The sequence below is a fragment of the Streptomyces sp. NPDC041068 genome (assembly GCF_040647455.1).
GTDB lineage: Bacteria > Actinomycetota > Actinomycetes > Streptomycetales > Streptomycetaceae > Streptomyces.
This window is the reverse complement of record NZ_JBEZCG010000006.1, coordinates 114,239-169,796: the sequence shown is the minus strand read 5'-3', so window position 1 is coordinate 169,796 and position 55,558 is coordinate 114,239. Positions and strand designations below refer to the sequence as shown.

The 55,558-nt window shown below is 71.1% G+C and carries 56 protein-coding genes and 1 tRNA gene; 30 read left to right on the top strand and 27 right to left on the bottom strand.

What is annotated here, in order from left to right; genetic code table 11:
• Positions 1-81: 81 nt before the first annotated feature.
• Entirely contained in the window at positions 82-375 is a 294-nt protein-coding gene (locus AB0B50_RS15560; RefSeq protein WP_362331618.1) for a hypothetical protein, read from the bottom strand.
• A 159-nt stretch (positions 376-534) separates the two neighbouring features.
• Positions 535-666, bottom strand: coding sequence for a hypothetical protein (locus AB0B50_RS15555; protein ID WP_362330813.1), 132 nt, complete (start codon positions 664-666; stop codon positions 535-537).
• A gap of 703 nt (positions 667-1,369) precedes the next feature.
• Here AB0B50_RS15555 and AB0B50_RS15550 point away from each other — a divergent pair.
• Complete coding sequence (locus tag AB0B50_RS15550; protein ID WP_362330810.1) at positions 1,370-1,585, top strand: hypothetical protein; 216 nt, start codon at positions 1,370-1,372, stop codon at positions 1,583-1,585.
• Positions 1,586-1,668: 83 nt separating this feature from the next.
• Here the strand turns inward: AB0B50_RS15550 and AB0B50_RS15545 are convergent.
• Positions 1,669-1,740: transfer RNA gene (locus AB0B50_RS15545), tRNA-Val, on the bottom strand.
• Between the two features lie 173 nt (positions 1,741-1,913).
• Between AB0B50_RS15545 and AB0B50_RS15540 the strand changes: the two genes are divergently transcribed.
• From AB0B50_RS15540 to AB0B50_RS15520, 5 genes are all read left to right on the top strand, one after another.
• Complete coding sequence (locus AB0B50_RS15540) at positions 1,914-2,714, top strand: DUF4097 family beta strand repeat-containing protein (RefSeq protein WP_362330807.1); 801 nt, start codon at positions 1,914-1,916, stop codon at positions 2,712-2,714.
• 311 nt (positions 2,715-3,025) lie between these two features.
• On the top strand, positions 3,026-4,351 hold the full coding sequence (locus AB0B50_RS15535) for a hypothetical protein (protein WP_362331615.1): 1,326 nt from the start codon (positions 3,026-3,028) through the stop codon (positions 4,349-4,351).
• A gap of 189 nt (positions 4,352-4,540) precedes the next feature.
• Entirely contained in the window at positions 4,541-5,104 is a 564-nt protein-coding gene (locus AB0B50_RS15530) for a DUF4383 domain-containing protein (RefSeq protein ID WP_362330804.1), read from the top strand.
• Positions 5,105-5,127: 23 nt separating this feature from the next.
• Positions 5,128-5,760, top strand: coding sequence for a bifunctional 4-hydroxy-2-oxoglutarate aldolase/2-dehydro-3-deoxy-phosphogluconate aldolase (locus AB0B50_RS15525; protein WP_362330801.1), 633 nt, complete (start codon positions 5,128-5,130; stop codon positions 5,758-5,760).
• Entirely contained in the window at positions 5,757-6,728 is a 972-nt protein-coding gene (locus AB0B50_RS15520; protein WP_362330798.1) for a sugar kinase, read from the top strand. Before AB0B50_RS15525 ends, AB0B50_RS15520 begins: the two co-directional genes overlap by 4 nt.
• A 172-nt stretch (positions 6,729-6,900) precedes the next feature.
• Here the strand turns inward: AB0B50_RS15520 and AB0B50_RS15515 are convergent, their stop codons facing one another.
• From AB0B50_RS15515 to AB0B50_RS15500, 4 genes are read right to left on the bottom strand one after another with little or no spacing between them, the layout of a single operon-like run.
• A complete protein-coding gene (locus AB0B50_RS15515; RefSeq protein WP_362330795.1) occupies positions 6,901-7,116 on the bottom strand; it encodes a zinc ribbon domain-containing protein in 216 nt (71 codons plus the stop codon).
• A gap of 9 nt (positions 7,117-7,125) precedes the next feature.
• Positions 7,126-7,926 carry an HAD family hydrolase gene (locus AB0B50_RS15510; RefSeq protein ID WP_362331612.1) on the bottom strand — a complete coding sequence of 267 codons (801 nt, stop codon included), beginning with the start codon at positions 7,924-7,926 and terminating at the stop codon, positions 7,126-7,128.
• A gap of 8 nt (positions 7,927-7,934) precedes the next feature.
• Complete coding sequence (locus tag AB0B50_RS15505) at positions 7,935-10,547, bottom strand: phosphoribosyltransferase (RefSeq protein ID WP_362331610.1); 2,613 nt, start codon at positions 10,545-10,547, stop codon at positions 7,935-7,937.
• A 40-nt stretch (positions 10,548-10,587) separates the two neighbouring features.
• Positions 10,588-11,751, bottom strand: a complete 1,164-nt coding sequence (locus AB0B50_RS15500; protein WP_362330792.1) for an HpcH/HpaI aldolase/citrate lyase family protein — start codon at positions 11,749-11,751, stop codon at positions 10,588-10,590.
• 247 nt (positions 11,752-11,998) lie between these two features.
• Here AB0B50_RS15500 and AB0B50_RS15495 point away from each other — a divergent pair, with 247 nt between their 5' ends.
• A complete protein-coding gene (locus tag AB0B50_RS15495; RefSeq protein WP_362330789.1) occupies positions 11,999-12,880 on the top strand; it encodes a TerD family protein in 882 nt (293 codons plus the stop codon).
• A 31-nt stretch (positions 12,881-12,911) separates the two neighbouring features.
• Here AB0B50_RS15495 and AB0B50_RS15490 read toward each other — a convergent pair whose 3' ends face one another.
• The 6 genes from AB0B50_RS15490 to AB0B50_RS15465 all read right to left on the bottom strand — a co-directional run bounded on the left by AB0B50_RS15490 (position 12,912) and on the right by AB0B50_RS15465 (position 17,536).
• Positions 12,912-13,652: a Tellurium resistance gene (locus AB0B50_RS15490; protein ID WP_362330786.1), complete on the bottom strand. Its 741-nt coding sequence runs from the start codon at positions 13,650-13,652 to the stop codon at positions 12,912-12,914.
• A gap of 157 nt (positions 13,653-13,809) precedes the next feature.
• On the bottom strand, positions 13,810-14,955 hold the full coding sequence (locus AB0B50_RS15485) for a DUF475 domain-containing protein (protein WP_362330783.1): 1,146 nt from the start codon (positions 14,953-14,955) through the stop codon (positions 13,810-13,812).
• 64 nt (positions 14,956-15,019) lie between these two features.
• A complete protein-coding gene (locus tag AB0B50_RS15480; protein WP_362331607.1) occupies positions 15,020-15,595 on the bottom strand; it encodes a TerD family protein in 576 nt (191 codons plus the stop codon).
• A gap of 130 nt (positions 15,596-15,725) precedes the next feature.
• Positions 15,726-16,301, bottom strand: a complete 576-nt coding sequence (locus AB0B50_RS15475) for a TerD family protein (protein WP_362330780.1) — start codon at positions 16,299-16,301, stop codon at positions 15,726-15,728.
• Between the two features lie 140 nt (positions 16,302-16,441).
• A complete protein-coding gene (locus AB0B50_RS15470; protein ID WP_362330777.1) occupies positions 16,442-16,909 on the bottom strand; it encodes a peroxiredoxin in 468 nt (155 codons plus the stop codon).
• Between the two features lie 195 nt (positions 16,910-17,104).
• Positions 17,105-17,536 (bottom strand): DUF3052 domain-containing protein, encoded by a 432-nt coding sequence (locus AB0B50_RS15465; RefSeq protein WP_362330775.1) that lies wholly within the window; start codon positions 17,534-17,536, stop codon positions 17,105-17,107.
• 368 nt (positions 17,537-17,904) lie between these two features.
• Between AB0B50_RS15465 and aceE the strand changes: the two genes are divergently transcribed.
• Both aceE and AB0B50_RS15455 read left to right on the top strand, forming a co-directional pair.
• The gene (gene aceE, locus AB0B50_RS15460) at positions 17,905-20,637 is read left to right on the top strand and encodes a pyruvate dehydrogenase (acetyl-transferring), homodimeric type (protein ID WP_362330772.1); all 2,733 of its coding nucleotides are present in this window, start codon (positions 17,905-17,907) and stop codon (positions 20,635-20,637) included.
• Between the two features lie 161 nt (positions 20,638-20,798).
• Positions 20,799-21,635, top strand: a complete 837-nt coding sequence (locus AB0B50_RS15455) for a potassium channel family protein (protein ID WP_362330769.1) — start codon at positions 20,799-20,801, stop codon at positions 21,633-21,635.
• Between the two features lie 57 nt (positions 21,636-21,692).
• On the opposite strand, the gene AB0B50_RS15450 is transcribed toward AB0B50_RS15455, so the two are convergent.
• From AB0B50_RS15450 to AB0B50_RS15440, 3 genes are all read right to left on the bottom strand, one after another.
• A complete protein-coding gene (locus AB0B50_RS15450; RefSeq protein ID WP_362330766.1) occupies positions 21,693-21,974 on the bottom strand; it encodes a small hydrophobic protein in 282 nt (93 codons plus the stop codon).
• Complete coding sequence (locus AB0B50_RS15445) at positions 21,975-22,337, bottom strand: peptidase inhibitor family I36 protein (protein ID WP_362330763.1); 363 nt, start codon at positions 22,335-22,337, stop codon at positions 21,975-21,977. It lies immediately after the preceding gene.
• A gap of 234 nt (positions 22,338-22,571) precedes the next feature.
• Positions 22,572-24,182 (bottom strand): MFS transporter, encoded by a 1,611-nt coding sequence (locus tag AB0B50_RS15440; protein WP_362330760.1) that lies wholly within the window; start codon positions 24,180-24,182, stop codon positions 22,572-22,574.
• Between the two features lie 135 nt (positions 24,183-24,317).
• On the opposite strand from AB0B50_RS15440, the gene AB0B50_RS15435 reads away from it, so the two are divergent.
• The 7 genes from AB0B50_RS15435 (at position 24,318) to AB0B50_RS15405 (ending at position 32,121) form a co-directional block, all read left to right on the top strand.
• On the top strand, positions 24,318-25,022 hold the full coding sequence (locus AB0B50_RS15435) for a TetR family transcriptional regulator (RefSeq protein WP_362331604.1): 705 nt from the start codon (positions 24,318-24,320) through the stop codon (positions 25,020-25,022).
• A gap of 233 nt (positions 25,023-25,255) precedes the next feature.
• Entirely contained in the window at positions 25,256-26,467 is a 1,212-nt protein-coding gene (locus AB0B50_RS15430) for an alpha/beta hydrolase (protein ID WP_362330757.1), read from the top strand.
• Between the two features lie 75 nt (positions 26,468-26,542).
• Positions 26,543-27,430, top strand: a complete 888-nt coding sequence (locus tag AB0B50_RS15425; protein ID WP_362330754.1) for a DUF4429 domain-containing protein — start codon at positions 26,543-26,545, stop codon at positions 27,428-27,430.
• Between the two features lie 119 nt (positions 27,431-27,549).
• Entirely contained in the window at positions 27,550-28,914 is a 1,365-nt protein-coding gene (locus tag AB0B50_RS15420) for a sensor histidine kinase (RefSeq protein ID WP_362330752.1), read from the top strand.
• Positions 28,911-29,588, top strand: a complete 678-nt coding sequence (locus tag AB0B50_RS15415) for a response regulator transcription factor (protein ID WP_362330750.1) — start codon at positions 28,911-28,913, stop codon at positions 29,586-29,588. The genes AB0B50_RS15420 and AB0B50_RS15415 overlap by 4 nt, the downstream gene beginning before the upstream one ends.
• A gap of 146 nt (positions 29,589-29,734) precedes the next feature.
• Positions 29,735-30,898, top strand: a complete 1,164-nt coding sequence (locus tag AB0B50_RS15410; protein WP_362330747.1) for an alpha/beta hydrolase — start codon at positions 29,735-29,737, stop codon at positions 30,896-30,898.
• Positions 30,895-32,121 carry an acyltransferase gene (locus tag AB0B50_RS15405; RefSeq protein ID WP_362330745.1) on the top strand — a complete coding sequence of 409 codons (1,227 nt, stop codon included), beginning with the start codon at positions 30,895-30,897 and terminating at the stop codon, positions 32,119-32,121. The genes AB0B50_RS15410 and AB0B50_RS15405 overlap by 4 nt, the downstream gene beginning before the upstream one ends.
• An 88-nt stretch (positions 32,122-32,209) precedes the next feature.
• Here AB0B50_RS15405 and AB0B50_RS15400 read toward each other — a convergent pair whose 3' ends face one another.
• Entirely contained in the window at positions 32,210-33,151 is a 942-nt protein-coding gene (locus tag AB0B50_RS15400; protein ID WP_362331601.1) for an aldo/keto reductase, read from the bottom strand.
• Between the two features lie 117 nt (positions 33,152-33,268).
• On the bottom strand, positions 33,269-33,742 hold the full coding sequence (locus AB0B50_RS15395; protein ID WP_362330742.1) for a MerR family transcriptional regulator: 474 nt from the start codon (positions 33,740-33,742) through the stop codon (positions 33,269-33,271).
• A 135-nt stretch (positions 33,743-33,877) separates the two neighbouring features.
• On the opposite strand from AB0B50_RS15395, the gene AB0B50_RS15390 reads away from it, so the two are divergent.
• Together AB0B50_RS15390 and AB0B50_RS15385 are read left to right on the top strand one after the other, a co-directional pair.
• Entirely contained in the window at positions 33,878-34,369 is a 492-nt protein-coding gene (locus tag AB0B50_RS15390) for a GNAT family N-acetyltransferase (RefSeq protein ID WP_362330739.1), read from the top strand.
• A gap of 10 nt (positions 34,370-34,379) precedes the next feature.
• Complete coding sequence (locus AB0B50_RS15385; protein ID WP_362330736.1) at positions 34,380-35,195, top strand: serine hydrolase domain-containing protein; 816 nt, start codon at positions 34,380-34,382, stop codon at positions 35,193-35,195.
• Positions 35,196-35,280: 85 nt separating this feature from the next.
• Here the strand turns inward: AB0B50_RS15385 and AB0B50_RS15380 are convergent, their stop codons facing one another.
• The gene (locus AB0B50_RS15380) at positions 35,281-35,946 is read right to left on the bottom strand and encodes a pirin family protein (protein WP_362330734.1); all 666 of its coding nucleotides are present in this window, start codon (positions 35,944-35,946) and stop codon (positions 35,281-35,283) included.
• Between the two features lie 152 nt (positions 35,947-36,098).
• Between AB0B50_RS15380 and fasR the strand changes: the two genes are divergently transcribed.
• The 5 genes from fasR (at position 36,099) to fabF (ending at position 40,948) form a co-directional block, all read left to right on the top strand.
• The gene (gene fasR, locus AB0B50_RS15375; RefSeq protein ID WP_362331598.1) at positions 36,099-37,238 is read left to right on the top strand and encodes a fatty acid biosynthesis transcriptional regulator FasR; all 1,140 of its coding nucleotides are present in this window, start codon (positions 36,099-36,101) and stop codon (positions 37,236-37,238) included.
• Between the two features lie 89 nt (positions 37,239-37,327).
• Entirely contained in the window at positions 37,328-38,239 is a 912-nt protein-coding gene (locus AB0B50_RS15370) for an ACP S-malonyltransferase (protein ID WP_362330731.1), read from the top strand.
• A gap of 28 nt (positions 38,240-38,267) precedes the next feature.
• Positions 38,268-39,269, top strand: a complete 1,002-nt coding sequence (locus AB0B50_RS15365; RefSeq protein WP_055700591.1) for a ketoacyl-ACP synthase III — start codon at positions 38,268-38,270, stop codon at positions 39,267-39,269.
• A gap of 98 nt (positions 39,270-39,367) precedes the next feature.
• Positions 39,368-39,616: an acyl carrier protein gene (locus AB0B50_RS15360; RefSeq protein ID WP_016642582.1), complete on the top strand. Its 249-nt coding sequence runs from the start codon at positions 39,368-39,370 to the stop codon at positions 39,614-39,616.
• A 69-nt stretch (positions 39,617-39,685) separates the two neighbouring features.
• Positions 39,686-40,948, top strand: coding sequence for a beta-ketoacyl-ACP synthase II (gene fabF / locus AB0B50_RS15355; protein WP_362330727.1), 1,263 nt, complete (start codon positions 39,686-39,688; stop codon positions 40,946-40,948).
• A 76-nt stretch (positions 40,949-41,024) separates the two neighbouring features.
• Here the strand turns inward: fabF and AB0B50_RS15350 are convergent, their stop codons facing one another.
• A complete protein-coding gene (locus AB0B50_RS15350; protein ID WP_055700593.1) occupies positions 41,025-41,519 on the bottom strand; it encodes a DUF3145 domain-containing protein in 495 nt (164 codons plus the stop codon).
• Positions 41,520-41,884: 365 nt separating this feature from the next.
• Between AB0B50_RS15350 and AB0B50_RS15345 the strand changes: the two genes are divergently transcribed.
• Together AB0B50_RS15345 and AB0B50_RS15340 are read left to right on the top strand one after the other, a co-directional pair.
• Positions 41,885-42,793 (top strand): SGNH/GDSL hydrolase family protein, encoded by a 909-nt coding sequence (locus AB0B50_RS15345; protein ID WP_362330724.1) that lies wholly within the window; start codon positions 41,885-41,887, stop codon positions 42,791-42,793.
• Between the two features lie 30 nt (positions 42,794-42,823).
• Positions 42,824-43,813 carry an aldose epimerase family protein gene (locus tag AB0B50_RS15340; protein ID WP_362330721.1) on the top strand — a complete coding sequence of 330 codons (990 nt, stop codon included), beginning with the start codon at positions 42,824-42,826 and terminating at the stop codon, positions 43,811-43,813.
• Positions 43,814-43,899: 86 nt separating this feature from the next.
• Here the strand turns inward: AB0B50_RS15340 and AB0B50_RS15335 are convergent, their stop codons facing one another.
• Positions 43,900-46,560: a glycoside hydrolase family 3 C-terminal domain-containing protein gene (locus AB0B50_RS15335; RefSeq protein WP_362330718.1), complete on the bottom strand. Its 2,661-nt coding sequence runs from the start codon at positions 46,558-46,560 to the stop codon at positions 43,900-43,902.
• Positions 46,561-46,720: 160 nt separating this feature from the next.
• On the opposite strand from AB0B50_RS15335, the gene AB0B50_RS15330 reads away from it, so the two are divergent.
• On the top strand, positions 46,721-47,320 hold the full coding sequence (locus tag AB0B50_RS15330) for a TetR/AcrR family transcriptional regulator (protein ID WP_362330715.1): 600 nt from the start codon (positions 46,721-46,723) through the stop codon (positions 47,318-47,320).
• Here AB0B50_RS15330 and AB0B50_RS15325 read toward each other — a convergent pair.
• Positions 47,261-47,662: a RidA family protein gene (locus AB0B50_RS15325; RefSeq protein ID WP_362330712.1), complete on the bottom strand. Its 402-nt coding sequence runs from the start codon at positions 47,660-47,662 to the stop codon at positions 47,261-47,263. The genes AB0B50_RS15330 and AB0B50_RS15325 overlap by 60 nt on opposite strands.
• Positions 47,663-47,690: 28 nt before the next feature.
• Positions 47,691-48,509 carry an NAD(P)-dependent oxidoreductase gene (locus tag AB0B50_RS15320; RefSeq protein WP_362330709.1) on the bottom strand — a complete coding sequence of 273 codons (819 nt, stop codon included), beginning with the start codon at positions 48,507-48,509 and terminating at the stop codon, positions 47,691-47,693.
• Between the two features lie 58 nt (positions 48,510-48,567).
• Between AB0B50_RS15320 and AB0B50_RS15315 the strand changes: the two genes are divergently transcribed.
• Entirely contained in the window at positions 48,568-49,635 is a 1,068-nt protein-coding gene (locus AB0B50_RS15315) for a LysR family transcriptional regulator (RefSeq protein WP_362330706.1), read from the top strand.
• A 49-nt stretch (positions 49,636-49,684) separates the two neighbouring features.
• On the opposite strand, the gene AB0B50_RS15310 is transcribed toward AB0B50_RS15315, so the two are convergent.
• On the bottom strand, positions 49,685-50,095 hold the full coding sequence (locus AB0B50_RS15310; protein ID WP_362330703.1) for a hypothetical protein: 411 nt from the start codon (positions 50,093-50,095) through the stop codon (positions 49,685-49,687).
• A gap of 173 nt (positions 50,096-50,268) precedes the next feature.
• Here AB0B50_RS15310 and AB0B50_RS15305 point away from each other — a divergent pair, with 173 nt between their 5' ends.
• Positions 50,269-51,153 (top strand): aminoglycoside phosphotransferase family protein, encoded by an 885-nt coding sequence (locus AB0B50_RS15305; protein WP_362331595.1) that lies wholly within the window; start codon positions 50,269-50,271, stop codon positions 51,151-51,153.
• A gap of 114 nt (positions 51,154-51,267) precedes the next feature.
• Here the strand turns inward: AB0B50_RS15305 and AB0B50_RS15300 are convergent, their stop codons facing one another.
• Positions 51,268-51,900, bottom strand: coding sequence for a LysE family transporter (locus AB0B50_RS15300; RefSeq protein ID WP_362330701.1), 633 nt, complete (start codon positions 51,898-51,900; stop codon positions 51,268-51,270).
• 468 nt (positions 51,901-52,368) lie between these two features.
• Positions 52,369-52,965 carry a TetR family transcriptional regulator C-terminal domain-containing protein gene (locus AB0B50_RS15295; protein ID WP_362330698.1) on the bottom strand — a complete coding sequence of 199 codons (597 nt, stop codon included), beginning with the start codon at positions 52,963-52,965 and terminating at the stop codon, positions 52,369-52,371.
• A gap of 180 nt (positions 52,966-53,145) precedes the next feature.
• On the opposite strand from AB0B50_RS15295, the gene AB0B50_RS15290 reads away from it, so the two are divergent.
• Positions 53,146-53,382: a hypothetical protein gene (locus tag AB0B50_RS15290; protein WP_362330695.1), complete on the top strand. Its 237-nt coding sequence runs from the start codon at positions 53,146-53,148 to the stop codon at positions 53,380-53,382.
• A 90-nt stretch (positions 53,383-53,472) separates the two neighbouring features.
• Entirely contained in the window at positions 53,473-54,729 is a 1,257-nt protein-coding gene (locus AB0B50_RS15285; protein ID WP_362330692.1) for a pyroglutamyl peptidase, read from the top strand.
• On the opposite strand, the gene AB0B50_RS15280 is transcribed toward AB0B50_RS15285, so the two are convergent.
• Positions 54,684-55,505, bottom strand: a complete 822-nt coding sequence (locus tag AB0B50_RS15280; RefSeq protein WP_362330689.1) for an EI24 domain-containing protein — start codon at positions 55,503-55,505, stop codon at positions 54,684-54,686. The genes AB0B50_RS15285 and AB0B50_RS15280 overlap by 46 nt on opposite strands.
• Positions 55,506-55,558 lie beyond the last annotated feature (53 nt).

Sequence of the window (55,558 nt, the reverse complement as noted above, 5' to 3'; positions counted from 1 at the left end):
GCCGGGCATTGCCCGCGGCTCAGGTAGCAACAGCGTGGTGGCCCCGAGGCGGCAATGCCGCAGGGCCACCTGTTGCGTGTCTCAGATGGTGTAGGCAGTCCAGCCGACGGTCTCGCTGGTGTGTTTGCCGTCGGCCGTGACGCCGCCGCCGTAGATCTCATTGAAACGGATCTTGAAGCCGGTGTTGCTCACTTCGTGCAGCCGCACGCCCGGTGTTTCGGGCCCGTTGAAGGTCTGCACCGTGACCTGCACGATGATGTCTGACCCCGGCGGGAAGGGGGTGGGGAAGTCGACTCGCTTGAAGGTATCGGTCTTGCCGCCGGTCGTCTCGGTGGAGTGGGACGAATCCAGGGTCAGCTTGCCGCTTTGGATCATGCTCACCGCGTGACTCCTTCAGCTGGCGCATCCAGGGCCGCTGGGCGGCCCTGCGGAACCCCGATTCAAGCGCCGCGCCAAGTAGGCCGGAAGACCCATTCCCGACAGTTCCGCAGAACGCGCGGCCCATCGTCACTCCAGAGACTCACGCACGTGCAGTCACTCGGCCAACCCGTCCTCGGCATGCCGGACCGCCTGCTTCGTCGCCATCTCGACCTCATGTCGAGCCTGTCCGGTCGCCGCCGCGTGCGCCGTGACGGCCGCCCGGAACGCCTCGGCTCGTCGCCCCACCGGCGCCACCGCGCGGCGTACTCCTCGCCGTCGAGGCCCGCGAGCTTGGCGCGCTCTTCCCCGGCGGATCGCTCCAGCTTGATCAATTGATCGGAGATGTCTGCCACGAACGGATCTTGAGCGAGCAGCACGAAGCCCCCACCTCGCCCCGCGAGGCAGGGGCTTAGCCACGCAGGGGGCCTCAGTCGTCGGCGCCCGAGCCCCCGCCCTTCAGGTCCGTGCGCTCACCCGGCCGCAGTTCCCGCGCCTTGTAGTACGCGCGCGCCTCAGTGAGGTCCCAGAAGTCGCGGGTGCTCCCCGGCTTCCTGCGCGCGCCCGGGAAGTCTGGGTCCTTCAGCCGCGGGGCGTGCAGCCACTGCCGCGTTACCCCCAGCTCGGCGGCGAGCTGCGTAAGGCCCCGTCCTCATCGACTTCAGGGTGAAGAGCGCATGGTGGTTGGTCCCGCTCTCAGCAGCCGAGCAACTTGAGGACGTCCGGCACATCACCGTGCGCCTTCCTGACTGGCCGCTGCACTGCCCGCCCACACACCGCTGCGTTGGCAGTCGTGTGTGGTTGGAAGCCCCGGACGGCCGCGGTCGCCTCATGAACCCCGCGCACCTGGCTGCCGCGCTCGGCCCCGGCGGCGGCCCGAGACTCCCAGCGGGGGTCATCGGATGACCCTCACCGAGCACCTCGCTGGGAGTCTCGGCTGCCGTCAGTCGCCTTGCTGTCAGATCGCCAGGTCCGCGGCCAGGACTGCGTGTTCTGCGGCATCGCCCTGCGTGCGGGCGCCGCCGTCGACCTCGGCGCTCGTGAGCTCAAGCGCTGCGGTGCGACCGTGCGCTGGTTCAGCAGTGACTCCATGCGCGAGACCGGCGCCGTCCAGTCCCTCGAACGAGTGACGGGCATCTCAAGATCACGCGGGGATGTGGACTTTTAGTGGATTCCGGCCACGAAGAGACCCCCCAGCCGATCACGACTGAGGGGCCATAAAACAGGCTCTCACCTGCTACTTCCTACCGGTGGGCGCGGACGGTTTCGAACCGCCGACATCCTCCTTGTAAGGGAGGCGCTCTACCCCTGAGCTACGCGCCCGGGAACGAGTGGACAGCCTACCTTGCCGCAGGCAGTGCCCCGCAAACCCGTATCGCGTCCCGACCGGGGGTTAACCCCACCCCCGGCCCTGTGGTGGCCCGGATCGTCCCGGCTGGGGCAGGTCCGTACAGTCTGACGGAGAGATACAAGATCGTCTTCAGGGGGAGCCCGTCATGACCGTCCGCAGCCGCCGCCCGCGCGCGGTCAGCGCACTCGCCGCCGCCGGAGGGACCGTGGCCGTCGCCCTGCTCGTCGGGGCGTGCGGGGCCGACGCCGGGAGCGATACCGACCCGGAGCACAAGGCGTTCGCGCTGCCCGGCAAGACCCTGACCGTCGACTCCAGCGACTCCGAGCTCGAACTGGTCCCGGCGCGCGGCGACACCAAGGACGTACGCGTGACCCGGTGGTTCGACGGGTCGACCGTGCTCGGCGGCGACCCGAAGGTGACGTGGGAGATGAAGGGCGACCGGCTCACGCTGGGCATGAAGTGCTCCGGCGTCATCGCGAACTGCTCGGCCAGGCACCGTGTCGAGGTGCCCCGCGGTGTCGCCCTGACCGTCGAGAACAAGGACGGCCGGGTCACCGCGAGCGGCTTCCGGGACACCCTGAAGGTGCGCACCAAGGACGGCTCCGTCACCGTCGAGAACGCCGCGGGCCCGCTCGACCTGTACAGCTCCGACGGCTCGGTCACCGCGAGCGGGGTGACGTCGCGGAAGGTGGCCGTCGACTCCAAGGACGGCGCCGTGAAGCTCGAACTGACCGCCGTGCCCGACCGCGTCGAGGCCCGCAGCAAGGACGGCTCCGTCGACATCGCCGTTCCGGACAAGAAGGACGGCACGTCCGTCTTGTACGACGTACGGACCGACACCCGCAACGGTTCCGTCGATGTGGCGGTGCCGCGCGCCGACAACAGCCCCCACCACGTGTCCGTCCGCAGCGACGACGGCAAAGTCACCGTGCGCAGCGCGAACTAACCGGCCCGTGTATTCGTCTTTAACCGGTGGGAGAATGTGACACCGGGCAGGGCGGATGACAGCACGGGAGAGGCATAGTGACGGCGACACCTTCGCAGCCGTACACACCGGACAGGACAGGGGCAGGGGCAGGGACCGAGTCCGAGTCCGAGGCCGAGGCCGAGGAGACAGCGGCGGGGAAGACGGAAACCGGGAAGGGGACGGGCGCGGTGCGCGCGCCGCACGGCCCCACGCATTCGCCCCGCGCGGGCGCCCGCCGCGGCGGACCCCGGCGTCATGCCCTCGGCCCTCTGCGTGACGCCCTCGGCCCCCTGCGCGACTCCCTCGTCCTCGTCACCGCCGTCACCCTCTCCCTGCCGCTGCTCGCCGCGGCCGTCCCCGCCGCGTTCGCCGGCGGCGGCACCCGCCGGTGGTTCGGGGGCCGCGGCGAGAGCCTGCGCGCAGAGGCACAGGCCGCGAAGGACGCCGCCGCCGCGGCCTTCTACGAACTGGACACCGCCCAGCGCGAGCTGAGGATCTCCATCGAGACGATCGTCGCCGTGGACTCCTCCCCCGCGGCCCAGCGCGCCGTCTCCGACTTCGAGGCGATCGGCCGGCGCATCGACGAGGTCAGCCACCAGTACATCAGCGCGGTGGACGCCCACGACCTCGACCGGGACGACCTGGAGTCGTCGGTGGCGTCCCGCGCGCGGAGCGAACTGACCCAGGCCAAGGACGAGCTGGGCAGGGCCAAGCAGGAGCTGGAGCGCTTCCAGCAGGGCCTCGGCCCGCTGCTCGACAAGGCGGAGACACAGCTCGCCCGGCTCGCGCCCGCCGTGGAGCGCGCCCGTCAGACGCTGCTCGCCGCCAGCAATGCCCTGGACGCCGTGCGCGCCGCGGGCCTCAAGGCCGACGACCTCGCGGCCCGCCTCGCCGGCCTCGGCCCCGAGCTGACCAAGCTCAACCAGGGCGCGGGCCGGCACGGCGTACCGGAGACGCTGCAGCGCGCCGACCGCGTCCTGCGCGACGCCGAGGCCGTGCGCGCCGAGGCCGAGCGGCTGCCCGAGCGCGCCGCCGAGATAGACCGGCGCCTCGTGTCGCTGCGCACCCGCGCCCAGGCCCTGACCACCCGCAGCGGCCAGGTCGACCCGGTCCTCAGCGAGCTGCGGCGCCGCTTCTCCGCCGCCTGCTGGCAGGACCTGCAGCGCGTCCCCGACCAGGCCGCTCAGAACGTGCGCCAGGCCGAGACCAAGCTCGAGGAGGCCCAGCAGGCCCGCGACGAACAGCGCTGGCCGGACGCCACCTCCCTGCTCTCCACGGTCCGCGCGCTGCTGAACTCGACGGACGAGGCGGTCTCCGCGGCGGGCGACCGGCTCCAGCGGCTGAACGCGGTGGCCAAGGACCCGCAGCAGGAGATCGAGCGCACCCGCTTCGCGATCCGGGACGCGCAGCGCCTGGCGATGACGGGCCGCCAGACCCCCGAGCCGCGCCACGCCCGCCCGCTGGACGACTCCGTGGCCCGCCTGGACCGCGCGGTGGCCTCCCTGGAGGGCCGCCACCCGGATTACTGGCACTTCCTGACCGAGACCGAGGCGGTGCGCACGACCGTGGCGCGCGTGGTCGCGCAGATCCGCGAGGAGCGGGGCCAGGGGGGCTGAGGGGGTCAGGAGGCTGAGGGGACCAGGGGACCAGGGGACCAGGGGGGCTGAGGGGGTCAGGAGGCTGAGGGGACCAGAGCGCTGAGGGGACCGCTGCGTTTGGCAGTCGCCGCCCCGCGGGCGGATCCTGGAGTTACGTACGGACTCCACGTACGGACGTAGGGCCTCCGCACGACCAGGGAGGCGGACATGGCCACGCACACACTCCACCCGGGGGCGAAGGGCCGCGGACGGCACATCAGGCTCGACGAGGAGCTGCCCGTCGACCACCGGCTCAGCAAGGTCTACCGCGCGGGCGCCGGTCTCATGGGGCTCGTCCTGCTCGCGTTCGGCGTCCTCGGGCTCATCGACAAGGTCGGCTTCTTCGACACCCGCGGCGACACCGTCGCCGGGCTCAACACCAACGGCGCGCTCAGCGTCCTGTCGATCGCGGTGGGTCTGCTGCTCTTCGCCGGCATGGTGATCGGCGGCAACACCGCGTCGACGCTGAACATGGTCCTCGGCGCCGCGTTCGTACTCAGCGGCTTCGTCAATCTCGCCCTGCTGGACTCCCGCTACAACTTCCTGGCGTTCCGGATCCAGAACGTCCTGTTCAGCTTCGTGGTCGGCGTGCTGCTCATGGCCTTCGGGATGTACGGGCGGGTCAGCGGCGGCCTGCCGCACGACAACCCCTACTGGAAGGCCCGCCACCCCGATCAGGCACGGCCGATTCCGCGGGTCGGGAGGGCGCAGCACCCGGGGCGGGCGCGCTGACACTGCTGTGCGAATCTGGGGAGATGCCCGACCTCCTCGACTTCCCCGCGGCGCTCCGGGCGCGGCGCCTCGTCGCCATCGTGCGCGGCACCGACCCCGAGGCCTCCTTCCGTACGGTCATGACGCTCGCCGAATCCGGCATCCCTCTGGTGGAGGTCTCCCTCAGCGGCGCCGACGCCCTGGGCGTGCTGCGCAGGGCGCGCGCCGAACTGGGCGCCGACGTCTGGCTCGGCGCCGGCACGGTCCTCACCGCGAAGGACGCCCGCGCGGCCGCCGACGCGGGCGCCAACCTCATCGTGACGCCGGGCCTCGGCGCGGGCGTCGACGAGGCGGTGCGGCTCGGGCTTGTGGTGCTCGGCGGTGTCCTCACGCCGACCGACGTCATCGCGGCCGAGGCGGCGGGCGTGACCGCGCTGAAGATCTTCCCCGCCTCGGCGGTGGGCGGCCCCGCCTATCTCAAGGCCCTGCAAGGCCCCTTCCCCCGTACGCCCTTCGTGCCGGTCGGCGGCGTGGACGCGGCGGCGGCCGAGGCGTATCTGGCGCTCGGCGCGGTCGCGGTGGGCGTCGGCTCACCGCTGATCGGCGACGCGGCGGACGGCGGCGACCTCGCCGCGCTGCGGGCACGGGCGGCGGAGTTCGTGAAGGTGACCTCGTGAGGCCCGGCGCGCCACGCTACGACGTCCTGACCCTCGGCGAATCCATGGTCGCCCTGCGCGGCAGCAGACCGCTCAAACTGGGCGGCTCCATGGACGTGTCCGTCGCGGGCGCCGAGAGCAACGTCGCCATCGGCCTGTCCCGCCTCGGCCACGCCGTCCGCTGGGCGGGCGCGGTCGGCGACGACGAGGCCGGTGAACTGGTCCTGCGCACGCTGCGCGCGGAGGGCGTCGACGTCACCGGGGCGACGCGCGACCCGGCCGCCCCGACGGGCCTGATCCTCTTCGAGCCGAGGCTGCCGGAGGTGACCCGCGTGCACTACTACCGCGCGGGCTCGGCGGGTTCACGGCTCACCCCGGAAGCGGTGGAGGCCGCCTTCGCCGCGGGCCCCGCGCCGCGCGTCCTGCATCTGACCGGCATCACCCCGGCCCTCGGCCCGTCGGCGGCCGAGGCCTGCCGCCGCGCCCTGCGCCTGGCCCGCGACCACGGCACGCAGGCCTGCCTCGACGTCAACTTCCGCTCCCGCCTGTGGAGTTCGCGGGAGGCGGCGGCGGAACTGCGGTCCTGGATCCCGTACGTGGATGTCCTCATCGCCTCGGACGACGAACTGCCCCTGTGTCTCGCGTCATCGGAGTCGACCCCGTCGTCCCCGGAGAAGACCCTCCTGGAACTCGGCGTCCGCGAGGTGGTGGTCAAACTCGGCGCGTCCGGCGCCACGGCGCACACCGCCGATGGCGAACTCCACGCCCCCGCGCGCGAGGTGCGGGCGGTGGACGCGGTCGGCGCGGGCGACGCCTTCGTCGCCGGCTACCTGTCGGCCCTCCTGGACGCCGAACCCGTACCGACCCGCCTGGACCGCGCTGTCACGACGGGCGCGTTCGCGGTGGCGTCGCGGGGGGACTGGGAGGGGGCGCCTACGCGGGCGGAACTGGGGTTGCTGGGGGCGGGACCTGGGACAGTGATCCGCTGACCCCGGCCGGGAGCGCCCCGTAAGGGGCGCGGGGAACTGCGCGATCAGCCACGAAGAACCCGCGGACGCCCCCGAACCACACCCCGACGGCGCCCCGTCAGGGGCGCGGGGAACTGCGCGAGCAACCACATCCGCCCCGCAGACAACCCCGAACAAACCCCCAACGGCGCTGTCAGCCGCAACAACCCCCACCGCAGCAACCGCCGCCACCACCACCGCCACCGCGAGGCGCAGACGCCGCCGATCCACCGACCGCCACCGCCGACAACAACTTCACCGTGTCCCCGTGCCCGGCAGGGCACACCGCCGGGTCACCGGACTCGGCCATGGGCCGACTCAGTTCGAACGTGTCACCACAGGACCGGCACCGATATTCGTAACGAGGCATGGCGCAAGGCTAGCCGCGCCCCACCGCATCGAGGAACGCCCCGGCGATCCCCTCCCCCGCGGCGACCCCCCGCTCCGGCAACACCGTGAGCCCCGGCGCCACAAACCCCGTATCGGCGAGCTCCCCGTGCCCCGGCCGCCAAGAACGATCGGCGGCAAGCAGCAGATCCGCGTCGAGCAACGAGTCACCCGCGGCGAGAATCTCCTCGGCACCGGTACGCCGAGCCACCTCCCGCACCGCCGCACTCTTGGTCAGCGGCTTCGGCACCGCATAGAGCTTCCGACCCTGCAGCGACACCGTCCACCCACGCCCCTCGGCCCAGACGGCGAGCTCCTTGACCCACTCATCGGGCAGCAGCGCACGCTCGACGACGAGATACGCGAAGAGGTCCTCGGCGACACGCTCCTTGAGCAGCCAGGCCGGATCGGCGGTACGCACCAGATGCGCGCGGACCTCGTCGAGCGGAGCGCACTCCGCGGCCAGCCGCCGCGCGACGGTCGCCTGCCAGTCGGGGTCGGAGACGCCGTCGACGAGCAGGTGGCCGCCGTTGGCGCAGATCGCGAACTCCGGTGCGGGCCCCGGGAGATGGATGCGCCCGTACTGCTCGCGCGTCCGCGTGGTGGTCGGCACGAAGACCGCCGTGCGCGCCAGCTCGTCGAGGAGCCCGGCGGCGGCCTCGGTGACGTACGAGAGCGGCTTGCCCTCGTACACCTCGACGCAGAGCAACCGCGGCGCCTCGGCGTCGGACATGGTCAGGCCGAGGGCGGCGGAGGAGTAGATGAGGGTGCGGTCCAGGTCGCTGGCGACCATCACGGAAGTCACTTGGCAGCCACCGCCTTGCCGTCCGCCCCCGTCGCACCCCGCGTGTACTTGGGGTGGATCAACCCCACGCAGGTGTACGGGAGTTCACCGACCTCCTCGACCGGCACACCGCGCTGCTCGGCGAGCAGCCGTACGTGATCGAGGTCCGCCCCGGCGCCCGCGCAGGCCAGGATCTTCCAGGGGACGCGACGAAGCAGCACCCGGGTCGTCTCGCCGACGCCCGGCTTGACGAGGTTCACGTCGTGGATGCCGTACTCCTCACTGATCCGCTCGACGGCGGCCCAGCCCTCCCAGGTCGGCGCCCTTTCGGCGGACAGTACCTCTTTGACCTGGGCGTCCACCGCGTCGACGACCTCGCCGAAACGGCTCACGACCGCGTCGACGAACTCGCCCGACACATCGGCGTCCGCGAGCTCGCGGTAGAACTTGGCACCGTGGAAGTCGTCCGGGCCGACCAGATCGGCGCGGAGCACGGTGCGCGAAATCAGCCCGGAGACCGTGGAGTTGAGGCAGGCGGAGGGGATGAGGAAGTCCTCGCGGGTGCCGTAGGTGCGCACGCACGAGCCGGGGTCGGCGAGCACGGCGATCTCCGGACTGAACCCGGCGGGACCACCGGCCTCCTCGAACTCCCGTACCGCCTCGGCCAGTTCACGGGTGATCGCACCCTTGCCGGTCCAGCCGTCGACGAAGACGACGTCGGCCGGGTCGTGGTGCGCGGCGAGCCAGCGCAGCGCGTTGGCGTCGATGCCGCGGCCGCGCACGATCGACACGGCGTAGTGCGGCAGGTCGAGTCCGTGCCGGTGCGCGGCCCAGCGGCGCATCAGGACGCCTACGGGAGTGCCCGCGCGGGCCAGCGACACGAGCACCGGGCGCGGTGACCGCTCGGCGAGGACGGTCTCGGCGACCGTGCCGACCGCCTGGGCGATGCGGGCGGCGGAGGTGTCGAGGGCGGCGCGGAACAGCTCCTGGTAGCGCTCGCTCGGCTGGTACTCGACGGGCAGCGACTCGGCGTAGTGCGCGCCACCGCTCTGTATCGCCTCCTCGCGCTCCTCCGTGGGCGCTTCGAGCGTCACGTCCGAGAGGTCCTGGAGCAGCCAGCCGACGTCTTCGGGCGCGTACGAGGAGAAGGCGGGGCCGCGGAGGGGCTCGGGGAGCATGCGGGACCTTTCAGGAACGTACGCAGGCACGTTCTCGGGGGCGTTCTCAGGGGCGTTCGCAGAGGCGCACTCAGGCGCGAACTCAGGTATGTACGAGGGGACGACGGCCAGCAGGACACGCCCGGTGTGCGCGGAGAGCCGCGCCAACAGACCTTCCGGGGCGTGCAGTTGGGGCGTGTCCGCGACCGAGTCGACGACGGCGACGATCGCGTCGAAGCCGGCGCCCGCGACGTTGTAGGCGTACCGGGTTCCGGGTCCTTCGGCGGGCTCGTCGTGCGCGGGGAAGGCGAGGCGGGTGCGTATCGCGTAGCCGGGGTCGTCCACGGCGAGCACGGGCGATCGGGTCGTGGTGGAGAACCGCACCTCGGCGCCGGTCCGCCGCTCCAGCTCCACGCCGAGCGCGAGCGGCGCGTACATCAGCTCCTCGAAGCCGAGGACGAGCACGCGGCGCGCGTCGTCGGGCAGCGCCTTCGCGATCCGGGCCGCCATGTCGGGCAGCGCGGCGTCGAGGGCCGCGCGGTGCGTGGGCGTGAAGCCGTGCCGCCCGCCGTCGGGGACGCCCGCGGGCCAGCCGAGCTCGACGCGGTCGACCGGGGCGCGCTCGCCGCGGGGCCGCGGGACAGCGGCGCTCTCGGGCTTGTCCCCGGACTCGCCCCCGGGCCCGCTCTCGTGTTCGGGCTCGTGTTCGGGCTCGTGCTCGCTCTCGTGCTCGTGCTCGTGCTCGTACTCGGCGACCAGCGCCTGCCCCTTCTCCAGGACGCCGTCGGGCAGCCGCACCGTCCCGGACGCCGTCGCGACGAGGTCGACGCGCGCGCCGATCTCGCGGGCGAAGTCGTCGAGCCGCCCCTGGTCCTCGGGCGAGCGCATGTCGACCAGGGCCACGATCACGTACCGCTCGCGCGGGAAGCGCTCGTGCAGGGCTCGGACGGTGTTCAGGACGGTGTTGCCGGTGGAGAACTCGTCGTCGACGAGGACGAGCGGTCCTTCCCCGGCGAGCAGCCGCGGGTCCTCGGGCAGCAGCAGGTGCGAGGTGGCGTGCGAGTGGGACTCCTCGAAGCCGCCCGCGCGCTCGACGCCCTCGACGGGGCGGCGGGTGGAGTGCAGATAGGGCGCGAGGCCCACGCCGTCGGCGACCGCGTGGCCGAGGCCCGTCGCGGTCTCCGCGTAGCCGAGGACGAGGGCGCGTCGGGCCTCGTCGTCACCGAGGAGGCTCCGCACCCGGACGCCGAGGTCGTGCCCGGCCGCGTACACGACCGAGGGGCGCTGCGGCACGTGCTTGCCGAGCACGTTCGACACCAGGAGGTGGGCCCGCTTGGGGTTGCGGCGCAGCGCGAGCCCGAGCAGGCCGGGCAGCGCCTCGTCGCCGTCGAGCCCGACCCCGAGCCGCTCGGCGACCCAGGTCCCCGACCACACCGTCGCCTCGGGCCCCGCTTCTTCGGTCACGTACGTCATGTTCCTCATGTTCGTCTTGTTCATCGGCCGGGAATCTCCATCAGCCGGGCAGCCCGGCGGTGAGCAGCTCCACGAAGCCGACGTCCTCCCTGGCGACGCCGAAGACCTCGGCGCGCCGCAGGGTCCGCTCGGCCCAGGCGCGGTGCGGCTTCACCTCGTTCATCTTGTTCGTGTACGAGGAGCGCAGGACCCCGCCGCCGCCCCGCTCGGGACGCAGGATGTCCTCGGCGTCGCTGAACTCCTCGTGGCTGACCACGGAGAGGGCGTGCACGGGCAGGACGTGGGAGGGGTGGATGCAGGTCTTGCCGAGCAGGCCGTTGGCGCGGTCGAGCTCGATCTCGCGGAGCAGGCCGTCCATGTCGTGCTCGATGAGGGCCTGGCGCAGTTCGTCGGCCCTGCCCTCCAGGAAGGGGCTGCGGCGCAGCTGCGGCTTGAACATCCGCTCCTGGACGCGGAAGTACTCCCACACGGGTCCGGTCACGGTGAATCCCGTGCCGTCGGCCCTGCCGAGGACGTTCACGACGTCGGCGATGACGGAGGCGACGATCTGTACGTCGTACGCGGTCATGTCCGGCGGCCTGCGCAGTCCGTACGCGGAGCAGAAGTCGGTGACGCCGAGGCGCAGCGCGAGCACCCGGTCGCGGTACTTGTCGACGGTGCGGGCTATCCCGGCCAGGGTCTCGGCGCGGCTCTCCAGGTGCAGCAGCTCGGGGGACTCCAGGACGGGCATGGCGAAGAGCCGTCGCCCGCCGGGCAGGTCCGAGGCCGCCAGCGCCTCCAGGAACGGAACACCGCGTTCCTCGGTGAACTTGGGGAGTACGAATCCGGACAACAGCCGGACGTCGGAGCCGAGCCTGCGGACCAGGTCGGGTATCTGCTCGGCGGCGCGGACCCGGATGAAGAGCAGGGGCGGCTCCACGCCCCGGCCCGCCAGGTCGGCGAACTGCCGGACCAGGTTCTCCTCGGCGGCCGTGACCTCGGCGTCGTCGATGGAATCCTCCAGGCAGAGCACCATGGAGACGACGCCGCGCCCGGCCTGCTTGAGGATGTCGTCGGCGAGGCGGGGGCGGGTGGCCGGGCTGTAGAGCGTGGCTCCCAGAGCGGCCGCGAGCAGATGGGGCGGGGAGTCCGCGGTGAAGGCACACGGCTCCCTGTGGAAGAGGCGTTGCCGCACCTCTGGGGCGATGTGCCCGAAATGACGCATGAGATTCCCCTGCTATCGCCTGTTTCGTCGACGTGGGCCGTTCGGATGTGGCCGGTAATAGTACGTAGAGACGGGTGCCGGGGGTTCCCTCCGGGCATGAACTTCAGGTAACCCGGCCATGTCGTACACGCACACCACACAACCGTCGCACGCTCGCACCACCCGCAGGTCAGGCGCCTGCCGACGCGACCGGGACCTTGGGCCCCCCGCGTTGTCCCGTCCTGACGGGGGAAGGCAGGATGACCGCATGACGCACGCGATGTTGAAGGGGTCGAACGTCCCTCTCGAAGCCTCGGCCGTCCGCGCCGTGCTGCGCTGGACCCCGGGCCAGGGCGTCCCCGACGTCGACGCGTCGGCGCTGCTCCTCGGCGGCGACGGCCGCGTCCGGTCCGACGAGGACTTCGTCTTCTACAACCAGCCGCGCCACCCCGCGGGCAAGGTCTGGCGGCTCGGCAAGAAGCGGGTCGCCGAGGGCCTGACCGACACGATTCAGACGGATCTGGCGGGCATGGACCCGGCGGTGAGCCGAGTGCTCCTGGCCGCTTCGGCGGAGGGCGTCCCCTTCGAGCACGTACCCGCGCTGCGGATCCTGCTGTACGACGCCGCGCTCGCCGACGCCGAGCCGCTCGCCTACTTCGACATCACTCCGCAGACCGGCGAGGAGACGGCGCTGATCTGCGGGGAGCTCTACCGCCGCGGCGAGGGCTGGAAGTTCCGCGCGCTCGGTGAGGGGTACTCCAACGGCCTGGAGGGTCTCGCCTCCGACTTCGGGATCTCGGTGGACGACTCGGACTCCGCGTCGCCCGAGCCCGCACCGCCGGCCTCCACCTCCTTCCCGCTGCCGCCCCAGCAGCCCGTACCGCAGCAGCCCGTGGCCCAGCCGTCCGTCGCGCAGCACGCCCCGCAGTCGGCCCCCCGGCCCGCGTACGGCTATCCGCCCGAGCCGCCCCGCCATCCGGCGCCCCAGCCCGCGTACGGCTACCCTCCGGCGGCGCCCACGCAGCCCGCCCCGATCGCGCATCCCGCCCCGGTCGCCCAGCCTTCGTACGGCTATCCGCAGCCGGTGGCCCCGATGCCCGACCCGAACTTCCGGCTGCCCCCGCAGGGGCCGCAGTTCCTGTCCCGCTGAGGGGCCTGCCCGGCCCGGCGGGGGCACGGGATCAGCCCACCTTGGTCTTGTAGCCGCGGCCCCACTGCAGGCCCCAGCCGTAGAGCCGGTCGAGCTCGGCCTGGAAGCCGTAGACGAACTTCACCTCGCGGCGCACGATCAGCTCGTCCTTGATGTTCTCGATGGAGACCACCGCGCACGAGCGGGCCTGCGGCTGGCGCTCGTCCAGGTCGATCTCGACCCGCGGGCCGTTGCTGGGGTAGAGCGTGACCTTGGCGTGCGTGCGGTCGAAGGCGGGCGTCTGGTCGTAGATGTACGCGAAGACCAGGAGCCGCTTGATGGACTCGCGGTGGTCGAGGTTCACGTAGATCGTCTCGCCCGACGGCGAGCCGAACCGGTCGTCGCCGCTCAGCTTCACGTACGGCGGCGCGTTGAGGCTCCCGAAGAAGCTGCCGAGCGGCTGGACGACGCCCTTGGTGCCGTCCATCAGCTCGTACAGGCAGCCGATGTCGAGGTCGACGTTGACCACGCCCTGGGTGTGCGCCTGCACCACGTCGGGCTGGAACATCTTGAAGGGGTGCCTCAGCAGGCTGCCGCGATTGCGCTGCTTGCCGATGAGGTCGGACGTACGCATCTGCCAGGACAGGTTGACCCGCAGATTGCCGGTGGCCGCGCCCTGTTTGGTGAGCGAGACCGTCGGGTTCCGTTTGGTCAGTTCGATGGAGTTCGTCGCCGCGCTGCCCGATGCGAACTCCGTCGACCGGCCACGCCACAGACCGTCCCAGAAGGACATTCCGCCCCCAAGTGCCCTTGTGCCACGTACGAATACGGACGGGGCGACCCTGAGGACATCTCCTCGAAGGCCGCCCCGCACAGAGCGTTCCTCACCCTGGCCGCCGTCACACTCCGGAATGCGGAATCGGACAGGTCGGCGAGGGATTCAGTCAGCGTCAGACCCCGGACGACACCTCAGACTTCTCGTCCGACCCCGCTTTTCCCTCGGCCGCCGCCAGCGCACGGTTGCGGCGCACGGACGAGAAGAAGGACCAGGCGATCAGAAGGACACCGATGGAGCCGGTGATGACCTCGTGGATCTCGTACTGGATGGTGACCAGGAGGATCGCGGCGAGGGCGCCGATCGCGTAGTGCGCGCCGTGCTCCAGGTAGACGTAGTCGTCGAGGGTGCCCTGGCGGACCAGGTAGACCGTGAGCGACCGGACGTACATGGCGCCGATGCCGAGGCCGAGCGCCATCAGGACGATGTCGTTGGTGATCGCGAAGGCGCCGATGACACCGTCGAAGGAGAAGGACGCGTCCAGGACCTCGAGGTAGAGGAACATGAAGAACGCGGCCTTGCCGGCCATCGCCATGCCGGTGTTCTTCTTGCCGGTGCGCTTGGCCTCTTCCTCGGCCTCGTGCTCGCGCTCCTCGTCCTCCTCCAGCTTGTTCTCGAAGTAACCGGAGAGTCCGCCCACCACGAGATAGGTGATCAGACCCGCGATACCGGAGATGAGGACGGTCTGCGCCTTGTCCACATGCGCGCCGCCGTGCTGGTGGGCGTTGGTGGCGAAGGTCATCGAGGTGACCATCAGGACGATCAGCGCGATGCAGACCGACAGCATGTCGACCTTGCCGAGCTTGGCGAGCGGGCGCTCGATCCAGCCGAGCCACTTGATGTCACGGTCCTCGAAGATGAAGTCGAGGAAGATCATCAGCAGGAACATGCCACCGAAGGCGGCGATCGACGGGTGGGCGTCGGTCACCAGCTGCTGGTACTGGTCCTTGTCGGTCATCGCCAGGTCGACGGCCTCGATGGGCCCGATCTTGGCGCTGATGGCCACGATGACGACAGGGAAGACCAGCCGCATGCCGAACACGGCGATGAGAATGCCGATGGTGAGGAAGATCTTCTGCCAGAAGGCATTCATCTTCTTCAGGATTCCGGCGTTGACCACGGCGTTGTCGAAGGACACCGAGATCTCGAGGATGGACAGGATCGCCACGACCCCGAAGCCGGTCCACCCTCCGTAGAACACCGCCGCGACCAGACCGAGCGCGGTGACCGCGAACGACCAGCCGAAGGTTTTCAGAAGCACTGGCTACCCAATCGTGTGTGTACGGGCTCCCGTGTAGCGGTCTCCCCCGCGCCGGTCCCCGGCTTTAAGAAACGTTGACCCCGAAGTCTAGAGCGATGCCGCGCAGGCCCGACGCGTACCCCTGTCCGACCGCACGGAACTTCCACTCGCCCCCGTACCGGTAGACCTCGCCGAAGATCATCGCGGTCTCCGTCGAGGCGTCCTCGCTGAGGTCGTAGCGCGCGAGTTCCTGGCCGTCCGCCTGGTTCACGACGCGGATGAACGCGTTGCTGACCTGACCGAAGGTCTGCCCCCTGTTGTCCGCCTCGTGGATCGAGACGGGGAAGATGATCTTGTCGCAGTTGACCGGCACCTTGGAGAGGTCGATCAGGACCGACTCGTCGTCGCCATCACCCTCACCGGTGAGGTTGTCGCCGGTGTGCTCGACGGAGCCGTCGGGGCTCTTGAGGTTGTTGTAGAAGACGAACCACTCGTCGCCGAGGACCCTGCCCGCGTTGCACAGCAGCGCGCTGGCGTCGAGGTCGAAGGGGGCGCCGGTGGTGGAGCGCGCGTCCCAGCCGAGCCCGACGAGGACCTGGGTGAGATTGGGTGCGGCCTTGGAGAGGGAGACGTTGCCTCCCTTGGCGAGCGTGACGCCCATGGTGATGGTCCTCCCCGAGGTGACGAGAGCAGAAGTTCCCATGGTGCGGGAACAAGAGGTGATGAGCACGTCCGGCGCCGCACGGGTGTGTGTGCGGCGCCGGACGACGGGGCTAAGGGGCGAACTCGGCTCAGACGTTGACGCCGAAGTCCTGCGCGATGCCGCGCAGACCCGAGGCGTAGCCCTGGCCGACCGCGCGGAACTTCCACTCGGCGCCGTGGCGGTACAGCTCGCCGAAGACCATCGCGGTCTCCGTCGAGGCGTCCTCGGACAGGTCGTACCGCGCGATCTCCGCACCGCCCGCCTGGTTCACGACGCGGATGAACGCGTTGCGGACCTGGCCGAACGACTGCTGACGCGTCTCGGCGTCGTAGATCGAGACGGGGAAGACGATCTTCTCGACGTCGGCGGGCACCGCGGCGAGGTCGACCTTGATCGCCTCGTCGTCGCCCTCGCCCTCACCGGTGGTGTTGTCACCGGTGTGCTCGACGGAGCCGTCGGGGCTCTTCAGGTTGTTGAAGAATACGAAGTTCTGGTCGTTGCTGACCTTGCCCTCCGCGTTCGTCAGGATCGCGCTGGCGTCGAGGTCGAAGTCCGTACCGGTGGTGGTGCGGACGTCCCAGCCCAGGCCGACCAGAACCGCGGTCAGGCCCGGCGCCTCCTTGCTCAGCGATACGTTGCCGCCCTTGCTGAGGCTGACTCCCACGAGTCCTCCCAATTGGTGTCCAGGGGCGGGGAGCCCCAAGCGTTGCGTTGCCATCGGATCAACGTGTGGATCCTAGTGACCGGTTCCCGACCGCCACAGGCTCTGCACCTGAAGAATCACAGGGTGTCACCCCTGAGGAATCACAGGGTCTCCAGGGCCTTGACGTACTCGTTCAGGTCGCGGGCGTCCGGCAGGGCGTTGACGACGCTCCAGCGCACCACGCCCTCCTTGTCGATGATGAAGGTGCCGCGCACCGCGCAGCCCTTTTCCTCGTCGAAGACGCCGTACGCGCGCGAGACCTCGCCGTGCGGCCAGAAGTCGGAGACCAGCGGGTACTCCAGGCCCTCCTGCTCGGCGAAGACGCGCAGGGTGTGGATGGAGTCGTTGGAGACGGCGAGGAGCTGGGTGTCGTCGTTGACGAACTTCGGCAGCTCGTCGCGGAGCGCGCACAGCTCGCCGGTGCACACGCCGGTGAACGCGAACGGGTAGAAGAGCAGCACCACGTTCTTCTCGCCGCGGAAGTCGGAGAGCTTCACGGTCCGGCCGTGGTTGTCCTTCAGCTCGAATTCCGGGGCCTTGGTGCCGGTCGCGATTCCAGCGAGCGCCATGAGATACGCATCCCTTCGACGGTGCCCCTCGGGTGGGGCTGTTCGGGTGACTCCACCCTACGTCCGCATGCGTGAGGCCCCTCGCCGACACAGGTCGGCGAGGGGCCTCGAAGCGCCCCGTCCAGGGGCGCGGGGAACTGCGCGATCAACCACAACGGACCCGCAGAACGAAAACCCGCGCCCCAAAGCGGAGCGTCACCGCTTCTTGGCGGCCGCCTTCGGCGTGATCAGACGGCTGCCGCTCCAGTCCTTGCCGGCGTTGACGCTCTTGGTCGCCGACAGGCCGGCCGTGGTGGCGGCCTCGCCGATCTCGCTCGGCTCGACATAGCCGTCGCGCCCGGTCTTCGGAGTCAGCAGCAGGATCGAGCCGCCCTCCTCCATGTACGCGATGGCGTCCACCAACGCATCAGTCAGGTCCCCGTCGTCCTCACGGAACCAGAGCACCACGGCGTCAGCCACGTCGTCGTAGTCCTCGTCGACGAGCTCTGTGCCAGTGGCCTCCTCGATGGCCTCGCGGAGCTCCTGGTCGACGTCGTCGTCGTAGCCGATCTCCTGGACCACCTGGTCGGGCTGGAAACCAAGCCTTACGGCAAGGTTCGTCTCCGCGTGGTCCGCGGTCGCGCTCACGGATTGCCTCCTGATCATGTTTTTGGGAATGCCTGTCAGCCACGCGCGTGCGCGGGGCGTTGGCCGTAGTCCACACGGGCGGGACGGATCGCGCAAGTACCCGGCCGCCGAGACCGCCGAAACGGTGACGTTCCCGGCCGTGTCGACGCAACTGTCGCCACATCCGTACGAGGCCGAACGGCTCTGCGAAGCAGCTAGGCAGGATGGGCGTATCGTTGCGATTTGGGCCGAGCCTACCCCAGGGTCGACCGATGAACGTCTCGGTTACCTATCGGTAGAGATGACGTTTGCGTCCACGCGGTACACGATGGGGAGCGGTGCACGGCCAGGCATAACCCAGGCGAAAGCCCCAACAGCGAAGGAACAGCGTGGCTTCCGGATCCGATCGCAACCCGATCATCATTGGCGGCCTGCCGAGTCAGGTCCCGGACTTCGATCCCGAAGAGACCCAGGAGTGGCTCGACTCCCTCGATGCCGCGGTCGACGAACGCGGCCGTGAGCGGGCCCGCTACCTGATGCTCCGGCTGATCGAGCGCGCACGCGAGAAGCGTGTCGCCGTGCCCGAAATGCGCAGTACGGACTACGTCAACACGATCGCGACCAAGGACGAGCCGTTCTTCCCCGGCAACGAGGAGATCGAGCGCAAGGTCCTCAACGCGACCCGCTGGAACGCCGCGGTCATGGTCTCCCGCGCCCAGCGCCCCGGCATCGGCGTCGGCGGCCACATCGCCACCTTCGCCTCCTCCGCCTCCCTCTACGACGTGGGCTTCAACCACTTCTTCCGCGGCAAGGACGAGGGCGACGGCGGCGACCAGATCTTCTTCCAGGGGCACGCGTCCCCCGGTATCTACGCCCGCGCCTTCCTCCTGGACCGGCTCTCCGAGCAGCAGCTCGACGCGTTCCGCCAGGAGAAGTCCAAGGCACCCAACGGCCTCTCGTCGTATCCGCACCCGCGCCTGATGCCGGACTTCTGGGAGTTCCCGACTGTCTCCATGGGCCTCGGCCCGCTCGGCGCGATCTTCCAGGCGCGCATGAACCGCTACATGGAGGCGCGCGACATCGCCGACACCTCCAAGTCGCACGTCTGGGCGTTCCTCGGCGACGGCGAGATGGACGAGCCCGAGTCGCTCGGCCAGCTCTCCATCGCCGCCCGTGAGGGCCTGGACAACCTCACCTTCGTCGTCAACTGCAACCTGCAGCGCCTCGACGGCCCGGTGCGCGGCAACGGCAAGATCATCCAGGAGCTGGAGTCGCAGTTCCGCGGCGCCGGCTGGAACGTCATCAAGCTGGTCTGGGACCGCAGTTGGGACCCGCTGCTCGCGCAGGACCGCGACGGCATCCTGGTCAACAAGCTGAACACCACGCCCGACGGCCAGTTCCAGACGTACGCCACCGAGACCGGCTCCTACATCCGCGACCACTTCTTCGGCGACGACCACCGGCTGCGCGCCATGGTCGAGAACATGACCGACGACCAGATCCTCCACCTGGGCCGCGGCGGTCACGACCACAAGAAGATCTTCGCCGCGTTCTCGGCGGCCAAGGCCCACAAGGGCCAGCCGACGGTGATCCTCGCCCAGACGGTCAAGGGCTGGACCCTCGGCCCGAACTTCGAGGGCCGCAACGCCACGCACCAGATGAAGAAGCTGACGGTCGACGACCTCAAGGGCTTCCGCGACCGTCTGCACATCCCGATCACGGACAAGCAGCTGGAGGACGGCGCCCCGCCGTACTACCACCCGGGCCGCGACTCCGAAGAGATCCAGTACATGCACGACCGCCGCAAGGGCCTCGGCGGCTACGTCCCGACCCGCGTCGTGCGCTCGAAGCCGCTGCAGCTCCCCGAGGACAAGACGTACGCGACCGCGAAGAAGGGCTCGGGCCAGCAGTCGATCGCCACCACCATGGCGTTCGTCCGCATCCTGAAGGACCTCATGCGGGACAAGGAGATCGGCAAGCGCTTCGTGCTGATCGCCCCCGATGAGTACCGCACCTTCGGCATGGACGCGTTCTTCCCGAGCGCGAAGATCTACAACCCGCTCGGCCAGCAGTACGAGGCCGTGGACCGCGACCTCCTCCTCGCGTACAAGGAGTCGCCGACGGGCCAGATGCTGCACGACGGCATCTCCGAGGCGGGCTGCACGGCGTCCCTCATCGCCGCCGGTTCGGCGTACGCGACCCACGGCGAGCCGCTCATCCCCGTGTACGTCTTCTACTCGATGTTTGGTTTCCAGCGCACCGGCGACCAGTTCTGGCAGATGGCCGACCAGCTCGCGCGCGGTTTCGTCCTCGGCGCGACCGCCGGCCGCACGACGCTGACCGGCGAGGGCCTGCAGCACGCGGACGGCCACTCGCAGCTGCTCGCCTCGACCAACCCGGGCTGCGTCGCCTACGACCCGGCCTTCGGCTACGAGATCGCGCACATCGTCAAGGACGGCCTGCGCCGGATGTACGGCCCCGACAGCGAGGACGTCTTCTACTACCTCACCGTCTACAACGAGCCCATCCAGCACCCGGCCGAGCCTGCCGACGTGGACGTCGACGGCATCCTCAAGGGCATCTACCGCTTCAAGTCCGGTGAGCAGGGCGCCATTCCGGCCCAGATCATCGCGTCCGGCGTCGCGGTGCCGTGGGCGGTCGAGGCCCAGCAGATCCTCGCCTCGGAGTGGAACGTCAAGGCGGACATCTGGTCGGCCACCTCCTGGAACGAGCTGCGCCGCGAGGCCGTGGACGTGGAGCGCCACAACCTCCTGCACCCCGAGGAGGAGCAGCGCGTCCCGTACGTCACGCAGAAGCTGACCGGCGCGGAAGGCCCGTTCGTGGCCGTCTCCGACTGGATGCGGAGCGTTCCCGACCAGATCTCCCGCTGGGTGCCCGGCACGTACCAGTCGCTGGGCGCGGACGGCTTCGGCTTCGCCGACACCCGCGGCGCCGCCCGCCGCTACTTCCACATCGACGCGCAGTCGATCGTCGTGGCGGTGCTGACCGAACTGGCCCGTGAGGGCAAGGTCGACCGCTCCGTCCTGAAGCAGGCGATCGACCGCTACCAGCTCCTCGACGTCACGGCCGCCGACCCGGGCGCGGCCGGTGGCGACGCGTAACGTCACGGGGCGCTTCACGAGGCGCGCCAGATATCGCGCCTGATATCGCGCCTGATATCGCGCCTGATATCGCCCCTCATACGGACTGGAGGGCGGCGGGACCAGGGTCCCGTCGCCCTTCGGCGTTTTCCACGGTGCCCTGCGTTTTCTACGATGCGCCCATGAAGGAACTACCGGCACAGATCCGTTGGGAGCGGCGCACCCAACGCCCGCTTCTCGCGCTCGCGGTGGCGTTCGCCGTCGCCTACGCCGTGCCGATCGTGATGCCTGATGCCAGCAGGACCGTGACGAGGACCTGCACGCTGGTGGAGTGGGTCGTCTGGGGCTCGTTCGCTGTCGACTACGTGGTGCGTCTCCTCCTCACCGATCACCGCAGACGGTTCGTCCGCACGCACTGGCTCGACCTGTGCGCCGTGATCCTTCCGATGCTTCAGCCGCTGCGGTTGCTGCGGCTCGTCTCCACGCTGATGCTCGTCGGCCGACGGGCCCGGATGGCGTCGCAGATCAAGCTGACGACGTATGTGGCGGGCTCGGTGGTGGGTCTGTTGATGTTCGGCTCCCTGGCGGTGCTCTCCGTGGAGCGGGACTCACCGAACGGGAACATCAAGACACTTGGCGATGCGGTGTGGTGGTCCTTCACCACGATGACGACCGTCGGCTACGGCGATCACGCACCGACGACGGGCCTCGGCAGGGTGCTCGCGGTCGGGCTGATGCTGTCGGGCATCGCGCTCCTCGGTGTCGTCACCGCGAACATCGCGGCGTGGTTCATCGCACGCTTCGAGAAGGACGATGCCGAGGAGCGGCGCCAGACAGCCGCGATCGAGGCGTTGACGGCGGAGGTGCGGGCGCTGCGTGCGCAGGTGACGACTCTGTCTGCGGCGGGCGCGGCCCGGACGTCGGGCTCGGCGCCGATGTCCGGCACGGTGCCCCGCCCCATGGCCGCCGAGAGCGGCGTCGCGGGGACGGAGGCTCTCGGCGGGGCGGGGGCGCCCTGAGGCCGGGACAGAGACAACCCTGGGCTCAGAGCATGCCGCTCGTCGTGGTTGCCCCGGCTATCCATACGTGATTGCCCCGGCTATCCATATGGGTGCGAGGACGGTGTCGATCGCGCCCAGGACGAGGGCGATCAGGGCCGGTACCGGACGGGCACCGGTCCAGCTGCGCCCCGTGCCGAGCCAGCCGCAGACGATCGCTGTCGGGCCGAGGGCTGCACCCAGCACGAAGAAGCCCGCGATCGCGCAGACGAGTCCGACGATCCCCCATGTCGCGCGGTCCGCCCCTTCCCCGAGTTCTCGGGTCAGCCGGTTCGGGCTCGGCTCCGCGAGTACCCCCATTCAGCTTTCCCAGACCTTGAAGGCCCGTACGCGATAAGGCGATTCGGGCGCCCAGGTGCCGCTGCCCGGGTAGGTGTTGAATTCGCCGGTCTCGGCGCACTCCGCCGATTGGTACACGGTGACGGGTCGGCCCGTGCGGTTCGCGAGTGCCTCCGCGCTGCCCCCCTCCGGCAGCGCGGTGCAGCTCTCGATGTCGATGTCCGCCAACTCGTAGACCTGTCGGGCGCCTTGGAACTCCGCCTTCTCCCAGAGGCAGAGCTCACCCGGCCCGCATCCGCGCAGTGTCGGCGGGGCGGCGGCCCCGGCGTGCGCGGGTGTGAGGATCACCGCGGCGAGTGCGACGGCTGTGACGGTTGTGGGCATGGACGTGCGCATGTGGTTCAACCCCCGTGATGTGTGGATCAGTTGTCCGCGTCGTGCGGATCTCCTGTCTGCACTGTGGACCTTCCGACCGGGCCATCGGAAGGGGTACGAATGTGCGTCACCCGGATAGGCGAAAGCCCCCCAGGATGTCCCTGAGGGGCTTTCCCCGATGACCACCGTCCGCCCGGCGTCCGCGGCGGATGCGCGCCGCGGCTCCGGCCGTCGTTCTGCGCCCTAGATGTGGCCCATGCCCGCTCCGGCCTCGGCGTTCTCGCCCCGCTTGGTCAGGAAGGCGATGAAGACCGCGACCACGGCGACGCCGGTGGCGACCAGGCAGGCCATGCCCATGCCGGACATGAACGTGTCGTGCGCGACCGAGGTGATCTGCTCGGCAACCGACGGCGGAGCCTTCGGCGGGACGGGCGCCACACCGACCTGGACGGCCTCGGCCGCCTTGTCCAGGTCGGCGGAGCTGAGCGGCGGAAGCTTCGCGTCGGCCCAGTTGCCGGGCAGGTCGCTGTCGACCTTCGAGGCCATGACGGCACCGAGGACGGCGGTGCCGAGGCTGCCGCCGACCTGCATCGCGGCCTGCTGGAGACCACCGGCGACACCGGAGAGCTCCATGGGCGCGTTGCCCACGATGACTTCGGTCGCGCCGACCATCACCGGGGCGAGGCCGAGGCCGAGGAGCGCGAACCAGACCGCCATGAGGCCGCTGCTCGTGCCCGCCTCCAGCGTGGACATGCCGTACATGGCGATGGCGGTGATCGCCATACCGACCGCCAGCGGGATGCGCGGGCCCGCCTTGGTGATCATCGCGGCCGCCAGCGGCGAACCCACGATCATCATGCCGGTGAGCGGCAGCAGATGCAGACCGCTCTCGACGGGGCTCATCCCGTGCACGTTCTGCAGGTAGAAGGTGACGAAGAACAGCCCGCCCATGAAGGCGATGGCCATGAGCACCATCAGGACCACACCGGCGGACAGCGCCACGGAGCGGAACAGGCCCAGCGGGATGAGCGGTTCCTCGACCTTCGTCTCCCAGACCGCGAAGAGCACGAAGCTCAGTACGGAGGCGGCGATGAACGTCCAGGTCATGCCGTCGCCCCAGCCCCACTTCGGAGCCTTGATGAGCGCCCAGACCAGGCAGAACATGGCCGCCGACAGCAGCGCGATGCCAGGGATGTCGAAGGACCTGGGGGCGTTCTCGGCCCGGTGGTCCTTGAGGATGAACAGGCCGAGCCCGAGGGCGAGGGCGCCGACCGGCACGTTGATGAAGAAGACGGACTGCCAGCTGACGTGCTCGACGAGCAGACCGCCGAGGATCGGGCCGCCGGCGGTGGACGCGCCGATGACCATGCCCCAGATCCCGATGGCCATGTTGAGCTTCTCGGCCGGGAACGAGGCGCGGAGCAGACCGAGCGCCGCCGGCATCAACAGGGCGCCGAACAGGCCCTGGAGGACACGGAAGGCGACCACCAGGCCGATGGTGTCCGACAGCCCGATGGCCCCGGAGGCGGCGGCGAAGCCGACCACGCCGATGAGGTACGTCTGCCGGTGGCCGAAGCGGTCACCCAGCTTGCCCGCGGTGATCAACGAGACGGCGAGGGCGAGGAAGTAGCCGTTGGTGATCCATTGGACGTCCGAGAAGGTCGCGCCGAGGTCCTTCTGGATGGCCGGGTTGGCGATCGCCACGATGGTGCCGTCCAGGGCGACCATCATCACGCCGATCGCGACGGAGAACAGCGTCAGCCAGGGGTGGCCACGGAGCCCCTTGGCCGCGGCCGGAGCGGGCGGGGGCTCTGGTGCCCTGTCCGCCTTGTCGACGGTGGTCTGACTAGTCATGCGTTGAGGTTAGTGTCAGCCACTGACAGTTGACAAACCAATTCACAAGTCGGTAACTGTCACCTGGCTCACAGGTAGGGTGAGCTGGGCCGACGGCGAAAAGAGGACCATGGCGTGAAGGCCAGTCAGCGAGCGATGGGCTCCGCGGAGGCGCAGCGGGAGACCGCTGGGATCACCTCCGGCGAGCCCGCAAGGCCCGGACTGCGCGAGCGCAAGAAGCAGCGCACCCGGGACGCGCTCCTGCGTGCGGCGCTCGAACTCTTCACGACCAAGGGGTACGAGGAGACAACCGTCGACGAGATCGCCGAGGCCGTCGACGTCTCCCAGCGCACGTTCTTCCGCTACTTCGCCAACAAGCAGGAAGCCGCCTTCGCGATCCAGGCGATGGTGGAGGCGCGCTTCGTCGAGGCCCTGCGCGAGCGCCCCGCCCACGAAACCCCGCTGGTCGCCCTGCGCAAGGCCGTCCTCAGCGCGTGGGACGTGATGGGTGAGTCCATCGAGGAGGTCGTCCCCGTCGAACTCCACATGCGCGCCTACCAGATGATCGAATCGACCCCCTCGCTGCTCGCCGCCCATCTGCGCCGCTCCATCGAGACCGAGGACGAGGTCGCGAGGGTGATCGCCGAACGCGAGGGACTGGATCCCGGCGACCCTCGCCCGAGCGTGGCGGTGGCCGCTTTCAGCGGCGTCATGCGGGTCGCGGGGCGACTGTGGGGCGCGGGCGAGGACCTCAGCCTGGAATCGATCCGCGCGATCACCGTGCAATATCTTGAGCACCTGGGGCCCGCACTGGCGGACGACTGGCACGGACACGGACCCCGCCGGAGCGACGCGCACTAACCGAGTCCCCGCACGGCGAGATCACCCAACCCTCGCAATTCGCATGCACGTTGAGCGATGTCACGCATACCGTGAGTGACTCCCACCCCTCTCGCGCCGCGCGTACGCGCCGCCCACAGAGCGTGATGGCGTCACTTCGGATGCGCCCGCTTTGCCTCAATTACCCCTCCAGAAACGTGATCTACCTCACGCGATGCACGGTAGGCATCACGGTTCTCCTAGGGTGTTCCGCAGTGACTTCCTTCGACTCATCCCCCCAACTCAGCGTCTGGCGCGCTCTGCTCGCGCTCGCCGTCGTGTTCGTCATGTTGGCGACCACGGGCTGGACCGCGGTGCGCCACAACAAGGACGCCGCGTCCCCGCTCGATGCCGCTCTCTCCGCCTGGGAGCGGGGAAGCATCGACGGACGGGCACTGCCCGACCCCGACGCTCCCGCCGGCCGCCTCGCCCACTTCTTCGCCTCGCTCGACGTGAAGCAGCGCAACCGTCTGGCCGCCCGCTATCCCCTGGCCGTCGGCAACATGAACGGCGCGCCCGCCAAGCTGCGTTACCGCGCGAACCACATCGCTCTGGGGCAGGCTCGCAAGGTCGAACGCCAGCGCATGCACGACAACCGCCTCTCCCCCGCGGGGCAGCAGGAGGCCGAACGCAGGATGAAGCGGTTCGGGGTCATGATGCGCCCCGGACGTCAGGTCCTCGCCTTCGATCCCATGGGCTCGGGACGCATGGCCGAGGTCTTCGGAGACCTCGACAAGGCCCGCCGGGTCTCGGTCGTGGTCCCCGGTGTCGACACGAACGTGTTGACCTTCGAGCGGACGTTCCGCAAGTACTCGGCGCCGGTGGGCATGGCGAAGTCGCTCTACCAAGCGGAGCGCTCGGTGAAGCCACGCACGCGTACCGCCGTGATCGCCTGGGCCGACTACACCGCGCCCGTCGGTATCGGCGTCGACGCGGCCACGGCCATGCGCGCCGAGGACGGGGCCGTGCGCCTCGACGCCATGGTGCGCGGGCTCCCCGGGCGCACTCCGGTCGCGCTGTACTGCCACAGCTACGGCTCCGTGGTGTGCGGTGTGGCCGCGCGAAGCCTGCCCGCGCGCGTGAGCGACATCGCGGTCGCGGGAAGCCCCGGCATGCGGGCCGACTCCGCCTCGCAGCTGGGGTCGGGGGCCCGGATCTGGGCCACCAGGGACAGCGACGACTGGATTCAGGATGTGCCGTACATGGAGGTCGGCGGGCTCGGCCACGGTGCCGACCCGGTGTCCGGCGCCTTCGGTGCGCGCGTGCTGTCCGCGGCGGGTGCGGTGGGGCACACGGGCTATTTCGAGCCGGGCACGGAGAGCCTGCGCAACTTCGCCGCGATCGGCACTGGTTCGTACCACGGAGTTCAGTGCGCCAGCGGGGGCGACGCCTGCCGGAAGGGTTTTTCCGGCGAGGCCGCGGCCTGACGCGCGTAGAAATCGATGAAACAGCGGCCCGCCGCAGGAGGGACGGAGGCGCGCGTGCCGCCTACGATGAGCCGCATGGGTGACGTACTGGCCGGATTTCATGCCGCCTGGGAGTTCGAGTCCGACTCCGTGCTCATCCGCTTCGAACGGGGAATCCGCACACCGAAGCTCTTCCAGGCGCTCGGTGAACGGCGTATCCCCCTTGAGGCGATCGCAGCGGTGACACTCTCCCCAGGAAAGCGCGGGACCATGGTCCTGCATGCCGTTCCAAGACCGGGCGCCGATCCTCTGATGGAGGCCGCGGCGGGCCAGCTCAAGGACGGCTGCGACCCGTACCGCCTGGTTCTGCCCGCCGAGCGGGAGACGCTCGCGGAGTACTACGCGGACGAGCTGCGGGCACAGATCCCGGGCGAGAGCGAGCCTCCCGACCGCTATCTGGTGGCCGCGCCCGAAGCGCCCCTGCAGTTCAAGGCGTACGACGGCAAGGCCTCCTTCGACGGCAAGCAGGTGTCCTTCCGCTGGTTCTGGACGGGCGCATCGTCGGCGAAGTGGAAGGCCGGCGACCAGAGCTTCCCGGTGACCGACCTGTGCGGCATCGAATGGCGTTCCCCGGAACTGTTCGAGGGCCATCTGCGGCTGCTGCGCCGCGAGACTCCCGTGGCACAGCCCGCCCAGGCCGACCAGGACCCGGCGGCCGTCGTCTTCGGCCTCGGTTACGGCCCGGTCCACGAATCGCTGCCGTTCGCCGCGTCGGTCCTCGCCGCGGTGCGGACGTCGGGCCCGGCCGGCCCTGCCCTGACCGCCGGCGGTACGGGCACCGGCGCCTCGGTGACCCCGGCCGTGCGCCGCGATCCGGCGGACATCGCGGACCGCATCAGACACCTGGGCGAGCTGCACCAGGCGGGTCTGCTCACGGACGAAGAGTTCACGACGAAGAAGGCCGAACTGCTGGCGGAGCTGTGATCCGCGCCGGTCACGTGTGGGGCCCGTGGGGGGGCGCGGGTGATACCTGGGTATGAGGTGCGGTCCGGCTCCCCGGTATGACGTCATGACCGGGGCTTCACGCCTACGCTGATCAGGCCATGAGCAGCACATCGACACCTCACGACCAAGAGCCGCGCCGTCCTGCGCCCCCGCGGGAGGGGCGCGCGGCCGCCCTTCGGCGTGCCGCCGCCGCGATCCTCGACGGCCTGCGGACGGCGGGCACCTCGCTCTCCACACCCGCGGGCCCGGCCGAGCCACTGCTCGCGCACGCGCCCAAACGCTGGGTGCGGATGCTGCCCCTGGTGATCGCGGTGTGCTTCGTCACCGTGCTCATCCCGGTCACCGTCCAAGTCCTGACGAACGACTACGGGGTGGACGGCGGCCTGGCAGGTGCCCTCGGCGTCGCCCAGTCCGCCCCCCTGCTCCTCGCGATCACCCGGCCGCTCCCGGCCTGGTGGATCGTGATCGTCGCGGACGTCTTCGGGGCGATCGCGACGATGGCCGCGGATCCCGGGCGCCCCGCCCCGTGGACCCCCATGATCATCGTGGGGTATCTGGTCCTGTGCTGTGCGCTGTCCCTGCGGGAGAGCCGCCGCACCCTGCTCGTGATCTGGCTGGTCACCGTGGTCGCCGGACTGGTGCTCGGCGCGTTCCGCGGCGAGGGCAGCCAGGACACCAGTGTGCTGCTGATGGTCCTGAGCGGGGCCGTGCTGCTGCTCGGCGCGCTGCTGCGTGAGCGCGGCGACGCCCAGCGCAGGCTCGTCGAGCAGGAGACCATCAGCGAGGCCGAGCGCGCCCAGCGCACCCTTCTCGAGGAACGGGCCCGTATCGCCCGAGAGTTGCACGACGTCGTCGCCCACCACATGTCGGTGATCACCGTGCAGGCGGACTCCGCTCCCTACCGCCTCGAGGGACTTCCCGACGAGGCATGCGAGGAGTTCGGGAGCATAGCGGCGAGCGCCCGGGAGTCCCTCACCGAGATGCGTCGCCTGCTCGCGGTGCTGCGCAGCGAGGGGGCGGACGGCGAGCGGGCGCCCCAGCCTGGCCTCGACCGACTGCCGCACCTGGTCGAGGCCACGGTGCGGGCCGGTATACCGATCGACCTCTCCCGCCCGGAGCTGGCGATCCTCACGCACCTGGCGGATGTGACCCCGGCCGTGGACCTGTCCGCCTACCGCATCGTCCAGGAAGCCCTGTCGAACGTGATGCGCCACGCACCGGGCGCACCCACCAAGATCACAGTCAGCCTGGACGACGAGTTCCTGCTGATCCTCGTGGTCAACGGCCCGTCCAAGGAGCCACCCGCCCCTCTGGAGGGCAGCGGCACGGGCCACGGACTCGTCGGCATGCGCGAGCGCGTACGGTTGGTCGGCGGCACGGTCGACGTCGGGCCGCTGCCCGACGGCGGCTTCCGCGTGGCCGCCCGACTCCCCCTTCTCCCAAAGGACTCCGGCACCGCATGACCATCCGCGTGATCATCGTCGACGACCAGGCCATGGTGCGGGCGGGATTCGCCGCGCTGCTCGCGGCGCAGAGCGACATCGACGTCGTGGGCGAGGCGCCGGACGGCAAACAGGGCGTCGAGGTCAGCCGCAGCACCCATCCCGACGTCGTCCTGATGGACGTCCGCATGCCGGAGATGGACGGACTCGCCGCCGCCCGCGCCCTGTTGGACCCGCCGCCGGGTGTCGTGCACCGGCCGAAGGTGCTCATGCTCACCACCTTCGACGTGGACGACTACGTGTACGAGGCGTTGCGCGCCGGAGCCTCCGGGTTCCTCCTCAAGGACGCACCGCCCGCCGACCTCATCTCCGCCGTACGCGTGGTGGCGGGCGGTGAGGCGTTGCTCGCCCCGTCCGTGACCCGCCGTCTGATCGCGGACTTCGCCAAGCAGCGGACCGCGCCGCGCAAGGACCAGTCGCTCCGGCTCAACGGCCTGACACCGCGTGAGACCGAGGTACTGGTGCTGATCGCGCGCGGCCTGTCCAACCAGGAGATCGCCGAGCGCCTGGTGCTCGCCGAGCAGACGGTCAAGACCCACATCGGGCGTGTGCTCAACAAGTTGGACCTGCGGGACCGCGCCCAAGCCGTGATCTTCGCCTATGAGTCGGGCCTGGTCACCCCCGGCGAGCAGTAGCCCACCCCCTACCTCGGTATCACCACCGCATACCCCGGTATGACCTGAGAGTTGGCTCCGCGGTGTGACGTACCGCCGCACACCGTCTTCCTACCTTTCGCTTCGTCAGGCCACAGAGCGCCACGAAGCGGGGAGGGAGACGGGCCATGCGGCTTCGGTCCTGGAAAGCACGGAGCAAGAGGGCGCTGGTCGCCGCCTCGCTCACCACGACGGTCGTGGCCGGCACGGCGGGCTGGGCCGTCGGCAATGAACAGCAGCCGCTCACCGGCCCACCGCCCGGCACGAGTTCCTGGCGCGCGGACCATGCGTTGGGGGTGCGGCTGCCGGACCCGGCGACCGCTTCCCCCGCCCGGATCGCCGCGTTCTTCGACTCGCTGAGCCCCGCCCAGCGGCATGAGCTGGTGGTGCGCCACCCCTCGGTCGTCGGCAATCTGGACGGCGCCCCCACAGCCCTTCGGTACGAGGCCAACTCCCGCTCCCTGCGCGCCGAGCGGGCCCGTGAAAAGGCCCGGTCGACCGATCCCGACCTCACCCTGCAGGACCACGAGCGGGCGCGCTCACTGGTCGTTCGCTACGACGAACTGCTCGCCCCCGGCCGACAGATATTGGCCTTCGATCCGCGAGGGCGCGGCCAAGTGGCCGAGGTGTACGGGGACTTGGCGAAGGCCGAGCACGTGTCCGTCGTCGTGCCGGGCTCCGACATCGACCTGAGCAACTTCGACCGCACCCACGACGAGTACGGCGCCCCGGCCGGCATGAGCCGCTCCCTGCACAAGGCGGCGGGCGACCGCACCGCCGTGGTGGCCTGGGTGGGATACACCACCCCGGTCGGCATCGGCCCCGACGCCGCCACGGGTCGGCTCGCCGAGGCCGGTGCGCCCCGCCTCGTCCGCTTCACGCAGGGCCTGACGGCATCCGGTGCCCCGCGCCCCGCCGTGTTCTGCCACAGCTACGGCTCAGTGGTGTGCGGCCTGGCCGCTCCACAGCTGCCCGCCTCCGACCTGGTGGTGTTCGGCTCCCCCGGAATGCGGGCGGACAGCGTGGCCGATCTGCACACCACCGCCCGGGTCTGGGCCGCCAAGGACGACAGCGACTGGATCGACAAGGTGCCGAGCGTCGAGCTGTTCGGCCTCGGCCACGGCGAGGACCCCACCTCCCCCGGCTTCGGGGCCCGCCGTGTCCCGGCCGAGCAGGCCGAGGGCCACACCGGCTATCTGGCGCCCGGCACCGACTCCCTGCGCGCCTTCGCCCGCATAGCCGACGGAGACCACTCCCCGAGCGTCAACCGACCCACCGGAGCACGGACATGAGCCTTCCGACCCTGAGCGGACTGCGCGGCACGGCATCCGCCATCGACGCCAAGACCCCCGCCCACCGGGACCGGGCCATAGACGGGCTGCGCGCCCTGGCCCTGCTCGCCGTACCGCTCGGACACTGGCTCCTGGGCGGCTTCACCCTCGACTCGGGCGGCGCCCTGCACAACGCCAGCCCACTGTCCTCGTTCGGCTTCTTCGCACCGCTCAGCTGGGTGCTGCAGATGCTGGGCATCTTCTTCCTCGTGGGCGGCTATGCCTCCACGCTCTCCTACCGCCGAGCCGTGGCGCGCGGGGAGTCGACGGGCAGTTGGCTGCGCGGGCGCCTCGCCAGACTCGGCAGGCCGGTCCTCGGGGTGGCGGCCGTCTGGGCCGCGCTGATCCCGGTGCTGTACGCCCTGGGAGTGCCGGGCACGACACTGCGCACCGGATCCACGCTGGTCATCCAACCCCTGTGGTTCGTGGGGGTCTATACGGTGATCACGGCTCTCACTCCCTGGTGCATACGGTTGGCGGAGCGGATGGGAGGTTGGGCCGCGGTGCCGTTGCTCGGTTCGGTCGCCGTCGTCGACTTCCTTCGGTACGGCCCGTTCGCGGACGCCATGCCCTCCTGGCTGAGCCTGCTGAATCTGCTGCCGGGCTGGATGTTCGCCTATCAACTGGGCGTCAGCTGGGGCGAGAAGAAGCTGGGCAGGCGCGGTGCGTGGCTGCTGCTCGTCGGCGGCACGGCGCTCTTCGCCGCCCTGCTCCTCGCCTTCCACTACCCGGCGTCGATGGTCGGCGTCCCGGGCGAGGCCCGCACGAACTCGCATCCGCCGTCGCTGCTGGTCCTCGCTCTCGCCGCCGCGCAGAGCGGTGCGGCGATCCTGCTGCGGGACCGCATCGGCAGTCTGCTGCGCAGGCCTGCCCTGTGGGCACCGGTGGTCGTGATCAACCTGTCGGCGATGACCATCCTGTGCTGGCACCAGACGGCGCTGCTCACGGCGGCCGTGCCCGGCTCGTTCCTCGGCGCGGTGCCGGGGCTGACCACGAGCCCGGACACCGTCGGGTGGATAGCCGCGCGGATCGCCTGGCTTCCGCTCATCGCGGGGCTGTTGATGCTCATAGGCCGGTACGCCCGCGGCTTCGAGGCCCCCTGGAAGCGGGCGACCCACGCCCGGCGGGCGCTGGCCGGACTCCTGGCGGCGGGCTTCGCGGTCTTCGCCCTGGGACTGGCCTGAGCGAGCGGGCGGTCCGGGCCATCGGTCCCTGCTGCTCGCTCGGGTCCCGGCCCGTCACCCGGGTCCCGGCCCGCCGCGCTGGTTCCGGCTACTCGCGGCCCGCCGAGGTGAAGGTCATGTCGGCGTAGCGGTCGCCCGCCACGTCGGCGGCGATCGGGGCGAGGAGGGCGAGTTCGTCGTCGGAGAGGGTGATGCGGGTGGCCGCGGTGTTCTCCTCGACGCGGGTGCGCCTGCGGGTGCCGGGGATCGGGACGACGGGCAGGCCGTGCGCCGTGGCCTGCTGCTGCACCCAGGCCAGGGCGATCTGTCCGAGGCTCGCGCCGTGGGCGTCGGCGACGGCGCGGACGGGGGCCAGCAGGGCGGCGTTGGCGGCGGCGTTGGTGCCGGTGAAGCGGGGCTGCTGACGGCGGAAGTCGTCCTCGCCGAGTTCCTTGTCGGCGTTGACGAAGGAGCCGGTGAGGAAGCCCCGGCCGAGCGGGGAGTAGGGCACGAGGGCCACGCCCAGGTCGGCTGCGGCGGGGACCACGCCCCGCTCGATGTCGCGGCTGAAGAGCGACCATTCGGACTGGACGGCGGCGATGGGGTGGACGGCGTGCGCGGCGCGCAGTTCGCTGCCGGTGACCTCGCTCAGGCCGAGGTGCTTGACCTTGCCGGCGGCGACGAGTTCGGCGAGTGCACCGACCGTCTCCTCGATGGGCACGTCCGGGTCGCGGCGGTGCATGTAGTAGAGGTCGATGACGTCCGTGCCCAGGCGGCGGAGGCTGGCCTCGACGCTGGAGCGGATATAGGAGGGAGTGTTGTCGACGATCCGCTTCGTCGGGTCGTCCGGGTCGATGGCCAGGGCGAACTTGGTGGCGAGGACGATCTCGTCACGGTGTTCCTTGACAAAAGAAGAGAGGAATTTCTCGTTGTCACCCATGCCGTAGACGTCGGCGGTGTCGTAGAGGGTGACGCCCAGTTCGAGAGCGCGGTCCAGGGTGGCCCTGGCCTCGTCGGCGTCCGTGGGGCCGTAGGCGAAGCTCATGCCCATGCAGCCGAGGCCCTGGACGCCGACCTCGGGTCCGCCGGTGCCGAGTCGCACCTTCGCGATGTCCGCGGTGATGTGAGGAGGGGTGTTTCCACGGGTGTTCTCAGCCGTCATCGGTGTTCAGGGCCTCTCCGACGCCCGCCGGGCGCTCGCATACGTGTCGATCTTGTAGTCCAGGACGGCAAGGGTGTCCTGCAGCTCCGTGATGCGGGCGCGGACGTCGCGCCGGGTCGCCTCCAGGAGTTCCTGGCGCTCGGCGAAGGTGTGCTCGCCCTCGCGCACCAGCTCGGCGTAGCGGACCATGTCCGCCACGGGCATCCCCGTCAGGCGCAGCTTGCCGACGAGGGAGAGCCAGCGCAGGTCGCGGTTGCTGTAGCGGCGCTGTCCCGTGTGGGAGCGGTCGATGTGCGGCATCAGACCGATCCGCTCGTACCAGCGCAGGGTGTACGCGCTCAGGCCGGTGAAGGCGGCGACCTCGCTGATCGTGTAGTTGTCCTGCCCGTCCGGGCGCGGTGGCCCGGCCGGCACCGAGGCACAGGCCTCGGACCCGGGTGCGGGGCGGGCTGGTGCGGGGGTGGTGTCCATCACCGTCATGCCCCTCACGCTAGGACCTTGGAGTGCGCTCCAAGCAAGTGGATCCGAGGGAATCCGAGGGAATCCGAGGGAATCCGAGGGAAGGGAGCGGAAATCCGAGAGACGTCTCAGCTCATGGTCACTACCGTGCCCGGCATGAATCTTGTGCGCCGGGCCACGCCAGAGGATGCCGAAGAACTGATCAGGCTGCGTCAGGTGATGATCGATTCGGTCTTCGCGGCCGGCTCCGCGATCGAGTCGGACACCAGCTGGCACGCCGAGTCGACGACGACCGTACGGCGTCGGCTCGAGGAACGGCAGGGGGACTTCGCGGCGTTCGTGGTCGACCACCCGGACCGGCCGGGCGGGCTCGCGGCGCTGGTGGCGGGGACGCTGGAGTACCGGATCGGTCGGGTCGGCAATCCGCACGGCCGGGTCGGCCATGTGTTCAGCGTCGCCACCGACCCGGACCAGCGGCGCCGGGGGCACGCGCGGGCGTGCACGGAGGCTCTGCTCGACTGGTTCCGTGAGCGCGGGGCGGGCAGCGTGGACCTCAACACGTCGCCGGAGGCGGAGCCGCTGTACGCCTCGCTCGGCTTCGTGCGCAAGCCCGACCCCTCGATGCGGCTGCGACTGCAGGGCGCTTAGGCTCGTAGGCATGCAGAGCCTGGCGTTGATCGAGAACTGGCCGGTCCCCACCGCTGCCGCCGCCGTCGTCCGTGCGGACGGGACGGTCGTCGGGACGCACGGCCCCACGGACCGGCGTTTCGCACTCGCCTCGGTCACGAAGCTGCTCGCCTCGTACGCGGCGCTCGTCGCCTACGAGGAAGGGGCGATCGAGCTCGACGAACCTGCCGGGCCCGAGGGGTCGACGGTGCGGCACCTGCTCGCGCACACCAGCGGGCTGGCGTTCGACGAGCACCGGGTGACCTCGGCGCCGGGGACGCGGCGGCTGTACTCGAACGCCGGGTTCGAGGTGCTCGGGGACCACATCGCCAAGGCGACGGACATCGCCTTCGGCGAGTATCTGCGGCAGGCGGTGCTCAAGCCGCTGGGGATGACGTCCACCACGCTCGAAGGGGGCCTGTCGCCCGCCAAGGACGGGGTCTCCACGGTCGACGACCTGGTGCGGTTCGCCGCCGAGGTACAGGCGCCGCGGTTGCTCGACGTGCGGACCGTGGCCGAGGCGATGACGGTGACGTACCCGGGGCTGAAGGGCGTCCTGCCGGGGTACGGGCATCAGAACCCCAACGACTGGGGCCTCGGGTTCGAGATCCGGGACTCCAAGTCGCCGCACTGGACGGGGAGTTCATCCTCGCCGCGGACGTTCGGGCACTTCGGGCAGGCCGGGACGTTCCTGTGGGTGGACCCCGACGCGGGCGCCGCGTGCGTCGCGCTGACCGACCGCCCCTTCGGGCCGTGGGCCGTCGAGGTGTGGCCGCCGTTCACCGACGCGGTGCTGGCCGAGCTCTGAGCGGACCGACGGCGGGACCCTCCCTGCGCCGACGGGGCCAACCCTCCCGGCACCGACGGCGCCGCTCCTCCCCCGCCGGGGACCTCTAGGCTCCGGCCATCTCCCACACCAGGAGCTCCACGGGGCCCGCGGCCGACGCGACCACCTCCAGGCCCGCCTCCCCCGTGATCCGCGCCGCGTCACCCGGCCCCAACTGGGCCCCTCCCAGCCGCACTTCCCCGCGCACCACATGGGCGTACGCGAAAGGCGCGTCCGGCAGTGCGGTGCGCTCGCCCGCGGCAAGGCGGCGCACGTGCAGGAGCGCGCCCGCCTCCGGGACCGCGTAGGGCGTCGAGTCGGCGATGCCGCGGACCACTTCGTAGGACGGGTCGCCGCCCGGGGAGAGCGGGGCCAGCCACATCTGGACGAAGACGAGGGTGTCCGCGCCGTCGTTGCGTTCCACATGGCGGACGCCGCCCGCCGCGGACAGGTGCTGGACATCGCCCGGGCGCACCACCGAGGCGTGGCCCGTCGAGTCGCGGTGGGTGAGCTCGCCCTCGACGACCCAGGTCACGATCTCCGTGTGGCTGTGCGGGTGTTCGTCGAATCCCGCGCCGGGGGCCAGGCGCTCTTCGTTGCAGGCCAGGATCGCGCCGAAGCGGAGGTTGTCCGGGTCGTAGTGGGGCCCGAAGGAGAACGCGTGGAACGACTCGATGCCGGCCGTCGGCTCCCCGCCGCGGTACCGGTCGCCGGAGCGCCGTACATCAATCACGTCCCCCACGTTAGCCCCGGCACCGCATGTCCCCGCCCCGATAAGGCAGTCTTGTCCCCGTGCCCGAACCCTCAGCGAACGAAGCCCATCAGGAGCCCCGCCGGGAATCCGGCCCGGACGCCCGTCGGACCGCCCATGCGCACGCCGCGACCCTGAAGCGCCTGGAGAAGTCGTCCGGGAGCCTCGCGGCGCAGGCCATCGCGCGCATGGACGAGACGCTGTCCTGGTACCGGGCGATGCCGCCGGAGAACCGCTCCTGGATCGGTCTGGTCGCCCAGGCCGGTATCGCCGCGTTCACCGAGTGGTTCCGGCACCCGGACGCGCCCCAGGCCATCTCCACCGACGTCTTCGGCACCGCCCCCCGCGAGCTGACCAGGGCGATCACCCTGCGCCAGACCGTGGAGATGGTGCGTACGACGATCGAGGTGATGGAGTCCGCGATCGACGAGGTCGCGGCTCCCGGTGACGAGTCCGTGCTCAGGGAGGCCCTGCTCGTCTACGCCCGCGAGATCGCCTTCGCCACCGCGCAGGTCTACGCGCAGGCCGCCGAGGCACGGGGTGCCTGGGACGCGCGCCTGGAGTCGCTCGTGGTGAACGCCGTGCTCTCCGGGGAGGCCGATGAGGGTGCCGTCTCCCGTGCCGCGGCCCTTGGCTGGAACTCGCCCGAGCATGTCTGCGTGGTCCTCGGCACCGCTCCCGACGGCGACAGCGAGCTGACCGTCGAGGCCATCCGCCGCGCCGCCCGGCACGCGAAGCTGCAGGTCCTGACCGGTGTGCTCGGCGACCGCCTGGTGGTCATCGCGGGGGGCAACGACAATCCGCTGCATGTGGCGAAGTCCTTGATCGGGCCGTACGCCGCCGGTCCCGTCGTGGCCGGGCCCATCGTCCCCGACCTGCTCGCCGCGACCCGCTCCGCGCAGGCCGCCGCCGCCGGGCTCAAGGCCTGTGCTGCCTGGCAGGACGCCCCGCGGCCCGTCCTCGCGGACGATCTGCTGCCCGAGCGCGCGATCGCCGGGGATCCGGCAGCACGCGAACAGCTGGTGGAGGAGATCTACAGACCACTGGAGGAAGCGGGCTCGGCGCTCCTGGAAACCCTCAGTGTCTATCTGGAGCAGGCGAGCAGCCTCGAAGGGGCGGCACGGATGCTCTTCGTTCATCCGAATACCGTGCGCTACCGGCTTCGACGTGTGACTGACGTCACCGGTTGGTCACCTTCCGATGTGCGCTCCGCATTCACGCTGCGGATCGCGCTGATCCTGGGGCGTCTGGCCGACGGGGATCCTCAATCGTAGGATTTTGTCGGGCCTCTACAATTCCCCCAGCCGTTCTTCGTCCCTGTCCCCACGGGCGGGCCCCACCGTCCACAAGAGAGAGTGTGAGAGTGCTCGTACTCGTCGCTCCCGGCCAAGGCGCTCAGACGCCCGGCTTCCTGACCCCCTGGCTCGACCTCCCCGGCGCCGCTGACCGGCTCGCCGCCTGGTCGGACGCCATCGGGCTCGACCTCGCCCACTACGGCACGCAAGGAGACGCGGACGCGATCCGCGACACCGCCGTGGCGCAGCCGCTGCTCGTGGCCGCCGGCATCCTGTCGGCCTCGGCACTCGGTGACATCACACCGGGCGCCGTCGCGGGACACAGCGTCGGCGAGATCACGGCCGCCGCGTACACCGGCGTGCTCACCGACGACGACGCCCTGCGTCTCGTGCGCAAGCGCGGGCTCGCCATGGCCGACGCCGCCGCCGTCACGGAGACCGGCATGGCGGCGCTGCTCGGCGGCGACCCCGAGGTCACCCTCCCGCACCTGGAGAAGCTCGGCCTGACGCCGGCCAACGTGAACGGCGCGGGCCAGGTCGTGGCCGCGGGCACCAAGGAGCAGCTGGCTGCCCTGGAGGCCGACAAGCCCGAGGGCGTGCGCAAGGTCGTCACCCTCAAGGTCGCGGGTGCCTTCCACACGCAGCACATGGCTCCGGCCGTGGCGGCGCTGGAGGAGGCCGCGAAGGGCCTCACCCCCGCCGACCCGAAGTTCGCCTACGTCTCGAACCGCGACGGCAAGACGGTCACCACCGGCGCCGACGTGATCTCCCGTCTGGTCGGCCAGGTGGCCAACCCGGTCCGCTGGGACCTGTGCATGGAGACCTTCCAGGAGCTCGGTGTCACGGCGCTGATCGAGGTGTGCCCCGGCGGCACCCTGACCGGTCTGGCCAAGCGCGCGCTCAAGGGTGTCAAGACGCTCGCTGTGAAGACCCCCGAAGACCTCGACGCGGCCCGCGCGCTCGTCGCCGAGCATTCCTGAGCCGACGACAGACAAGGAGCCGTAGCGCATGTCGAAGATCAAGCCCAGTCAGGGCGCACCGTACGCGCGGATCATGGGCGTCGGCGGCTACCGGCCCACCCGCGTCGTGCCGAACGAGGTGATCCTCGAGACGATCGACTCGTCCGACGAGTGGATCCGCTCCCGCTCCGGCATCGCCACCCGCCACTGGGCCTCCGACGAGGAGACCGTGGCCGCGATGTCCGTCGAGGCGGCGGGCAAGGCGATCGCCGACGCGGGCATCACGCCCGAGCAGATCGGTGGCGTGATCGTGTCCACCGTCTCGCACTTCAAGCAGACCCCGGCCATCGCGACCGAGATCGCGGACAAGATCGGCGCGGGCAAGCCCGCCGCGTTCGACATCTCCGCGGGCTGCGCCGGCTTCGGGTACGGCCTGACCCTCGCCAAGGGCATGGTCGTCGAGGGTTCCGCCGAGTACGTCCTGGTCATCGGCGTGGAGCGGCTGAGCGACCTCACCGACCTGCACGACCGCGCGACCGCGTTCCTGTTCGGTGACGGCGCCGGTGCCGTGATCGTCGGCCCCGCCAAGGAACCGAAGATCGGCCCGACGGTCTGGGGCTCGGAGGGCGACAAGTCCGAGACGATCAAGCAGACCGAGTCCTGGGAGGCGTACCGCAACGGCGCCCCCGACAAGTTCCCTGCCATTACGCAGGAAGGCCAGGCGGTCTTCCGCTGGGCCGTGTTCGAGATGGCGAAGGTCGCCCAGCAGGCGCTGGACGCGGCCGGAATCACCGCGGACGACCTGGACGTCTTCATTCCGCACCAGGCCAACATGCGGATCATCGACTCGATGGTGAAGACTTTGAAACTGCCGGAGCACGTCACGGTCGCCCGTGACGTGGAGACCACCGGGAACACCTCGGCCGCCTCGATCCCGCTCGCCATGGAGCGGCTCCTGGCGACCGGCGAGGCGAAGAGCGGCGACACCGCGCTCGTCATCGGCTTCGGGGCGGGTCTCGTGTACGCCGCCACGGTCGTTACCCTCCCCTAGGCATCACGTCCGGATCTTCCGATCCGTACGGCTGCAACCAACCTGCCGCTGCCGCGGCGGGCGCCACACCCTCTGGATACATACGAAGGAGCGCCAACATGGCCGCCACTCAGGAAGAGATCGTCGCCGGTCTCGCGGAGATCGTGAACGAGATCGCCGGCATCCCGGTCGAGGACGTCCAGCTGGACAAGTCCTTCACCGACGACCTGGACGTCGACTCGCTGTCCATGGTCGAGGTCGTCGTCGCCGCCGAAGAGCGCTTCGACGTCAAGATCCCGGACGACGACGTCAAGAACCTCAAGACGGTCGGCGACGCGACCAAGTACATCCTCGAGCACCAGGGCTGATCCAGCCGTGCTCAGTCGCCACCCGGCGGTGGCGCCGCTGATCCCCTCAACACCGTGGAGAATTTTCCTGTGAACTCGACCAATCGCACCGTGGTCGTCACCGGTATCGGCGCAACCACACCGCTGGGTGGCGACGCAGCGTCGACGTGGGAGGGCCTGCTCGCGGGCCGCTCCGGCGTCAGCGCTCTGGAGCAGGACTGGGCAGCCGAGCTGCCGGTCCGCATCGCCGGTCAGATCGCCGTGGAGCCGGGCGAGATCATCCCCCGGCCGCAGGCCCGCAAGCTGGACCGCTCGGCGCAGTTCGCGCTGATCGCGGCCAAGGAGGCCTGGGCGGACGCCGGCTACACCGCCAAGGCGGGCGAGGACACCTCGGTCGACCCGCACCGTCTGGGCGCGGTCATCGCGTCCGGCATCGGCGGCGTCACCACGCTCCTCGACCAGTACGACGTGCTCAAGGAGAAGGGCGTACGCCGCGTCTCCCCGCACACCGTGCCGATGCTGATGCCCAACTCCCCGGCGGCCAACGTCGGCATCGAGCTGGGCGCCCACGCGGGCGTCCACACCCCGGTGTCGGCCTGCGCCTCGGGCGCCGAGGCCATCGGCTACGCGATCGAGATGATCCGCACCGGTCGCGCCGACGTCGTCGTCGCGGGCGGCACGGAGGCGGCGATCCACCCGCTGCCGATCGTCGCGTTCGGCAACATGATGGCGATGTCCAAGAACAACGACGACCCGCAGGGCGCCTCGCGTCCCTACGACGCCGACCGCAACGGCTTCGTGCTCGGCGAGGGCGCCGGCGTGATCGTCCTCGAGTCCGAGGAGCACGCCAAGGCCCGCGGCGCGAAGATCTACGCGGAGGCCGTCGGCCAGGGCATCTCGGCCGACGCGCACCACATCACGCAGCCCGAGCCGTCCGGCAACGGCATCGCGGCCGCGCTGCAGAACCTGATCGACACGACGGACCTCAAGCCGGCCGAGATCATGCACGTGAACGCGCATGCGACCTCGACGCCGCAGGGCGACGTCGCCGAGATCAAGGCGCTGCGCAAGGCCTTCGGCGACGACGTCGACCACATGGCCGTCTCCAGCACCAAGTCGATGACGGGTCACCTGCTGGGTGGCGCGGGCGGCGTGGAGACCGTGGCCACGGTCCTCGCGCTCAAGAACCGCGTGGCCCCGCCGACGATCAACATCGAGAACCTCGACCCCGAGGTCGACGCGGACATCGTCCGCGACACGGCGCGTCCGCTCCCCGAGGGCAGGATCGCCGCGCTGAACGACTCGTTCGGCTTCGGAGGCCACAACGTCGTCCTGGCGTTCCGGACCGTCTGACCCGGTCGCACTGCGCAACCGAAAGGGCCCCCACCGTGCGGTGGGGGCCCTTTCGCGTACGAGTCGGGGCGTGGGCTCAGACGACCTGGTGCAGCCACCGCACCGGCGCGCCCTCGCCCGCGTACCTGAACGGCTCCAGTTCGTCGTCCCAGGGCTTGCCGAGCAGCTTGGCGAGCTCGGCCTCCAGGTCGCTCTCGCCGCGCTGCGAGCGGGCCAGCGCGGCGCGCAGCCGGTCCTCGGGGATCAGGATGTCGCCGTGGATCCCGGTGACGGCGTGGAAGATGCCGAGCTCGGGAGTGGCGCTGTAGCGCTCGCCCTCGGCGGTGGCACAGGGCTCCGCGGTGACCTCGAAGCGCAGCAGATCCCAGCCGCGCAGGGCTGAGGCGAGCTTGGAGGCGGTGCCCACCGAGCCCTGCCAGGAGAATTCGGATCTCCAGGTGCCCGGCGCCGCGGGCTGCCTGATCCAGTCGAGGCTCACACGCGCACCGAGCACGCCCGCGACAGCCCACTCGACGTGTGGGCACAGCGCGCGCGGAGCGGAGTGCACATACAGAACTCCACGTGTCGTCACCGGGACCTCCAGTGTGGGTCGAGGTTCGCCTTCCCCAGCGGCCTCGCGCCCGTGCCGAGCGATTTTCCCAAAGACTAGAGAAAACTAGAAAAAGGGGACAGATGTGACGTGATGTAATTTAGCGGAACCACAACAGCGGGGCGCCACCGGGTGGATCACCCGCCCTGTCGCTGCCGTGACAGCAGTGGCCCGGCAGCTACGGGCCGAGGCTACCGTGCGGCGGCGCAAGGAGTGTGACGTACCGTCGGTCCGGAGGCCAGGAAACTCCGACCTTTCACCCGGCGGGGCGCAACCCCGGGCAAGCGCACGACGACACGTACGGCGACACGCACCACGTCACGTGGGACGACAGAGGGGACCAGGGGATGCGGAACCGCAGGCACCGCTCGCGCGGCGCCGTCGCTCTCGCGGCGGCGGCCCTTCTCGGCGCCGGCGCGCTCACCGCCTGCGACGCGCAGGGCGGCAACTCCTCGGCCCCGAACGGTCCGTCGGCCCACAAGCCCTCCCCCAAACCCACCCCCACCTGGGACACCTCGCCCCGCTCGATGGCCGCCGTCGGGGACTCCATCACCCGGGGCTTCGACGCCTGCTCGGTCCTCTCCGACTGCCCCGAGGTGTCCTGGGCGACCGGCTCGGACCCCGAGATCAAGAGCCTCGCGACACGGCTGCTCGGGAAGGAGCGTGCCGTCTCGCACAGTTGGAACCACGCGAAGACCGGCGCGCGGATGACGGATCTGTCCGAGCAGATCGAACGGGCCGCCGCCGAGCGGCCCGAGCTGATGACCGTGATGGTGGGCGCCAATGACGCCTGCCGCTCCTCGGCCGCCGCGATGACGCCCGTCGGCGAGTTCCGCGCCGACTTCGAGGAGGCGATGCGCACACTGCGGCGCGCACTGCCGAAGACGCAGGTGTACGTGTCGTCCGTGCCGGACCTGAAGCGGCTCTGGTCGACGGGGCGCACCAATCCGCTGGGCAAACAGGTGTGGAAGCTGGGCATCTGCTCTTCGATGCTGGCCGACCCCGACGACCTGGACACCGGGGCGACGCAGCGGCGCGAGTCGGTGCAGGACCGCGTGATCGCGTACAACGACGTACTCAAGGACGTGTGCGCGAAGGACCGCCGCTGTCGGTACGACGGCGGGGCGGTTTTCGACTACCGCTTCGACGGCGACCAGTTGAGCCACTGGGACTGGTTCCACCCCAGCAAGAACGGGCAGTCGCGGCTCGCCGAGATCGCCTACCGCCAGGTGACGTCCCCCAAGCCCGTGGCGTAGCGGGCCGCGGCCCGGCGTAGGGTCGCGATCATGCGCAGTGAACTCTTCGGGACGCTTCCCGACGGCAGCCCCGTCCACCGCTGGACGCTGGAAAGGGGCGGAGTGCGGGTGCGCGTCCTGACGTACGGCGGCATCGTGCAGTCGGCGGAAGTTCCCGACCGCTCGGGGCGAGTGGCGCCGGTGGCGCTGGGGTTCGAGGGGATCGAGGGGTATCTGAAGCATCCTGGGCCGTACTTCGGGGCGCTGGTGGGGCGGTACGCGAACCGGATCGCGGGCGGCGCCTTCGAACTCGACGGGCGCGCGTACCACCTGGCGCGGAACAACGGGCCCAACGCCCTGCACGGCGGCGAGCGCGGCTTCGACAAGCGGATCTGGGACGCGGAGCCGGTGGGCGAGCACGCGGTGCGGCTCTCGCGGGTCTCCCCCGACGGCGAGGAGGGCTATCCCGGGCGGCTCGCGGTCTCGGCGTCGTACGCGCTGGACGAGGCGGGCGCGCTGCGGATCGCGTACGAGGCGACGACCGACGCGGCGACCGTCGTGAACCTCACCAACCACACGTACTGGAATCTGGCGGGGGCGGGGAGCGGGACCGCGCTCGGACACGAGGCGCGGATCGCGGCCTCGCGGATCACCCCGGTGGACGGTGACGGGATTCCCACCGGGGAGTACGAGGACGTGGCGGGGACGCGCTTCGACTTCGGCGCGCCGCGGGCGCTCGGGCCCGGCCTCGACCACAACTACGTGCTGGACAAGGGCGTCACCGCTGAGCCCGTCGAGGTGGCCGAGCTGAGCGATCCGGGGTCCGGGCGGGTCCTGACCGTGGCGACGACGGAGCCGGGGCTCCAGCTGTACACCGCGGATCACTTCGCGCCCGACCTGCCGTTCGCTCCGGGCGACGGGGTCGCCCTGGAGACGCAGCACTTTCCCGGCTCCCCCAACCGGCCGCGGTTTCCGAGTACGGAACTGCGGCCGGGCGGGGTGTACCGGTCGGAGACGGTGTACGGCTTCTCGGCGCGGTGAGGCGCGGTGAGTTCGTCTGCGGGTCCGTTGTGGCTTGGCGCACGCAGTTCCCCACCACCCTTACGGAGCACCCCTGACGAGGTGCCTCAGACCACCAGCGTCTCGGTCAGGCGGCGGTCCGCGATCGAGCGGCCCGCCTGGACCTCGTACATGCCCGTTCGGTACGTCCAGGCGTTCGTGGTCTCGTCCCACGTCTCGAAGGCGCGGCGCGGGAGTTCGACCGTCACCTCCACGCTCTCGCCGGGTGCCGCCTCGACCCCCGCGAAACCGGCCAGCCAGCGGGCCGGGCGGTCGTCGTCGACGGCGCCGTGGCGGGCGGCGGGGGCGGCGGGGGCCAGGTAGACCTGGACGACCTCGCGGCCCGCGCGCTCACCGGAGTTGCGGACGCGGACCGTGACCGTCGTGCCCTCGACGGTCATCGACTCGTACGTCCAGTCGGTGTAGCCGAGGCCGTGGCCGAAGGCGTACGACGGGGTGGCGCCGGCCTTCTCCCAGGCGCGGTAGCCGATGAACACACCCTCGGCATAAGCGAGCTCACCGTCGGACGGGGTGACCTCGGTGACGGGGGCCGACGCCAAGTCGCCCCAGGTCGTGGGGAGGCGGCCGCCGGGCTCCTCGGTGCCGAGCAGGACGTCGGCGAGGGCGGCGCCACCCTCCTGGCCGGGGAACCAGCCGAGCAGCACCGCGGCGACGTCGTCGCGCCACGGGAGCTCCACCGGGGAGCCGGAGTTGACGACCACCACGGTGTTCGGGTTGGCGGCGGCCACCGCGCGCACCAGGTCGTCCTGGCGGCCCGGCAGCCGCAGGTCCCGGCGGTCGAAGCCCTCGGACTCGACGCGCTCGGTGGTGGCGACGACCACGACCGCGGTGTCGGCGCCGCGGGCGGCCTCGACGGCCTCGGCGATCAACTCGTCGGCGCCGCGCCGCGGGCCGAGGTGGACCAGGGAGAACATGACGCCCGGCAGCGGGGCCGCGGGCGCCTTGCCGAGCGGGTGCCGCAGGGAGATCTCGACGGGCTCGCCCGCGGTGAGCGCCACCCTGCCGCGCTCGACCGGCGAGCCGAAGAATGCCTCGAAGGGGTCGGACTCGGAGCCCATCTCCTGGACGCCCTTGTAGAGGACGTCGCCGCCGACGGTGAGCGTGAAGGCGCCGAGGCCGCGCGTGCCGAAGGTGTGCTCGCCGCTCTCGCGCGGCGTGAAGGTGCCGACGACCTCGACGCTCGCCATGGTCGCGTGGGTGACGCCCGCGGGCAGGTCGTCGCCGATCCACTGGACCTGCCCGGTGGGGAGGTTGCCCTCGCCGAGGACGGTGCCGTCGGCGTCGCGGCAGACCGCGCGGAGCACGAACCCCTTGTCCGCGGGGGCGAGTTCGTCGCTGGGGTCGGCCCCGATCGCGTACGAGAGCGCGCCCTCGGGAAGGGCATCGGTCAGGCCGTCGAGCGGGGAGACGACGCGGGCGGGGAAGACGGTGGCGGAGCCGCCTCCGAGGACGCGGGCGTCGCGGGCCGCGGCGCCGATAAGGGCGACGGTGCCGGTGCGGGACAGCGGCAGGGCGCGATTCTCACCGCGTACCTCGTCGTGCACCTCACCGCGTACCTCGTTGCGTACCTCGTCGTGCACCTCACCGCGCACCTCGTTGCGTACCTCGTCGTGCACCTCACCGCGCACCTCGTCGTGCACCTCACCGCGTACCTCGTTGCGTACGAGGACGAAGGCGCGGCGGGCGATCTCGCGGGCCAGGGCCTCGCCGTCGATCTCGGCGGGCGGTTCGGTGACGACGGGCTCCGCGCCTTCGAGGACGCCGACGCGGGCGGCGAGGCGCAGGACGTTGCGGACGGCGGCGTCGACGGTCCCCTCCGTGACCTCGCCCGCGCGGACGGCGGCGGCGAGCGGCTCGCCGTACACGGTCCGGGGGCCCGGCATGGCGACGTCGAGGCCTCCCTCGATGTCGCCGACGGTGGAGCGGGCGGCCATCCAGTCGGAGACGTTGTAGCCGTCGAAGCCCCACTCGCCGCGCAGGACTTCGCCCACGAGGTGGCGGTGCTCGGTCATGGTCACGCCGTTGACCTGGTTGTACGCGGTCATGATGCCCCAGGGGCGGGCGTTCTCGACGATCGCCTCGAAGGGGGCCAAGTACAGCTCGCGCAGGGCGCGTTGGGAGACCTTGTTGTCCACCGTGAAGCGGTCGGTCTCGGCGTCGTTCGCCACGAAGTGCTTGACGGTCGTGCCGACGCCGCCGGACTGCACACCCTGGACGTAACCGGTGCCGATGACGCCCGTCAGGTAGGGGTCCTCGCTGTACGCCTCGAAGTGACGGCCGCCCAGCGGGGAGCGGTGGAGGTTGACGGTGGGTGCGAGGAGGACGTGCACGCCCTTGCGGCGGGCCTCCTGCGCGAGCAGCACGCCGGCGCGGCGGGCCAGATCCTGGTCCCAGGTGGCGGCGAGGGCGGTCGGGGAGGGCAGCGCCATGGAGGGGTCGTCGGCGGTCCAGCGGACACCGCGCACGCCGATCGGGCCGTCGGACATCACGAGGGGCTTCAGGCCGATCTCCGGCAGGGCGTGCAGCTCCCACATGTTCCGGCCGCCGAGCAGGCGGGCCTTGGCGTCGAGATCCAGCTTGCCGAGCGCGGCTTCGACGGCCGCCTCCCTGGCCCGGTCCCGGTCCCGCCCCTGCTCCCGGCCCTGCCCCTGCCCCTGGTCCTGGTCCTGGTCCGCCCGCGTGGCCTCGGTGGGCCGGGTTCCCGCCATGGCGGTGCCTCCTCGTTGAGTCCGTACCGTGCCGGTCCGTCTGCGCCGGTGCCTCCATCCTGCATCGCACACCTGTAGATCGGTAGGTTCCGTTATGCTGCCGTTATCTCAAGATGCCGTACGGTCCTCCGAGCAGGGACTTCAGGAAGGGGGGCGGGCCATGGCGGCCAGGGCCAGGAGCGAGGAGCGGCGCGCGGAGATCCTCCGGGCGGCGTTCGAGGTCATCGCCGAGCGTGGGTACCGGGGCGCGAGCCTCGGGGCGGTCGCCGAGCGGGTCGGGCTCACCCAGCAGGGCCTGCTGCACTACTTCCCCACCAAGGACGCCCTGCTGGTCGCCGTCCTGGAGGCGCGTGACCAGTGGGACGCGGTGCCGCGCGGCGAGTGGCGGCTCGATCTGCTCGGCTCGTTGGTCGAGTACAACGCGATGCGCCCCGGCATCGTGCAGACCTTCTCGGCCCTGCTCGGCGAGAGCGTCACGGACGGGCATCCGGCGCGGGCCTTCTTCACGGGGCGGTACGAGGCGGTGCGGGCGAACTTCGCGGCGGTGCTGCGCGCCGAGTACGGGGACCGCCTGCCGGGCGGACTCACCCCGGAGGCGGCCGCCCCGCTGATGACGGCCGTGATGGACGGGCTGCAGTACCAGTGGCTGCTCGACCCCGATTCGGTGGACATGCCGGGGGCGTTCAGGGCCTTTCTCTCGCTACTTGGGGAGGGGTCCGGCCGGGGCTCCGACGGCGGCCACGACGTCGACCTCGATTAGGGCCTCGGGGCGGAAGAGTCGCGGGACCTCGACGGTGGTGCTGGTGGGCGGGGTTCCGGTGAGGAACTCCCCGCGTACGGAGGCGTATTCGGCGAGGGTGTCGATGTCCGTCATGAACGTACGGATGTTGATCACGTCGGCGAGCGTGGCGCCGTGGGCCTTCAGGAGGGCGTCGAGGGCCTCGAAGATCCCCCGGGACTGCGTGGCGACGTCGCCACCCTCGGCGATCTGACCCGAGAGGTACAACAACGCACCACCGCCGGCGATTTGGACCCGGGCCACTTGGGAGTAGGGGCCGAGCGGCCGGGGCGCGGTGGTGGGGTTGTCGAGGGTGATCTGCATGATGCTCGCTCCTTGTCGCGGACCGGTGTCAGGCGTCGCGTCGGGCTCGGATGTGGGTGACGGCGCGGGAGATGTCCTCGTGGACGACGTCCGGGTCGGCGGCGGCCGCCTCGAGGTGGCCCGACACGGCCTCCATGACCGGCAGTTGAGCCATGCCGGTGGCCAAGCCGACGTCCTTGACGGCGAGGTCGCTGCCGAAGTGCACGTCGGCGGCGAAGGCGCGGGCGACCGCGCCGGCGAGCGGCCCTCCGGCGAGGGCCGTCTTGGCGGTGGCCTCGTCCAGGCCCAGGGCGTCGGCGAGCTTCATGGCCTCGGCGACGAGGGCGACGCCGCCGATGACCGCCGTGTTGACGACGAGCTTGAGCGCCGCGCCGGAGCCGAGGGCGCCGGTGCGGGTGACGGGGCCGAAGCGGGCGAGAACGTGCTCGACGCCCGCCGCGTCGCCGCCCGCGAGAATGCCGAGGCGTCCGGCCGCGGCCTTGTCGGTGCTGCCCATGACGGGGGCGTCGACGAGGGTGACCCCTGCGGGGACCCGCTCCCCCAACTCCTTGACGAGGTCGGGCCCGACGGTCGACATCTCCACCCAGTGGATGCCGGGGCGCAGCGCGGGGGTGATGGCCTCGGCGACGTCGCGCACGGCGTCGGGGCCCGCGAGCATCGTGATGACGACATCGGCGTCGCGCACGGCGTCGGCGGGGCTCGCCGCGGCCTCGGCCCCGGCGGCGACGAGGGGCTCCGCCTTCGCCGCGGTGCGGTTCCAGACGGTCAACGGGTGGCCTGCGGCGAGGAGTTGACGGGCCATCGGCTCACCCATGTGACCGAGTCCGAGGAATGCGATCTTTTCCATGCCCCCGACGCTAGGCCCGGCTCGGGGATGCGACAAGCGAGGCTCTAGCATGCGAGCCATGCCGAAACCGCATACCGCACGACCGACGGACACCGCGCGACCGGTGGACAGCGCGCAATCGGCGGACACCGCACGCCCGGCGGACAGCGCGCGACCGGCGGACAGCGCGCGACCGGTGGACATCGCGCGACCGGTGGACATCGCACTCCTGCCGGACGCCCCACCCCCCGACCTCTCGACCGTCTGGCTGAGGACCTTCCTGGAAGTGGCCCGGCACGGGTCGTTCACGGTGGCCGCGCGGGAGCTGGGGTGGACGCAGTCCGCCGTGTCGCGGCAGATCTCCGCCCTGGAGTCGGCACTCGGCGGAGCCCCGCTCTTCGACCGGCTGCCGCGCGGGGTGAGCCCTACCGCGCAGGGCCGCACCCTGCTGCCGCACGCGGAAGAGGTGCTGGCCCGACTGCGGCGCGTGGAAAGGGAGTTGGCGTCGCTGCGGGACGGATCGGGAGGGCTGCTGCGGGTCGGGGCGTTCGCGACGGCGGACGCGGGGCTCGTGCCGCGGGCGCTGGCGGATTTCCGCGCCCGCCACCCCGGCGTGGCCCTCACCCGGGAGGAGGGACTCACACCCGTGCTCCTGTCCCGCCTCGCGGAAGGCGAGCTCGACCTGGCGGTGGTCTCGACGACGGGAGGCGCGCTGCCCGACGCCGCGTACGAGCTGCATCATCTGCTCGACGAGACGCTGTACGTCGCGCTGCCCTCGACCCACCCGCTGGCGTCCGAGCCCCACCTCCGACTCCCCCGACTCGCCGACGAGGACTGGATATCCGGGAGCGCACGCGTCGAGGGCACCCTGCTGCACTCGGCGCTCCACCACGGCTTCCGGCCGCGCGTCGCGCACGTCGTCGCGGAGTGGACCGCGAAACAGGGGTACGTCGCCGCGGGGCTCGGCGTGGCCCTGGTCCCCGCGCTGGCGGCCGAGTCGGTGCGCCCGGACATCGCCCTGGTCCCGCTGCGTGACGACTCCGCCCCGACGCGCGCGGTGTACGCGGCGACGCCACGCGGCCGCGCGGTGCCACCCTCGGTGGCGTCCTTCCTGCGGGCGCTGCGGGCGGCCTGCCCGGCCGGGTGACGGGGCGCGCCGCCGGGGCCGTCGTATCAACGAGTGAACGGTGCGCGCATCATGGGGTGTTCTCCACGACGGTGCTGTAGTTGTGCAGCCGTACTCCGTCGGGGCCGTACACGTTGAGCACGTATCCCTTGTCGAGACGGACGTCTTCCGCGGCCAGGAAGGCCGCGAGGTGGGTGGCGAAGTCGTCGAACGGCTCGTATCCGTCCTTCTTGCGGGTCCGCACGGTCAGGACGAGGACGCCGCTCTCGTCCTTCGCGTGGCTGATCCCGTAGACCCCCTTGTCCCCTCCCGATGTGCCGTACCGGTCGGCCAGTTCGGCCGCGGACTCGGACACGGGCGCGGTGGCCTTCGGAGGACCGTCCTCCGACGCGTCCTTCCTCCACGGGGCGGCCCCCTCGACGCCGCAGCCGGACAGCAGGACGGTGGCGGCCAGGCAGAGTACGGGCAGGATCCGTTTCATCGGGGGTGCCTCCGCGAGCCGAATGCCAGGCCACGACAATTCGGTCAAAGGTGTCGGGCGCGGTGATCACCATAGCCACACGACAAAGGACAAAAGCAAAATCGGATGCGTCGGGACATCCGTGTGGTGACGATGGGATGCCCGATCAAGGAGACCCCGTGCCCGAAGGCAGGATGCACGCCGACGAAGCCGACGTGGACGAGGCCCTCGTGCGTCGTCTGATCGCCGGCCAGTTCCCGGAGTGGGCCGAACTCCCGGTGGAGCGCGTCGAATCGGCGGGGACGTCCAACGCCATGTACCGGCTCGGGGCGGACATGGTGGTGCGGCTGCCGCGGGTGGCGGGGGCCGCCGAGGACATCGATCAGGAGCACCGGTGGCTGCCCCGGCTCGCGGCGGCGCTGCCCGTCGCCGTGCCCGCGCCGCTGGGCAAGGGCGAGCCGGGCGAGGGGTACCCGTACCCCTGGTCGGTCTTCCGGTGGCTGGACGGCGCGACGCCCGATCCGGGCGAACCGCTCGCGGAGCCCGCCCTGTTCGGCAAGGACGTCGCGGAGTTCCTGGTCGCGCTGCGCGAGGTCGACCCGGCCGGGGCGCCCGTCTCCTACCGCGGCGACCCGCTGGCCGGGCGCGACGCCCGCACGCGCGAGGTGATCGCCGGGTTGCGCGGCACCGTGGACGAGCGGGCCGCGACCGCCGTGTGGGACGCCGCCGTGGCCGCCCCGGCATGGGAGCGGCCCGCTGTGTGGGTGCACGGGGATCTGCAGCCGGGCAATGTCCTCGTCGACCGCGGCCGCCTCGGTGCCGTCATCGACTTCGGCTGCATGGGCCTCGCCGACCCCGCCGTCGATCTGATCGCCGCGTGGTACCTGATGGATGCCGGGGCCCGCGAGGCCTTCCGTGCCGGGCTCGGCCCCGCGGCCGACGACGCGATGTGGGAGCGCGGGCGGGGCTGGGCCCTCACGATCGCCCTCGACGAACTCGCGTACTACAACCAGGAGACGAACCCGGCGATGGTCCGCGTCGCACGGCTCGTCGTCGGCAGGCTGACCGAGGCGGCCTGACCGAGGTGGCCTGACCGAGACGGGCCGATCGAGAGGGACGGGCCGAGGCGCATGGCCCGAGCCCTCGGTCGGCAACGGCCCGAACCCTCCGTCGGCAGCGGAACCGAACGCCGCTCACGGCGCCGACGCGAGGAGGTGCACCGCCAGGCCCGTGATCAGTGCGCTCGACGCCAGCGCCGTGAGCAGGCGGCCCCTGCTGCTCGTCAGGGCGCGGCCGAGCAGTGCGCCGCCGCCCGCGAGGAGCAGTTGCCAGCTCACCGAGGCGGTGAACGCGGCCAGGGCGAAGGCCACTTGCTCCAGGTGCGTCAGCGACGCGGTGGCGGGGCTGCCGAGGACGAGCGCGGCGAAGTAGATCACCGTGGCGGGGTTCAGGAGCGTGATGCCGAGCAGGGCGGCGTACGCGCGGGCGGGGCCCGGCGGTGTGCCGGTTCCGCCGGTGGCCGTGCCGCGCCCGCGGTACTGGCGGACGGCCACCCTCGCGCCGCGTGCCGCGAGGGCGAGCAGCACCAGGACCGAGGCCCAGCGCAGCGGCACGACGCCCGGTTCGACGACGTCACTGAGCGAGGCGCCGCCGACCGCGGCGACCAGGGCGTAGAGGCCGTCGGCGGTCGCGACGCCGAGGGCCGCGCAGGCGCCGATCCGCAGGGACGTGCGCGCGGTGAGCGCCACCAGGTAGGTCGCCACGCCGCCGACGGGCATGGCGATGCCGTACCCGGCGAGAAGCCCCGCGACCAGGACCGCGCTCATGCGCGCGCGGTGATCGGCCTCCGCGGTCGGCCGGTCTGCCGCTGCCCCCGCACCGGACCAGCGGCGGGGACGGTCAGCGGCAGGGCGGCGACGGCCGGGGTGGTGGTCATGGGCCGAGCTTCGCGGGGGCGGGGCGGAAGCGGCAACCGAATTACGGGGCGGGGCCGACCGCCGGTCCGCGCGGCGGGCACCGACAGGCCGAACCCCGGTCCGCGCACCCGGCACCGACAGCCCGAACCCCGGCCCACACACCCGGCACCGACAGCCCGAACCCCGGCCCACACACCCGGCACCGACAGCCCGAGCGGCGCGCCCCGGCGATCGGTTCACGCAGAGCGAGCGGCAGTCCGTGCGGGCGGCACACCCGCACGGCGGGACCGGCGCCGAGGCCCGGCGCAAGCGGTGACCGGTCGGCCCGAGCGAGCGACTGCCCGCCATCCGCGCAGCGTGACGCCTCCCACGCCCTCGTTACGCCCTCAGCCCCTCCGCGTACCGCCCCACAACCCCCCGCGCCGACTCCGGTGTGTGGTGGCCCACCAGGACCTGGGCGGTGAGACCGTCCGTCAGGGCCACCAGCGCGTGGGCCTCTTCCGTCGGGTCCAGGCCGGTGCGCAGTTCGCCCGTGTCCTGGCCGTAGCCGATCAGCCAGACCAGGAGTTCGCGCAGCTTCGCGTACGTCTCGCGCAGGACCGCCGCGAGTTCGTCGCTGACCGCCGCGTGGGCCACGAAGGCTCCCCAGACCCGCGCCTCCGTCCGGTCCTCCTCCTCGACCAGGGCGAGCGCCGACAGGGTGCGGTCCAGCAGGGTCACGGCCGACTGCGGGGAGTCCGAGGCCTCGATGCGGGCCTTGGCGCGGTCGCCGATCCGGCGCGAGATGCCCTCCAGGGCGAAGAGCAGCATCTCGTCCTTGGTGCGGAAGCAGCGCTGGACGGCGCCCATCGACACCTTCGCCTCCGCGGCGACGTCGCGGAGGCTGACGGACTCCATCCCGGAGCGGGCGATCAGGACACAGACCGCTTCGGCGATGCGACTGCGGCGGTCCTCGTAGTCGACCTGTCTGGGCACGTGAGATGGCTCCTTCCAGGAGCGTCGGGCGGGGCGTGAAGTTTTCGATGCGGTTGCATCGTAACCCGGCTGCATGCATGATCTGATGCGACCGCATCGGAAAAAGCGGTGCCGCACGCGTGGCGCCGCAGAGGAGAAGCGGTGCCGCACGCACGGCGCCACGTTCGGGGAGATACGCAGATGGCAACGCAATCCAAGAAGTCCTCCGAGGGCCTGTTGGCGCTCTTCGGTTTCATCCTGGTCGTGCAGGGCTTCGGCTCCGCGGTCACGGAGTCCGGCTGGAACACCAGCTTCGGCGTCTCCGCCCTGCTGCGGGAGGCCGGCGCGCCCGCGTGGACGGACCTGGCGGTCGGGGCCGTCGGCTGCGTGCTGCTCGCGGCCGCCGCCCGCGCCCGGATGACGCGCAAGGCGTCCTAGCCCCGCCCACCCTGCGGTACGCACCCCGTAGCGCCCGCCCCTCCCGTCCCGCGATACTTCCGCCACCCCACCGGTTACGGAAGGACTCGCGTGCTCTCACGACTTGGCGCCCTCGGCGTCGCCGCCCTGCTGGCCGGGCTCGCCGCCCCCGCTCCCGCCTCCGCCGCCCCGGCAGGCCGCACGGCCCCCACCGCCGAGGAGCTGCGGCTGGACCGCGCCGCCCCGCAGGAGATCCTGCGGCGCAGCGGATTCGACTCCGCCGCACCGGAGTTGGCCCGCGCGCTGGACAAGGCGCACTCCTACGGCCAGGCCAGGCGTCTCGTCGTACGGGAAGGAAAGGCGCTGTGGCGGCGGGCCGTGGACCGTGCGCAAGGGCGCGGCCCGGCGGGCGGGGATTTGAGCCGGGACGACGACCGGCCGCTGTACTGGGCGCGGCTCGGCATGACGCGGGAGCTGCGGCAGTGGGAGCCCGGCCGTTTCCGGCTCGACGAAGAGCAGCGGGCGCGGCTCATAGGCGAGTTGGAGCGCAGCTCACGCGGGCAGGACGCCGTCCACTACCCCGGTGGGCGCGGCAAGGGGCACGTCAAGCGCATCCTCGTGACCGGCTTCGACCCGTTCACCCTCGACCGGGACGTCCGGATCAGCAACCCGTCGGGCGCCGCCGCGCTCGCCCTGGACGGCACGACGATCCGGACCGCCGACGGGCCTGCCCGCATCGAGGCGGTGACCTTCCCCGTGCGCTGGCAGGACTTCTCGGACGGGGCCGTGGAGCGGGCACTGCGGCCGCATCTGCCGCGCGTCGACCTGTTCACCACCATCAGCCAGGGTCGCGTAGGAAAGTTCGACGTCGAGCGGACCAACGGCGCCTGGCGCGGCGGCTTCCCCGACAACGACAACCTCTCGCGCACCGGGACCGTCCCGGTGGGCGACCCCGCCTCACAGCCCCAGTGGACGTCGACGACCCTCCCGTACAAGGACATCGTGGCCGCGAAGACCGGCCGTTTCCCCGTGTACGACAACACGTCGGTGACCGAGATCCCGGCGGGCGGCGGCGAGCCCGTGGTCAGGCCCGGCGGGCCCACCGAGGGGTCGACGGCGCGCGAGGGCGGCGGGGGCAACTACCTGTCGAACGAGATCGCCTACCGCGCCACGCTCCTGCGCGACCGGCTCGGGCTGCACGAGAGGCTGCCCGGCGGCCATGTGCACACGCCCGTCCTGCAGTTCGGCGCGGGGAACACCGATCCGGCGACGGGCGCCGTCACCGATCCCGAGTTCGTGCGGAACCGGCTCGACATCATCGCTCAGGTGAAGGGAATCCTCGGGGTCGCCGCCTCGTCGTCGTCCTGACCCGCGACGGCGGTACGTGAGCCGTCGCCGTCCGAGCCGTTCTCGCCAAGGAGGTCCCGTGCCATCAGCGTCGCGCCCGCGACCGCGCCCGGCATCAGGAACACGGCGACGAACGGCACCAGGAAGGCGACGGCGAGCGGCGTCCCGAAGCCCCAGGCGAGTTGCTTGCGACCGCGCAACAGGGCGAGGCGCTCGCGGAGTTGGACACCGCGGCGCTGCATCGCGACCGCGGTGAGCTCCTCCACGAGGAAGAAACCGGTCACGCAGAAGCCGACCATCGGGATCACGGTCTGACCGACGACCGGGATGAAGCCGAGCGCGAAGAGCAGGACGCCCCACAGCGCCGCGCGCACCACGATGCGCAGGCTGTCCCGCGCGGAGATCCACAGGTCGCGCCAGAGCGGAAGGCCCGACTCGGGGGCGTGGCCGCACTCGGAGATGTCGACCTGCTCGGAGAGCGATTCGTAGAAGGGCTCCCCGATGAGCAGCGTCACCGCGGTGAAGGTGACGACGGAGAGCAGCAGCGCGAGGGCGAAGAGCAGGGCCGTCAGGAAGCCGCGGAAGAGGCCGAGCCAGGGCGAGGACCAGTCGTCGGCGAACGGCGTGGCCCAGCCGACCAGATCGACGCCCCACAGGGCGAGCGAGACGAGCGCGGCCGCGTAGAGGACGAGCGTGATGAGGCCGGGCAGCAGCCCCCATCCGTACTGCTTGCCGTGCTGGGCGACCCAGCGCTGGCCCTTCATCAAGTAGCCGAAGCCCACACCGAGATCGCGCATGCGGCACACCTTAGCCGCAGGTCGCCGGGGGTTTGTTCGTGGTCATGTGCCAG

Excerpts from the sequence above, each read along its gene's own strand:
- AB0B50_RS15530 (WP_362330804.1), top strand. The coding sequence starts at position 4,541 with ATGGCCACGCACACACTCCACCCGGGGGCGAAGGGCCGCGGACGGCAC.
- AB0B50_RS15420 (WP_362330752.1), top strand. The coding sequence starts at position 27,550 with ATGAGCAGCACATCGACACCTCACGACCAAGAGCCGCGCCGTCCTGCG.
- AB0B50_RS15290 (WP_362330695.1), top strand. The coding sequence starts at position 53,146 with ATGGCAACGCAATCCAAGAAGTCCTCCGAGGGCCTGTTGGCGCTCTTC.
- AB0B50_RS15480 (WP_362331607.1), bottom strand. The coding sequence starts at position 15,595 with ATGGGCGTCACGCTCGCCAAGGGAGGCAACGTCTCCCTCTCCAAGGCC.
- AB0B50_RS15335 (WP_362330718.1), bottom strand. The coding sequence starts at position 46,560 with ATGGCGGGAACCCGGCCCACCGAGGCCACGCGGGCGGACCAGGACCAG.
- AB0B50_RS15340 (WP_362330721.1), top strand. The coding sequence starts at position 42,824 with ATGCGCAGTGAACTCTTCGGGACGCTTCCCGACGGCAGCCCCGTCCAC.
- AB0B50_RS15310 (WP_362330703.1), bottom strand. The coding sequence starts at position 50,095 with ATGAAACGGATCCTGCCCGTACTCTGCCTGGCCGCCACCGTCCTGCTG.
- AB0B50_RS15280 (WP_362330689.1), bottom strand. The coding sequence starts at position 55,505 with ATGCGCGATCTCGGTGTGGGCTTCGGCTACTTGATGAAGGGCCAGCGC.
- AB0B50_RS15440 (WP_362330760.1), bottom strand. The coding sequence starts at position 24,182 with ATGACTAGTCAGACCACCGTCGACAAGGCGGACAGGGCACCAGAGCCC.
- AB0B50_RS15300 (WP_362330701.1), bottom strand. The coding sequence starts at position 51,900 with ATGAGCGCGGTCCTGGTCGCGGGGCTTCTCGCCGGGTACGGCATCGCC.
- AB0B50_RS15305 (WP_362331595.1), top strand. The coding sequence starts at position 50,269 with ATGCACGCCGACGAAGCCGACGTGGACGAGGCCCTCGTGCGTCGTCTG.
- AB0B50_RS15490 (WP_362330786.1), bottom strand. The coding sequence starts at position 13,652 with ATGTCCTTCTGGGACGGTCTGTGGCGTGGCCGGTCGACGGAGTTCGCA.
- AB0B50_RS15500 (WP_362330792.1), bottom strand. The coding sequence starts at position 11,751 with ATGCGTCATTTCGGGCACATCGCCCCAGAGGTGCGGCAACGCCTCTTC.
- AB0B50_RS15540 (WP_362330807.1), top strand. The coding sequence starts at position 1,914 with ATGACCGTCCGCAGCCGCCGCCCGCGCGCGGTCAGCGCACTCGCCGCC.
- AB0B50_RS15360 (WP_016642582.1), top strand. The coding sequence starts at position 39,368 with ATGGCCGCCACTCAGGAAGAGATCGTCGCCGGTCTCGCGGAGATCGTG.
- AB0B50_RS15450 (WP_362330766.1), bottom strand. The coding sequence starts at position 21,974 with ATGGGGGTACTCGCGGAGCCGAGCCCGAACCGGCTGACCCGAGAACTC.
- AB0B50_RS15445 (WP_362330763.1), bottom strand. The coding sequence starts at position 22,337 with ATGCCCACAACCGTCACAGCCGTCGCACTCGCCGCGGTGATCCTCACA.
- AB0B50_RS15425 (WP_362330754.1), top strand. The coding sequence starts at position 26,543 with ATGGGTGACGTACTGGCCGGATTTCATGCCGCCTGGGAGTTCGAGTCC.
- AB0B50_RS15325 (WP_362330712.1), bottom strand. The coding sequence starts at position 47,662 with ATGCAGATCACCCTCGACAACCCCACCACCGCGCCCCGGCCGCTCGGC.
- AB0B50_RS15510 (WP_362331612.1), bottom strand. The coding sequence starts at position 7,926 with ATGGTCGCCAGCGACCTGGACCGCACCCTCATCTACTCCTCCGCCGCC.
- AB0B50_RS15345 (WP_362330724.1), top strand. The coding sequence starts at position 41,885 with ATGCGGAACCGCAGGCACCGCTCGCGCGGCGCCGTCGCTCTCGCGGCG.
- AB0B50_RS15505 (WP_362331610.1), bottom strand. The coding sequence starts at position 10,547 with ATGACGTACGTGACCGAAGAAGCGGGGCCCGAGGCGACGGTGTGGTCG.
- AB0B50_RS15315 (WP_362330706.1), top strand. The coding sequence starts at position 48,568 with ATGCCGAAACCGCATACCGCACGACCGACGGACACCGCGCGACCGGTG.
- AB0B50_RS15385 (WP_362330736.1), top strand. The coding sequence starts at position 34,380 with ATGCAGAGCCTGGCGTTGATCGAGAACTGGCCGGTCCCCACCGCTGCC.
- AB0B50_RS15470 (WP_362330777.1), bottom strand. The coding sequence starts at position 16,909 with ATGGCGCTCGCTGGAATCGCGACCGGCACCAAGGCCCCGGAATTCGAG.
- AB0B50_RS15395 (WP_362330742.1), bottom strand. The coding sequence starts at position 33,742 with ATGACGGTGATGGACACCACCCCCGCACCAGCCCGCCCCGCACCCGGG.
- AB0B50_RS15525 (WP_362330801.1), top strand. The coding sequence starts at position 5,128 with ATGCCCGACCTCCTCGACTTCCCCGCGGCGCTCCGGGCGCGGCGCCTC.
- AB0B50_RS15515 (WP_362330795.1), bottom strand. The coding sequence starts at position 7,116 with ATGCCTCGTTACGAATATCGGTGCCGGTCCTGTGGTGACACGTTCGAA.
- AB0B50_RS15400 (WP_362331601.1), bottom strand. The coding sequence starts at position 33,151 with ATGGGCATGAGCTTCGCCTACGGCCCCACGGACGCCGACGAGGCCAGG.
- AB0B50_RS15495 (WP_362330789.1), top strand. The coding sequence starts at position 11,999 with ATGACGCACGCGATGTTGAAGGGGTCGAACGTCCCTCTCGAAGCCTCG.
- AB0B50_RS15330 (WP_362330715.1), top strand. The coding sequence starts at position 46,721 with ATGGCGGCCAGGGCCAGGAGCGAGGAGCGGCGCGCGGAGATCCTCCGG.
- AB0B50_RS15405 (WP_362330745.1), top strand. The coding sequence starts at position 30,895 with ATGAGCCTTCCGACCCTGAGCGGACTGCGCGGCACGGCATCCGCCATC.
- AB0B50_RS15410 (WP_362330747.1), top strand. The coding sequence starts at position 29,735 with ATGCGGCTTCGGTCCTGGAAAGCACGGAGCAAGAGGGCGCTGGTCGCC.
- AB0B50_RS15365 (WP_055700591.1), top strand. The coding sequence starts at position 38,268 with ATGTCGAAGATCAAGCCCAGTCAGGGCGCACCGTACGCGCGGATCATG.
- AB0B50_RS15415 (WP_362330750.1), top strand. The coding sequence starts at position 28,911 with ATGACCATCCGCGTGATCATCGTCGACGACCAGGCCATGGTGCGGGCG.
- AB0B50_RS15455 (WP_362330769.1), top strand. The coding sequence starts at position 20,799 with ATGAAGGAACTACCGGCACAGATCCGTTGGGAGCGGCGCACCCAACGC.
- AB0B50_RS15320 (WP_362330709.1), bottom strand. The coding sequence starts at position 48,509 with ATGGAAAAGATCGCATTCCTCGGACTCGGTCACATGGGTGAGCCGATG.
- AB0B50_RS15560 (WP_362331618.1), bottom strand. The coding sequence starts at position 375 with ATGATCCAAAGCGGCAAGCTGACCCTGGATTCGTCCCACTCCACCGAG.
- AB0B50_RS15390 (WP_362330739.1), top strand. The coding sequence starts at position 33,878 with ATGAATCTTGTGCGCCGGGCCACGCCAGAGGATGCCGAAGAACTGATC.
- AB0B50_RS15435 (WP_362331604.1), top strand. The coding sequence starts at position 24,318 with ATGGGCTCCGCGGAGGCGCAGCGGGAGACCGCTGGGATCACCTCCGGC.